The following is a 46,443-nucleotide window of genomic DNA, read 5'->3' on the forward strand; positions in this document are numbered from 1 at the left end:
ATGGCGATGGCCAACCAGATGAGCTACGAGGACCTGCATCCGACGACAAAGGCGAAGGTAGACCAAGTACGGGCAGCATCTGCCCCAAAGTTCAATGCTCAGAAGATAGCCGCCGATCTTCTCAACCAATGCCGTCAACAGATGCAGGTTGCCTAGATAATCACTCCGCTGACTTCCAAAAGGTATGCGCTGCTATCGAGTCGGGTAGCAGCGTTTTGGTGTTGGCGGAAACTGGGATGGTGGGGGAGATGCCCCGGCAGCTGGTGCGGTTGTTTAGTGATGAGTTGTCTATTGCCTCCGCCGTCTACAAAGGCAGTGGTAAACGCTTTTTCGTGCGCCTGGCCGAGCAGCTGGATATCCCCACTGAGGAAACGAAGTACGACAAGCATGGTGAGCCCTGTGGTGAACGGGCGCTGACGATGGATCAGCTGAAGGATGAGATTGCGGAGAACGTGGGACCGCAAACGCTGCTTATTCTGCCTGAGGCGAAGCGGCTGTCTACGGGGATTCGTTACTGGCTGGAAGACTTGATTAATGCTGGTGTGCGGGTGGTTTGCTTTGCGGCGGCGAACCCTGGAAAGGACATCTTTTTGGAGATGTTGGAAATCGAGCTGGAGCTACCCACGGATCAGATTATCCGCGAGACGATGCAGGCTGAGGCGGAGCGGATGGGGCTGCAGCTGAGTAAGTCGCGGTTAGCGGCGTTGCAACCGTTGGCGGGACGGAATCCGATGCTGGCACGGAAGGTGGTTAGGAATGAGCGGTTGGGGCTGAATCGGTCAGCGAGTCCGCAGCATACGCAGTATGTGGTGGTGATGCCGATTGTGATCGCCTGTTTGATGGCGTTTGGTATCGTGCGGTTTATTGGGATGGGTACGCGGAATAAGAGTCTATATATATTTGGTGGTACGGCTCTGGTTGCTGGGATGACGATGAAGCAGTTGGGGCAGGTGAGAGGAGCGCGGAAGCGGTTGGGGCAGTGAGGACCGCCCTTTTTATTAGTCTTCATTGTCTTCGGCTTGAAATAGGTCAGTGGCTTTGCTGCCTAGGAGTCCAAAGATTGCGCCTACGCCCATTTGCCATGTAGTTGTAGCACTTTCAAAGATACGGTCTTGGTGGGAGGAGAGGTTCTTTTGGGCCGCGAGGGTGAGGGAGGTGCCGCCGGATAGCAGGGTGAGGAATACGACGGTGAAGAAGACTTGCTGGAACGCGGATGTGATGTTCAGGTTTTTCATGGTTTTACCTTGGGGTATTTTTTGCTGTATCCACTATCCCAAGGGGATTTTGGAGGTTTCGCCCACACATTGCCCGACATAGGCCAACATGGCCTGATTTCTTGCTAAAGCTGGCTGAAAGTTGGGTTTGGGTGGGTTACCCTAGCGTTAACAAGTCCATGAAACCATTGTTCACATGAGTGCCTTATCCCGTGAGTTTTTAACGGCCATCGCTCGTAAATATGTACTTTCTCCCGAGCAGGAAGAGGTATTTGTTGAACTCTATAGTGGCGATGGTGATGAGCTTGAGGTGGCTGATGACCTCAATATTTCGCATAGTGCGCTTCGTAATCGGTTGACGGGCATCTATAGCAAGTTCAGCATCGGTGGCAAAGGGCCTGGTAAGTTTTATCGACTTCAGGTTTTCCTGCTTGAGCAGCAACAGAAAACATTAGAAGTAGCACCGATTGAATCGCCCAATGTTGATATTAAGGTATTGGTCAAAGCCTGTCGACAGAAGGTTAAGGTCATTATTCAGGAACGGTGTAGCACGATGCGGGTGCTGGATATGGAGCAGCCAATAGGACTGGGGGATATCTATACCAATGTCAATATTCTAGAGAAGCTGACTGGGCGACGGCGGCTGGACATGGCTGAACTGTTGAAGGATTTTAATCCAGAGGATTTCGATCGGATTGGGTTAGGGCAAGTTGCACAGAAGCGAGTGCCAGGTCTGGAAGCGGTGCAGCAGTATCAAAAACTGATGGTACTGGGTAAGCCCGGAGCAGGTAAAACTACATTCTTAAAATATTTAGCGATTCAGTGTAGTGCAGGTGATTTTCAGGCAAATTGTGTACCTATATTTATCACATTGAAAAATTTTGCTGAAGCTCGTAATCACCCAGACTTGTTGACGTTTATGCTGTGGTTGCTGACTGATGTCAGTGTTGGTGATCTTTCGATGGTTTTGAAAGCAGGTCGAGCCTTGCTGCTGCTCGATGGTCTTGATGAGGTGAGAGAAGAAGACGCCAGTCGGGTTTTACGAGAAATTCAATCTGTTGCCGATCGCTATCCAGAGAACCAATTTGTGGTTACCTGTCGCATTGCTGCACAGGACTATGCGTTTCAGCAATTTACAGAGGTGGAAGTTGCTGATTTTGATGAGCAGCAGATTGCTGAGGTTGCCACAAATTGGTTTCGCCTCAAGCATCCAGCTAAAGCGAATAAGTTTATCGCAAAACTAAAGGAAAATCAGCGCATTCAAGAACTGGCGACCAATCCTCTGCTGTTGACGTTGCTGTGTCTCATCTTTGAGGAAAAAGGTAAATTCAAAGATAGTCGAGCTGAACTCTACGAAGAAGGGATTGAACTTTTGTTAGAGAAGTGGGATGACAGTCGAGATATTGAACGAGATCAAATCTATAAAAAACTATCCACCAAGCGAAAGGAAGATCTGCTTAGCCATATCGCTTTTACCACCTTTACTAAAAGCGCGTATTTCTTCAAGCGGAAAACACTAGAGTTACCAATTTCTGACTATATCCAAAACTTACCTGACGTCCAAACAGATCCCGAGGCGCTGCTGGTTAGTAGTCGTAAAGTGTTGCGTTCGATTGAGGCTCAACATGGTCTTCTGGTTGAGAGGGCACGACATATCTACTCATTTTCTCATTTAACCTTTCAGGAGTACTTCGCAGCCAGGAATGTTATTGCAATCCGTAACCCCAAGGATCTTGAGCAGTCCTTACAAGCGCTGGTGGTTCACATCGCGGAGAAACGTTGGCGAGAAGTCTTTTTGCTGACAGCAGAGATGCTGCCAGAAGCAGATTATTTATTGGAATTAATGAAAGCTCAGGTTGATTCTCTTTTAGCTGGAGATGAGCAGCTAAAAGAGTTCCTCATTTGGGGAAGAGAGAAGACGAGTTCTGTTGAATTTAGCTATAAACCAGCTGCTGTTCGCGCTTTCTACCTTGCCCTCATCCGCGCCCTCGCCCGTGACCTCGCCCGCGATAGCGCCCTCGCTGTCACCCTCGCCCTTGCCCTCGACAGCGCCCTTGCCCGTGACCTCGCCCGTGACAACGCTCTTGCTAACGCCCGCGCCTTCGCCTTCGCCAGCGCTGACAACAACGACAGCGTCCTCGCTCGTGACCTCGCCCGCGACAACGCTCTTGCCCGCGTCCTTAACATTGCCCTCGCTGTCGACAGCGACAGCGCCCTTGCCCGCGACAGCGCCCTTGCCCGTGTCTTTACCCTCGCCTTTGCCCGTGACAGCAACCTTTCTTCCCGCCATGGCGACCTCGCCCGCGCCCTCGACAGTGCCAGTGCCAGCGCTAGTGAGCCTGCATTACAACAAGCGCTACATCATCTGAAAGATCAACTACCTGAGCAAATTAGAAATTTCGAAGCGTTCAACCAGTGGTGGCAGACAAATGGTAAGGCTTGGACTGAAGAACTAAGAACCGTGATGATTGAGCATCGCAATGTTGGCCATAAGTGGCAGTTCAGCCATGAGCAGCTAAATAAGCTATTGCAGTACTACGAGGCTAATCAGCTGCTGGTGGATTGTCTCAACAGTGATTGCTACGTTACCCGCTCAGTACGGGAAAAGATTGAAAATACTCTCCTGCTGCCAATCCCAACCTAACCGTCATCCCTGGGCAACTTAGACCTGTCCAGCACTGACAGCGATGATGGAGCAGCCCACGACGATTAAAAGCAACGGTTGCCGGGGGTTGGGCCAATGATGGCGATTACCCATGCCGCGATCGCAACCGCAGGCGCATCCTTACTACTCGGCACCGCCCAACCCCTACCGTTAGCGCTGGCCGTCCTGGGTAGTCAGCTCCCCGACATCGACACAACGACCAGCATTATTGGCCAGGTCTTTTATCCCATCAGCTCATGGATTGAGGATCGTTTTCCCCATCGCAGCGTCACCCATTCGCTGGTGGCGACGGTGGTGATCGCGGTGGTCTCCCTGAGTCTGGGGGCAGCGCTGGGCGATATCAAGACAGCGGCAGCGGTGCCCCTGGGTCATGTGCTCAGCTGCTTCAGTGACTGTTTTACGCGCCAGGGCGTTCAGCTGTTTTGGCCTGACCCCGCCTGGGCGATCAGTGTGTCGAACCCCAAGCGCCGGATACGGACGGGGGGACCGGCAGAGTATTGGGTGCTGACGGTGGCGGTGGGTTTGTTGCTGTTGGGTATCTGGCTAGCCGGTGCGGGTGGTGTGCAAACACAGGTAAGTCAAGGTTTGGGCCTGCGAGATGGCGCGGTGGCGACGTATAACGCCAATGCGGCCAGCGCTGAGGTGTACGCGGAAGTGACAGGCGTGTGGGCCGATGACCGCACCCGAGCGGATGGACGCTATCTGATATTGGATGCGGTGGGTAATGAGTTTATCGTCACTGATGGCCAGGGTGTTTATCGGACAGGGCAGCAAATTTTGGTCGAGAAGCTGACGACGGCGACCGGTGCGGCGATGACGCGGACGACGCAGACGCTTACGTTGAATGATGAGGATGTAGTATCGCGGTTGCAGGCGTTGCGGATGGCGAATCCTTCAGCGCGAGTCTATGTGAGTGGTTCGATTACGGTGGATTTTCCTGAGGAGGTAACGCCTACGATGCTGCCGAAGCAGCTGCCAGTGGTGACGGTGGTGGGTGAGTCGGTAGAGTTGGCTTATTGTGAGTTGGAAGTTGCGATGTCGTTGTTGAGTGATCAGTGGGCGACAGGTACGGTGACAGTTCTTAGCATCATAGAGAATTCTTAGTTGGAAAATTGATACTTAAAGCAACATTTAAGTATTCGAGTGCATCAACTAACCAGATAATATTGCTACAAATTTCATTACTATAAGATTCAAATATAATAGAAAATCTAGACTCTAAAGTAGGTCTGTTAATTTTAGATAGCAGCACTATTTTTAATAGTATTCTGATAAATTCTAGACTACCAATCCTCTTTAGTAAGATAAAAAAAGAATTGAGATTTGCTGTTTCTGATCTTTGCCCACATACTAAACAATCTAATACTCTTGAAAAAATAAGAGTTTTAGTTGTGCGCGTTAGAGCTGAATTTTGTATGTCTATATCTGAAAATATGGGTTCAAGCTTCCGCCTTAAAAAACTGTTTCTATAACCTTTAAGATCTGTAAGCAAGAAATTTATAATATCTTCTGTGAATTTGTTAATTCTTATTCCTTCAGTTTCCCAAGATATTAGCAATCTTTGAGCAGAGTCCTTTAGTGAATCTAATCTGTTAGGAGAAAAATAATTCAGAGCCCTATTTAATTCTATATCGTAAAGAAGGGTTGGATTCTCTTGTGATCTTCTAAAAGCATCTGAGGGTAAATGTTGAATATATTTCTGATTTATATAGGTTTTAAGTGATTGCTCGAAGTTTATTTGTGCTTTTTGCCGTAAAGCCAAAATATCGTTCTCTGCTGCCAATATATTTTGGTCTTTTCTTTTTAGACAACTGAAATATAGGTATGGGTATCTATATAAAAGACTTCCTAAAGCTCTTTCTGTTAAAGCTTTTATATCTTTTTCTTGATCCCTAGGATTAATGATGTCTGTAACTAGAAAACCTAGTAATTCGTTTAATTCACCTGATAAAAATAGAGTTTCTAATATCCTTATTCCCTGCTCTGAACCTTCGAGTAGTAACCTGACACTTCCTACGGCTATTTCATTTAAGGTGATTGAGTAATCCCCTGATACTTTCTTCAAGTGTTCAACAATTGCTTCTGCTATTGGTTTATCAATTTCATCAATGGTGGCACTGAGTACTAAAACAAACTTTTTTTGCTGAATGCCTGTCTCTTTTTCTAGTTTCTGAATACTTGTTTCTTTCTGGTGGTCTCCTTTTGTTTTTAGGACAGGGGTTAAATGCTCTGGTATACCTTCGAGTTGAATCTCAATACACCCAAACTTATAGGCTTGCTCAATAGTCCTATTTGCACCCAGCGCTTTGTAGAAGCCAGTTGCAAAGGTTATGGCTGCTTGATCGCCAATGACTTGATTCATTCCGATTACATAAGGAATATATTGAGCGATGGCTTCGGCTTGAATTTCGGAATAACATGCGTTGAGTAGTACACAATTGATTTGCTCACTTACAAGCTGAAATAATGTGGCTAGTGCTTCAGCTTGAACAGGTTGACTTGTTCCTACTGAATTTTCAAAACAAAGTTCACCTGCGCTAGTACCATGTCCTGAAAAATGAATAATTTGAGGATCAACATCAAAGATTGCTTGGGTGATGTCTCCAGGTCGTGTGGCTTCCCTAGATTCTAAGACGAGATAATCTCTCTGTTTCGCCATTTGAATCTTTGCACGAATGTCTCTTAGTTCTTGCCCTAAGCGTAATCGAGCTGTATCAGTGGGCTCAGATGAAAGAAATAGAACCTTGATGAGCTGGGCTTCTTTCATATGCGGGATGGGGGGACAGTGCAAGATATCTGTACATTAGCTCACCATGCAACTGGGCATTATTCAGACGATGACGATGTTCATGGTCTGTGAAAGGTTTAATTCCTTATGCGCTAGTATTACTTGCCGTGGCTGGCGTGGCAATGGCCCAACAGCCCAGCTTCATTACGCCTACCTCGACTCCACAACAACCCACCCAACCTAACGAAGCCCCCCGCCGCCTCACTATCAACGTCTCCATCACCGACCCCAACGACCTTAAAGTTGCTGAAGGCGATCGCATCTCCGTGGGCCAGCTCATCGCCGATCTCACCCGAGATCGCAACCGCCTCGAAGCCCAAGCCAAGCAATTAGACCTAACGCTGCAACGCCTAGAGCATTCCACCATTACCCCGCCACTACCACCGGCCACACCGCCACCGATTGCAACGCCCACTTACCTCGAAGAAACCGCCGCTATCGCCCGCGCTAAGGCCGACGTAGACCAGGCCGAAGCGCTGATAACGGCGAAGCATCAAGAAATCGACTATCTGGGCCAGCTGCCCCACCTCGAACCGCTGGTAATGGAGCACGAAACCGCAAAGCTAGCGGAGTTGCAACGTGACCACACTGCCGCTGTGCGTGACTATCAGTTGGCCCTGGGTAAACGGTCCACTGCTGAGTATGACCATTCCGTTACCATGGCCGCCGATGTCAGTAGCCGCACCCATGCCATGCTCAGTTACCAACAGCAGTGGGCTAACTATGAACAGCGTTTACGGGACCGAGACTTTCAACTGGCCCAAACGCAGCTCAGGGTAGACGAGGTGGAAAATGCGATCGCAAACTTGGCAGTGGTCAGGAGTCCCTACTCGGGACGGATTCGCCGTATCAAATGGCTGGGCCAAAGCAGCGATGGGCTGCTTAGTGCTGAAATCACTCTTATGGTGCGCGCCGGTGCTGGCGTTGCCGTGCCTGATCAACTCAATGGAGTGCCTGGCCCAGCTGACGCAGCAAGCAATTGATCATTCGTCGGAGATTGAGGCGATCAACCAACAATTAGAACTTACGGCTGAACGTCAGGATTATGCAGAGTCGCGACAATGGACCAACTATTTGACTCTGGACCCAATCAGGCTGGTGCAGAACGTTCTCGGTGGTGGGGATGTGCAGCGGGATCGGCTTGCGATCGCAAACCTGGAGCTAGAAACGGCTAACCTGATCCGCCGCCGTGAAGAAGTGGCAGAGGAGATTGCTAACGATGTTCTCGATGCCGTTTTAGACCATCAATCCCTGAAGCTTGAAGGGCGGATGCTAGCAACACGCTTGGACACCCAGCGCCAGCGGCAGATGGTAACTGAGGCTAAATATCGCACGGGTCAGAGCAGCACGGATGCGATGTTACGAGTCTGGCAACGAACAGAAGATATGGCCGCTCGTTGTGAAGAGAATATTATTCAGCACCAGCGAGTTATTGAGGAACTCTATGCTCTGGTGGGAGCGGTTAACAGAGTAGGGACTGTTATTAATGATGGTTCCTGCGTATGGCGATATGCTGCAAATCCTGTATTCCGTGTAGAGGAAGAGTAATGAGAATTTGGCAGCGACGGGGAGTAATGCCCATAGTGACAGTGTTGGGCTTTTGTGGCCTGAGTGTCCTGGCGCAGTATCTACCAGGAGTCACCGTTAAAGCCGTTAATTCAGCCGTGACTAACGTCATCCCAGGGGAGAAACATCTAAGTCAAACCATGTGGCTAGTCCCTGGCAGCATCTACGATGGCGATACGCTGCGAGTAACCGATGGTACGAAAGAAATTAAGCTGCGCCTCTGCGGCGTTGACGCTCCTGAAAAAGACCAGCCCATGGGCGTTGCATCGCGTGATCACTTACGGGCGTTGGTCGATCAAGGTGAAGGTGGGCAAATCATTGTAGTACCCATTGAGAAAGACCGCTATGGGCGAACGGTGGCGGACTTGTTTATTGAGTTGGGTGATGATGAAGAGATTCATCTAAATTCTCAGATGGTGATGGATGGCATGGCCTATCACTATGAGAGATATTCCAGCAGCTGCCCACAGCCGCAGGTGTTAGTGATGGCTGAAGATATTGCTAAGGAGCAGTCAGCAGGTGTGTGGGCAAATCCTGGGGCTGAGAAGCCCTGGGACTATCGCAAACGTAACTGATATGCCTAAAATTACCAATTGCGATCGCTGCCGTTTCTACGCCCACAGTCCTTACATGGTCTGCGGTGTGAACCCGTGCGGTCCAGACGGTGACGAGTGCCCCGACTTTGACGCTGTAGCGCCCCGTGGAGAGCCGTTAGAAGGCGGATACTACGCTGGCGATTGGATACCGCAGATACATACTCAGATCACGGATGATCGTCGGTTAGCGTTGTTAGACTGGCATCCGTTGTTTACGGGCCGTTGTCCTAACTGCGAAATGCCTATGCGTCAGACTACGCCGCCCCGTGTGCACTGGGATTGTGGTGAGTGTGGGTGGATGGATGATTCTGTGTAGAGGTTGCTATGAAAGTCGTACTAGCTGTTTTGTCTACGTTTCCGTTGTTTATGGGCGTTGCTGTTGCTCAGGACTCTGAATGTGATCCGCGTTATTCAGGGGCGTGCGTGCCCGTTTATCGAACGGCAGCGGATGACGTTGATTGCGCTGATATCGAAGAGAAGAATTTTACGTGGTCACGATTGGAGAAGACCCGCATAGGCTAGATGGCGATGAGGATGGAATTGCGTGCGAGTCGCGGAGATAATAGGGGAGAGGTAACTGTAAGAGGTTCTCACTACGACTGAAAGGACACCTCTGCACCCCTGAGGTTCTGCTTCCCCATAAATCCCGATCCACCGCGTTTTCGTGGTTTAAACTAAATGCGCCCCTGGAAATCGCTGAGCTATGAGCAAAAACTGGGCCATCTGTATCGGCATCAACGATTACTACAACCTGCAGTCGCTCAACTATGCGGTGCAGGATGCTGAGTCTATCCGAGATTTTTTCTTGAATGAGGTCCAGTTTGAGCAGGTTTATTACTTCTCAGATAGCTCGCCTCGCATTGAGACGCCCCGAGGGCTGATGCGGTCCTTACCCACCTTTGCCAATCTCAAGCGGTTTTTCCGTGAGCGGTTTCAGCGCTCGTTTCTCAATGTGGGCGATAACTTCTGGTTTTTCTTTGCCGGTCACGGTGAGCTGCATGAGGGCCATGATTACCTGATGCCAATTGATGTAGATCCGGAAAACCTGGAAGAGACCGCGATTCGCATTAGTGACATCACCGCCTATTTACGCAATTGTGGCGCTGACAATACGGTGCTCTTGCTGGATGCGTGCCGCAGCCAGGGACGACGACGGGGCCAGGGATTTGGCGTAGAAGAACAGCAGGGGATAGTGACCATCTATTCCTGCAGTCCCCGAGAATCATCCTATGAGATAACAGAGTTAGAGCATGGTTCCTTTACCTATGCGCTACTAGAAGGCTTTCGCTTACAGGGTGCTCAAAACTGCGCCACGGTGGAGCGATTGGATCAGTATCTGCGCTATGAGGTACCAGAACTAAATCAGCGGTATAACAAACCATCTCAGACGCCATACACAGCGGTTGAACCGTTATCCAAAAATTGCTTAATTCTATTGCCCCAGCAGGCAACGTTACAGGATGTGCAGGCCCTCAAGAATACGGCTTATAGAGCGGAGCTGGAAGCTGACCTCACCTTTGCACAGCAGCTATGGATACGGTGTTTGGCGGCCTCTCCAGCGGATCAAGATGCCGTTGCCGCGATTGGCCGTATTGCCATTAAACAAAACCAGCAGGCGTCTGGTGGTCCCACATCGCCACCGGCAACAGCCGGTAGCCGTAGTATTGCGACTTCAGTTACGGAGGTGCCCGCTGCGCCACCCCCACATGAGGAGTCAGCAGACCGTTTGCAGGTGTTTACTGCGCCACCTGTATCAGCGCCCGTTGAGGCCCCAGGTGATACGCAGGGCAGTGCCCTGCCTCGGCGAGAAGAGCTGGGGAATGGAGTCAGTCTGGAGCTAGTACCGATTCCGGGTGGGAGCTTTCTGATGGGCTCACCGGATGGGGAGGGCCGTGATTCTGAGCGACCTCAGCATAAAGTGACAGTTAAGCCATTTCTGATGGGGAAATACCTGGTAACCCAGACTCAGTGGAAAGCGGTTGTAGCGTTACCTAAGGTTGAACGGGACTTGAAGGCGGATCCATTCCAATTCAAAGGCGATCACCGTCCAGTTGAGTGTGTGTCCTGGGAGGATGCGGTTGAGTTCTGCCAGCGGCTGTCTAAGCAGACAGGCCGAGAGTATCGCCTGCCCAGTGAGGCTGAATGGGAGTATGCCTGTCGAGCGAGGACCACGACTCCATATTATTTTGGCGACACCTTGACGTCAGATCAGGCCAATTACCGCACAGGCGAAACAACGGATGTGGGGAGCTTTCCGGCGAATGCCTGGGGACTTCATGATATGCATGGCAATGTCTGGGAATGGTGCTTAGACCACTGGCATGACAATTACGAGGGAGCCCCAACCGATGGCAGTGCTTGGACGAAAGGTGGCGGTTCCTCTAGGCGAGTGCTGCGGGGCGGTTCCTGGGACGTCTATCCAGATTACTGCCGCTCGGCCTATCGCCTCAGGTACGCGCGCGACTTCGGGATCTACGACGACGGTTTTCGAGTTGTTTGCGCCTCCTCGTGGACTCTGTAATCCTTTGTACTATTGCTCTTTTGCGCTTTGCCCTCTACACTTTCCCCTTTGCTCTGCGCGAAGCGCTCGAAAATTTTTTGACCTATGGAAGACCTGCCCATTATTCAGAAAACCTACGATCTCATCAAATGGTATGTGCCGATCCTCCATCGTTTGCCTCGCGACTACCGTTTTACCCTGGGAGATCGCATGATTACTGGGCTCTATCGTTTGCTGGAAGAGATGATCCAAGCCCGCTATACCCATGACAAGCTGAATCGACTGAAGGCGATTAACTCTAGCTTGGATATCCTGCGTTATCAGACCCGTTTACTGCTGGATTTTGAGCTGGTTCAGCCGCGTCGCTATGAATACGCCAGTAGCCTGATTAACACGATTGGGACTGATCTAGGCGGCTGGATGAAACAGCAAAAGCGGGCAAGACCATGAAACGCTATGGCAATCTGTGGCCCCAGGTGATTGATTTTGAAAATCTGTTATTAGCGGCTCGTCAGGCCCAGCGTGGCAAGCGTTTTCGACCCAATGTTTTAGCGTTTAACTATAACCGTGAGCAGGAGCTGCTGAAGCTGCACCATGCCCTCAAAGCCAAAACCTACCAACCTGGCTGCTATAGGACGTTTCAGGTCTATTCACCCAAACCCAGAATAATCTCAGCTGCGCCTTATCGGGACCGGGTGGTGCATCATGCCCTGTGCAATATCATTCAGCCAATTTTTGAGCGTACCTTTATTTTTGACTCCTATGCCAATCGGCTTGGTTTTGGTACCCATCGTGCTCTTAGGCGCTTCACCCACTTTGCCCGTACCAGCGACTATGCCTTGCAATGTGACGTCCGAAAATACTTTCCCTCAATCGATCATGAGATTCTCAAAGGCTTGATTCGTCGTAAAATCAAGTGTCAGGATACCCTGTGGCTAATTGATAGCATAATCGACGGCAGCAACCCTCAAGAGCCCTCCATTGAGTACTTTCCTGGGGATACCCTGCTGACGCCACTAGAGCGTCGCAAAGGGCTGCCCATTGGTAATCTCACCAGTCAGTTCTTTGCCAACATTTATCTCAACGGCTTTGATCACTTTGTTAAAGAACAGCTCAAAGCTCCTAAATATCTGAGATATGTCGATGACTTCGCGCTCTTCTCCGATGACTATGATTATCTCTATGAGGCCCGTACAGCTATTGAAGAGTATCTTGCTAGCCTTCGGTTAAGGATTCACCCCATCAAAAGCCAACTGTTTCAAACAGCGTATGGGGCCAACTTTGTCGGATTTCGTGTATTTCAAGATCGGATCCGTGTGCGTAGCGATAACCTGCGCCGTGCTCGCGCTCGCTTCAAGCAGTTGCAACGAGCCTACGCAAAGGATCGCATGAGTTTTGAGCGCCTCAGTCAGTCAGTCCAAAGCTGGGCCGCTCACCTCAAACATGGCGATAGCGGTCATCTGCGGGAGGATATTTTTAGCCAGCTTGTATTTGCTAAAACCTTGAAATCCTAATGATTGTCCAAAATTTCTGAATTCTGATGTTTGCTCCTGTATTCTAATGCTGGGGTAGGCACCGCTAGCTGCTGCGGGGCGGTTCCTGGAACAACAATCCAGATAACTGCCGCTCGGCCAATCGCAACAGGAACGCGCGCGACAACAGGAACAACAACAACGGTTTTCGAGTTGTTTGCGCCTCCTCGTGCACTCTTCTAAGGCTGGTTTCTAGGCTTTGCCTGGGACCGAGCCGGTCAGAACTGGCAGGTGGGAATCTGTCGGGCGTACCACAGAAGAGTCCAGACCTGCTCCGGCGATACCCATCGAGGTATCCGAAAATAAAACGGTGCAGATAGCCTGGTAAGCCTGGCTGAACGGTTAGCTGCATCACTCCCTTAACCTGGTGTGAGGAGACCTGCCCCCATGTCTGACGAACCACAGCTTTATATCATTGCCGCAGTCGAAGAAACTGAAGCCGTCATCCCCATCGAAGGAGAGCGTAACAGTACTGATACTGGTGGTGGCTGGGGAGAAGCACCCAAGCGAGGACCGGTCGAAGTCATTACGCAGAAATTTCAACGCAAGCGAGTACCCCTGGATGCCCAGGCGCTGAAAACCCAGATGCAGGGGATGCTCGCTGTCGTTAATGACCTGTTTGACCAGGCGACAACCGACACTAGTTTGCAGCTTAACGAAGTAGAGCTTTCGGTGGAGATCAATGCCGAAGGCCAGCTCAGCTTGGTTGGGAATGGCGGCAAGCTCGGCAATAGCGGCGGCATTACCCTGAAGTTTGTTCGCCCCGACGGAAAAAGCAGTTAGGATACAGCGGCAAGCCTGTTTGAGGAATTCGAAATTCGGATATCGTATCCTTAACTGACTCCTAACCCCTGGTTATGGCCAGAAACTGGGCGATCACGATTGGTATTAATGGCTATCGCTACCTGCAGCGGCTGAACTACGCGAAGCGGGATGCGGACTCGATCCGTCAGTTTTTTAGCGACGAGCTTAAGTTTGAGCGGGTCTATCACTTCGCAGAAGACGCTGAGCCCATACCCCAGGACTATGGCCCCGATCTGGATGCTTATCCTACCTGTACTACATTACGGCGATTCTTTCGCAAGCGATTTGATCAACCGTTTTTACGCGAGGGCGATAACCTGTGGTGCTTTTTCGCCGGTCATGGCATCCGCGATCAGAATCGGGATTATCTCATGCCGATTGATGGCGATCGCGGCGACCTGGCTGGGTCAGCAATTCCGATTCACTACATTAGCGAACGTCTGCGTCGCAGCGGTGCAGATAATATCATCCTGCTGATTGATGCCTGTCGGAGCTATGAAGGTCGCCGTGGCGCTGTTGGTATTGGGGAAGAAAAGCAGCAGGGGGTGATCACCCTGTTTTCCTGTAGCCCTGAGGAGTCATCCTACGAAATCCAGGAGCTGCAGCATGGAGCCTTTACCCATGTTTTGATAGACAGTCTGCGGCTGCAGGGCGAGGGCAACTGCGCGACCGTGGAGCGTCTGTATCAGCGCCTTCGTTACTACGTGCCCCAGCTCACTCGGCAATATAAGCGTGTTTCTCAAACGCCCTATGGTGTGATTGAGCCCCCCAGTAAAAACCATTTAATTTTGCTGCCGACTCAGGCAACGCTGACCGATGTTGTTGCCCTGAAAAATGACGCACTCACAGCGGAATTGGAGCGCGATCGCCCAACTGCCAGGCAGCTGTGGATTCGTGTGTTGATGGTGTCTCCTGGCGATCCAGAAGCGATCGCCGGGATTGAACGTTTGTCTCGGGATGGGAGTTCCGCTCGACCAAGTGCGCCTTCTCCAAAGCCACCTCAGACATCCGAGTCAGCGTCAATCACGCCACGTTCGGCTAGGCCACCACAGCCGCCTACTACGCCTAAACCAAGCGTTCCTAAGGTCTGTTCAGAGCCCCCAGCTCCAAAGCTTGCTGTTTCTCCCTCAGCGAAGCCTAAACAGACTGCTCCATCCTCCCGTCAGTCTCAGCGTCAAGTTTCCGATTCTTCTCCGAGAACAACGTCCCCGTATTCCCTGGGTGAGCGGGTAAGTCGGCGGCGGCTGATTCAAATCCTCGGTTTTACAGGCGGTGGTATTGGTACGATTTTGTTAGGAAGAGCCTTGTTTCAGTCCACTGCCACTGATTGGATGCTACCTGAGCTTGAGCCTTCAACGACTGCGGGTACAACGGCGGAATTTAACGTTGCCACTGTCAATGTCCAAGATAAAAGCATTACCGTGGAGCGCAAGCAAGCTGAATTCCGTACCGAGGAGTTAGACGGTGGGATTACGCTTGATTTAATGATGATACCAGGAGGGACTTTTCAGATGGGCTCTCCCGATGGCCAGGGAGAGGCGGATGAAAGGCCCCAGCATGAAGTAACAGTTACCTCTTTTTTGATGGGTAAGTTCCCAGTGACCCAGGCTCAATGGAAAGCGATTGCAGCATTGCCTAAGATAGATCGTGATCTAGCGACTGATCCTGCTAGTTTCAACGGCGAGAACCGTCCGGTTGAATCGGTGACTTGGGATGATGCAGTTGAGTTCTGTAAAAGGCTGTCGCAAAAAACAGGGCGGGACTATCGTTTACCCAGTGAAGCTGAGTGGGAATATGCTTGCCTAGCGGATACGACCACCCCGTTCCACTGTGGAGAAACCATCACTCCTGACCTGGCGAATTATAACGGCGAATATACTTATGGTTCCGGTCCCAAAGGAGAGTATCGACACCGGACAACAGATGTCGGCAGCTTTCCTGCGAATGCCTTTGGCCTGTATGACATGCATGGCAATGTGTGGGAATGGTGTTTAGACCATTGGCATGATAATTACGAGGGCGCGCCTACGGATGGCAGTGCCTGGTTATCTAATGATGACAGTGCAAGTAGGCTGCTGCGGGGCGGTTCCTGTTTCAACAATCCAGTTAACTGCCGCTCGGCCAATCGCAACTGGTTTGCGCGCGGCAGCAGGGTCAACTACGTCGGTTTTCGAGTTGTTTGCGCCTCCTCGTGGACTCTGTAGCCCTTTGCACTCTTGCGCTTTTGCTCTTTGCTCTCTTTTCCCTCTTTGGCGCGTTAGCGCCTCGATTTTTTGCTGAACTGTTTTGATATTTCAAGATTAAAGTTTCGAGAGTTTAAAAACTGAACTCTATTAGATGTAAACAGATGCAGCTCATCTTGAGCCCTTGTCATGGCTACATACAGCTGCCGCTGAGCCAATGAGGCTTGATCACTATCACTACTCCGGCAGTCCCAGAACTGCTCGGCCCATAACAGTAGGACGACTTTAAACTCTAATCCCAGCGATGAGAGCGTGGTAATAATCCTGATGCCAGGACGCTGAGCATCGTAATTACGTTTGGTTGCTTGATTCTCAGTGACCCAGTAGTGAGGTACGTTTAGGCTCTGAAGCTGGCTTAAAAGTGAGTTGAATGCGTCATTCTCTTTTTTAGATTTCCAGCGATATAGAATCGCGATATCTGATGGGGAATAGCCCGAGTTCAAGAGACTTTTTATCTTCTCAATAGTGGCGTCTCCCGCTGCTGCTTTCGATTTACTAAGATGGACTGTTGGTTTAGGGCCGCTACGTATCGCTGCACTAGGTTCTACAGCCGGGAACGTTGCATCTGCATCGGCTTTCCCCTTAGTTTGTAAAACGCCCCAGGCCGCCGTCAGAATCTCTTGGGTGTTGCGATAGTTTTGGGTTAAGCGCTTCGAACGTCCCCCAATTGCGTTAATACCAACGGATTTCCAGGTAAATTTATTTCTCTTGTACAAGCTCTGACTACCATCACTAACAATCAGCAAGTCACCATCTATCGGGTCTTTCAACGCTGCTACGCAACACGTAAACCAGCTCTGTGAGAACGTATGCGCTTCATCGACTAACACCGAATCCCAGCGCTGCTCAGGGGGGAGCGATCTCAGCTTAGCCAAAACCTTCTCACCCAAGACCTGGTTATAGTCTTCATCGTTTGCGAACTGGTGCGGATTGGGCAGGCGACCCAGTAGCGTTCTAGCCCAACCATGGAAGTGCAGAACCTCTATACGCTCTTTGTACTGCGGGTTGCGGCTGTCGTTGTGGAGTTGAGATCGCAACTGAGCCGCCAACGTAATATTGAAACACAGGATGAGTATTCGATGCTGCGTCAGACGGTTTGCCAACGCTTTAGCGCGAGCCGTCAGAATCAACGTTTTACCAGAGCCAGCAACGCCAGAAATGAGTCGGTGGCCGCCTTTCATAGTGCGGGCCATTCTCTCTTGCTCTGCATCGAGGCTAAGCAAAATGGTGGCTGTGGCTGGTAACGGTTGCTCCGGTTCAAACGATAGGCTGGTCTGCTTAGCCGGGACCTCTTTGATCGCTACTTCAGGATGCAGAATGCCCTTAATGGTGCCGACCTGGTCGGAGGTGAGAGGTGCAAACGTAAAGTCGGCCTTCGTAAACATCGCCTTGAGTCGTTGGATTAGCTCACCACTCGGCAGGTTAGCCCAGCTCTGTAACTCATCCCGATAGGCAACGGCTGGTTTCTTTAACAGAACATAAATGCTGTCATTGTGGGCCTGTGGCTCCGTCATGTTGCTCATCACTGCGCCAATGCCCACGGGAAAACATAGCCGTCCCTGGTAGTTACCGTCTGGGTGACATAGGATTGGGTAGCCTTTCAGCTTGTCGGCCACTGACCCAAAGTAACCATGGCCTTGCTTTAGCGGGTGTTGGCATGTTTCAGTCCTAACGACGTCGCCACGCTGCCAACGAATATCAAAAAAGTTGTTGTTGCCTCGCATCACTTGGGCGGCATACCAACCCTTGACTTCTAAAACCAGTAACCCAAACTCAGGCCCAATAATGATGAAATCGGGATAGAGACCGTTAACCCGTGGTTCATGCCAAACGATGAAATCATCAGGCAGCTGTGTACTTAAAATTTTGAATAGTAGTTTCTCGCCCTGACTAGCTTTTGATGGGATTGTGTCAGGGATGATCAAGGCCATTGTTACATCAACTGGAATCGCTTGTTAATTTGTCTTGTACCGAATTGTTGCACGTTGATTACAACAGTGAAGCTAACAGCCTTCTACTATTTATGTAGTTGCTAATCGAAAAGTTATGATTTTCCCGCAGCATGATTTGTAGCGCATTGGTTGGCATATATGACTTTTTTCAAAAATACCTGATTAGTCTTATGACTTTTGGGGTTGCATATATGACTTTTTTGGTTTACATTATGGATGTGCCGCAACTAGGGGCATCTTTCGAGTTGCCTATTGACATATTGACTTTTCTCGGGCTATGGTATATACGTCCCGAGATATTTTGCTATTCGGAATTTTGACCTAGTTGCGGCACACTTCTGGGCCAACTTGCCTGAATCGTTTCATCAAGGGCAACTTGTCAACCTAGTTGAGGACTCTTGTATGGAAGAGCTGCTTCTCATTCTTATGCTTACTGCGCTTGCAAAAGCGCTGGCGCGATTGCTTGAAGCTTAAAGAATGAGTCGGTGCCCTAAGTACTTGGTGCTTAGGGCACCATTCAGCTACGAATTTGTGTAGAAAGGCGTTACTGCTAGAGCTTATTGTCTTGGTAGGTGACTTTTAAACCAATTGCACTAACTTTTTAATTTGTTTTTCTAAAGTGCTAATTCGCCGTGCCATCGATGCCACACCATTTGGATCTGTTTTCTCTAGGTAAAGACCAATGGCTTCTTTGACTACTTCGCTGGGAGTGCGCCCTGTTTCGTTTGCGATCGCACGTATCTGCTCGTCCCAACTATGGGGAATGCGGGCGGCGGCGATGGGCTTGCTCATAGTTGTAAACGACGTTAACAGCGTTAACTCATGGTGTGTGGACCATAGGCATTTTTGTTATGGCTGAAAAGCGTTAACGCTGTTAACCGTGTAAACGCTTACGAACATTGAGCTAAGCCGTATGTGACAGTTGATTTTTAACTATGGCTATTCTCAATAAGAAACCACGAGTTTTCGACGTTTCAGCCCAACGCCTTAAGAATCCGGTATTCTAAAGTTGCTCTTTTATTCAAATTAGCAACTATGCCCAAGTGCGATCGCAACGGCAAAGCAGAGGTGTGGGCTGACGATCAATTTGATCAGGTAGCAGCTGAATTAAATCCCAATATGAGAGCAGTATTCTCAATCTGTTACTACACTGGGTGTCGAATTAGCGAAGCGCGACAGCTGAGAGCAGAAAGTTTAGTAGGCAACACCATTGTCTTCAAAAAGACCACTACCAAAACTAAAAACACTCGGGCGGTTCCTATTCATTCAAAGTTGAAAGTGATTTTGGATGAGGTGGACTTGCCGACAAAGGGATATCTGTTTCCTGGACGCAACAAAGATAAGCCCATTACTCGGCAGGCCTGCGATAAAGCGTTACGTCGAGTGTGCAGTTATCTGGGGCTTGAAGGATTTAGTACCCATAGTAGTCGCCGTACCTGGGCGACTGGGTTAGATCGCGGTGGAGTACGGATGAAGGCGATTCAGGAGTTGGGTGGGTGGTCGTCGATGGTTTCGTTGCAGCGCTATTTAGATGTGTCAGATGCTGAAAAAGCTGCAGCGATTGAGGTGTTGGATTGATTGGAGTTTCTTAAAAAATGTTGAAACATGCTATCAATTATCTGACTCATAGTAAGTCTGACATGTTGATAGCATTCTTAAATCATTATCACTAAAAGAATCTATGCGATGCCAACTCTGCAACTCAAAAGCAAAAATGGAATTTAATTGTTGGTTGGCTGAAATAATTTGAGTACTCCGTTCAATTTCATAGCTATAGCTTTCCTGGGTGTAGGTTTCGGTAATAGTTAATGCAAGATGTGTATTCTGAACTTGACCAACAGCGCAATCAAAGGAGCTATGAGGTGCATAAAATGCGCCAATCAACTCATCATCCTGAATCTCGAAAATAAAATAGGCAGTCTGAAGTTGATCGGGTAGTGGTTTTTCTCCAAACAGGTATACTCCATTCGCGCTCAAATTATTTGGCTCTATTACCTCTTCTAATTCCGGAGAGATTTCAAAAATATTACCCCCATTGAGGATGATATTAAACGCTGCTGAAAGATGAATATTTTCATCATTACTTACGACTTCATCATTAGTATTATCGTTATTAACATCAGTTGTAAGAATTCTCATATCTCCCTGGAAATATGAGCCAGGGAATGATTGAACTGGCTGAATAGAATTGTTCTCTCTACTGATACTGTTGGTGGCTGTAGCAGATACTGTACCGGTAGTATTAAAGACCTGATCTCCATTTATAGTGATATCACCCCTACTACCATTTCTATCTCCTGCTGCATCAATAGAGGCAACTTGAATATCACTAGAGGAATTTAATAAGACATCGCCTTCCGAAGTATCAAAAATTCTGATATTTTCTGGATCTAGAAGTAAATCTCCAGCTGTTCCATTACTCATACTTGTGTCTACTATCCCTTGAAAAGCTAAGCTACCTTGCCCAGATATTTCTACAAATCCACTATTACCAGAGCTGGTTGCTCCTCTTGTTGCAATATCTCCGTAAAAATGAGGTAAACTTTCAGCCCAAACAATAACCTGACCGCCATCTCCGGAGCCTGTAGTAGGACCCGGAATGATGGAGCCATTATCAATGTGAATTGGTTCGGTAATCGATACTGTCCCTTGTCCTTGAAAGGTTCCACCAATTAGGGCAGTACCGTCATCCGTTCGGTCAGATGTGTTGACACGGGAATTATCTGCTATGACACTATCATTACCCAGGACCCGAATAGTACCGCCTGAGCCAACTGGGTTTGAGACTGTAGCATTGCTACTACCTTGAGGTGTTTCTTGGTTATTTAACCTGTCGATGCTAATGAAGTGTGTTTCAAAATTATGTCCCTGTTGTAACTTTTGTTCTTCCTCGGAGCCTTCTATCTGATTAGGGTTGTTTTGTCGATCGGCTATTTCAAGGCTATGATTTTTATCAGGAAAACCATTCAAATTGTGATTCACATCAGAAGGCCCCGATTCTTGATTAGTGTCTGGACGTACTGATTCAGGCAGGTCATTATCTGGTGCTTCCTCACTATTTTCATTCTCAATCTTTTCTATTTCAGGCAAATCATAGGAAGGTATGACGAAGTCATGTTCCGTATCCCCCTCTGTTGTTTCTAAAGCAGGAATGTCTATTGCGGTTTCGATATCGATACTTGCTTCTTGAGGAGGTAGAACTTCTCTGGATCTAGGTTCCGTTGCCTCTGCCTTAAACTCTATTGTGAATGAGAACAAATCATCTATATCAGGGTTTAGGCTGTTGTCTGTACCTTTAGGAACGATAATTTCTTCTTGCAGAAGATCATTTTGGTAAGCACTCTCGGGAGCCATTTGAACTAATACTTCTTCCCCAAGGGAAATATTCGAGTTCTCAACATTCAGCTCGGATGGTTGATCCACGGAAAAATCATTTGAAGATGTAAGCTGTTCCTGTTGTCGTGATGTTTGTGGCTGCAGATTCATCACAAGGGGTGCTGCTGCTAATAATAAAGAGCAGGCAATTACCACTGATTCAATTACTGATTTTGCCGAACGTCTGCGACGAGGGGCGATATGCTTTCTTGATGGAGCAACTATTTGAACAGGTTTTGGTGGCTTGATTTGGGCAACCTTTGGCATTCCTTCTAATTGCCCATCAATGGTATCCAGCAGCAGGGCTAATAGCTCATCTTCATAGGCAGTTTCTAGAATTTGCTCCATGTGAGTAGCATCAGCTTCAGATAAAGTCGAAACTTGTAGAAGCTGACTGTATTCTTTGAGAGTGGGTTCATAAGCTGCTAGGTTCAGCTTCGAACTAGCAAAAATGTTTTTATGACAAGGGATTTTTCCACCAATTAACTCAACTGTTCTGGCAGCTTCATTTTGGATCTCATGGTAGTTATGATGCTCGCTAGGCTCTTGGGCATCAAAAAGAGCTTCATCAACCTCATTGATTAGCAGGCTGAGCATATCGTCAGAGCAAGCGGCTTCTAAAATATGTTCTAGACGTTTGGCTTCTATTTCAGTCAGCTCTGGTCGTAAGGCTAAGCTACGGTACTCCTTTAAAATCTCTGAGTAGGAACCAATAGGGCGCTTGATATGATTACCGTGATTCTTTCTTGTCATACGACCCCCTTTACATGAAGCGATTCTTTGGGGTGTTTAGCGGTGAATTCATTGCGGAGATGTTTTAATGCGCGCTCTCCTTTTTTCCTTAAAGCAGTTTCTGATAAATCTTTTCCTGTATCCGTTGTCCAACGCTGTTTAACGTCTTTCCACGAAAGTCCTTGAACAATTCGTAATTTCAGTATCTTTAACTCTTCGTCTTTTAATTTTGCTGAAGCCTCAAGTAAGGCTTCGATACTTGTGTGGTCAAACTCATTGAGATGGATAACGTTTTCGGTAAAATGCTCATCATTGCGAATGAGTCGCTGGGTAGCTCGGTCACGGTTTTTAGCTTTTTTGCTAAGGTCTCGAATCTTTCTAAAGGAAACAGTTTTGAACCAGGCTGGTAATTTTTCTATATGAACTCCCTTATCACGAATGTCACTGCGAGCCTGGAAATATGTTTCCGTGAGGATTTCACTACAATCTATGCGCGAGGACAGGTGAAACTGTTTCAACCATCGGTCAATTAGCAGTAAAAGGTTATGGGGCTTTGAGCTGTCTCTGCTCGATATGACTTCACTGATAAAGTCATCAAGCTGAGCTAAACGCTCTTGGATTTGTGGCCATTCATCCATAAGTTCCCCTAACTCATATAGCTATGTGGATTGAATAGAAAAAAATGTGACATTACTGTTTGGTAGGGAGCGTAGTGGAACTTGATTTATCTATTTCAGTGGATGAAGGATTGCTGGGATTTGGATAAGGAGTTTGGGCTCGCAGCATAACTGGCACCAATTTTTCAATCATTTCACCTACAGCTCTTAGTAAAAATGCAACGGCAATAATGATGGCTGCAGCACTACCTCCATAGTGAAGCAGTTCACTACTTGGAAGGAGCGGTGGAGGTAATTCTTGAACGGATGTAAATCCTGAATCAGTTGTTGAAATTGTATTAACCATTTTCTAGATTGCGACTGAAAGGATAAAGAGAAATGCCTATTTTGCTCTCGATATTTTCAAGAGCAAGCTGGAAAAATATTTAGTCATTTAATCGTTGCCCACTACATCAAATCAAAAATATTTGATGCTTCTATAGGTATGTGGAATGACCCAAAAAATCTGTGACAAGTTATATGGCTGAGCAATCTGGTAGAAATGCTCATAGGGCTTGAAATGCTTAAACTTACGTTTGCTGCGTTGAGATCGCAACCGCTTCACCCAATGTATTGCCCAGATCCTTGACTCTTCATCGCAACGTGTTAAAAGTATTACTGTAATACTGCCTTACTGCATCAAGTAATGATTGTCACCCTCTGCCAGTTCAAAGGAGGCGTGGGCAAAACCACCAGCGCTATTCACTTTGCGGCGCTGCTTCAAGCGAAAGCCCCCACGCTTCTGATCGACTCAGACCCAAATAAGTCAGCTTCCCTATGGGCCAGAAAAGGACTGCTGCCGTTTGACGTTTGTTTGGAAGCCGAGGCCCCAAAGCGGCTAATGAAAGGCAACTATACCCATACCGTGATCGATACCCCAGCTCGCCCGTCATCCGATGAGGTGGAAAGTATCGCCAACGGTACGGATCTCTTAATCCTACCGACGACTCCCGATCCGCTCTCAATTTCTGCATTGATTCAAATGGCTGGGAGCCTACCCGAAGGTACTAACTATAAATGCCTGATCACTTTGGTCCCGCCACCACCGCAAAAAGATGGGGCTGAAGCTAAGGCAGCATTGGAGCGCCATGGATACCCAATATTTCAGCGAGCAGTTCGTCGGTATAAGGCGTATATCCATGCGGCGAGTAATGGTCACACAGTGAAAGGTCCTGCTCAAAATGATTGGAAAGCTATCTGGGAGGAACTGAGTGATGAACTTGGATGATGTGTTTGCAGCAGCGCAAAGTAAGCCCCCAGTTAAGAAGGAAAAATCTAAAGCACTTAAAGTTGAGTCAACGGATACTCCTGAGTCAAAACCTCAGGCTCAATCTAATTCAGAAATTCTGGCTGATATCCTAGCGCCGACTGATGCACCGGAACGCAATATCAGATTTACGGCTGATCTACCGGAGTCATTACATCGACGCCTAACTATGGCGGCGGCGACCAGCGGCAAGCGTAAGGTAGATATTGTAAGAGCAATACTTGACGCTGTACTTCCTCAATTAAGTGATTAAGTACTTACTGCATTAATGCAGTAAGTACTTAAAGTGGTGATCTGCAAATCGGCGGTATATTACAGGTGGTCGCCAAACCTTAGCCGCCTAGCGTATATGTCTAGGCGGTTTTGAATATTTGAGGTGATGAGGACAGAGAAGTTATCCTGCAGCTGGGGGTAGTTTTTTGTGTGGCTTGCTCAGCTGATTCAGTGGGTTGTAATTGAAGCGTTATTTAGGCGGCATTGAGCGATGCACTTCAGGCTTAATGCAAACAAAAAAAGATACTTAAGTAAGTGATTACTGCATTGCTGCAGCAAAGGAGCTAGGCATCATATTCCTAGGGGTTTGTAGCCTTTCAGTCGTTATCAGTTTTTCTGTTTAGCGCTGGTGCGATCTCAAAATTTAAACCTTTTCCACTTTCCAGGCTGATTCCGTCCCATTTTTGCCCTTTCGAATGAATCGGAATCCATAACGTTCGAATTCATTGCCAGTAATGCTAGATAGCTCCAATATTTCGCATAGCTGACTAGTGCTTGGCCGCCAATCATGATCAGCAATTGCCTGAAGATCCCTAAACATTGCTAGCCGATCTTTGGGCACCACTGGCTGCTGTAGATTTGCTAGCAGTAATCCAATTAGATCGCGATTAGATAGGTCTGAGCTGTCCTGTCTGGCCAGACTGTCCGGCCAGACATCTGGTTGGGTGGTGGATTTTGAGCTTGCTCCTAATGCTGTTTCAGCGGCTTCTTCGGTTGTGAGTCCCTGCTGTAGTAGAGCTGCAATGCTATCTAGATGCCCTAAGAGCTCGCTACTGACAAATGATCTGCGCCCACGTCTGACAGGAACCAAGGATGGATCGATTTTCTTGATAGCATCCAGCCTTACATAAATTTGAGACCGATTTACTCCATACCGCTCCATCAAGGATGCAACCGGTAGCCCATCAAGTTCACTCATCATCCAACCAATGCAACAGGGATAGTTTATCGACTAGGGCAATGAAACGAGATGTCCTTTTTGTTGTCTGGCTTTATAGTGCTTTATATATAAATGTTTCAGAAATTGTCTTGTGAGGTGTCTGGAGTTCTGCTATAAGATATTTGTGCGTGAGCCGCACACCTATTCGCACGGTCAAGCACAGTAGGCGTGCATCTGGCTCACACTCTCAAACCCTTGTAGTCATAGGATTCAACTTATGAATAGCACAAATCCGCGCACCGTTGCGGACATCCAGTCGCACACGTCTGCACACTACACCGCACAGGAAATCGCACAATCGCACAATGTAGCGGAGTCCACTGTGCGAACTCGTTGGTTTGACTGGATTCGTCAGGTGGCTCCGGCTGAATTACTAAAGGATGGGCGGGGATATTCTGAGCTGGCTCGGACTCTCTTCGGTGAGTTTGCTGTGGTGAAAATTTGCGATCGCAACCAATGGGTTATCGACACTAAAGCCCGCTACGCCCATGAATGGGAAAGCGCAGGCGTCATCGAAGGCGAGCTAATGCCCGAGGAAGTCGGCAACGTGTTGGCCCTGCGTGAATCCCAGACCAATGAGCTAGAGCTATCCGTTGCTCAGCAGCTGCAGAGTCTTGAGGCATTAATTGACCAGGCCAATACTGCGGAAACCAATCTATCTGAAGCCGACTTAAAAGCTGCCGTTACGCGGGGGCAGCAGCGAGCGGTGATGCTCTATCAGGCAGAGCTACAGGCAGAATTGCAGACCATTAACTCCCTGAAGCAGCGGCGCATGGGAGGTGGTCAATGACACGGAATATTGTGGGGCTGTTGTGGATTGCGATCGCAACTACCAGCTGCCCAGAGGAGTTAAATCTGATTCTCCAGCCTCCAGTCGTTGAAGCTGTGGAACCCTCCGTCGTACCACCCGCTGGGATTCAACCTTACGGTGTGGACGGTGAACTGAGCGAATCCGACATCAAAGCGCTGCTGTATCTTCAGTTCCCTCAGTCCTATGAGGCCATCTCTGATCGGTTTGGCTTTCCAGCCTATCGGGATAGTACGTCTGACTACTACGGATTGCCCAATGGTCGATGGGTGGCAGTTCAGTATTCAGGCAGAACAGCGACCGGCATTAAATTTAGTGATTCTGGGGATTAAGAAGGAGTAACCTAGTGAGTAACACCACTGCATCAAGCATGATGAAGCTACCAGAGGTTAAAAAGCGAGTTAGACGGACCTGGGATATTTTGCACACAGGCTTTGCTGTTCAGCCTGGGCAATTCGAGCAGGAAGTTAAAGCTTTTGGTGATCGCAGGTTCAAAAAGACCTGGGTAGCAGCATTGTGCAGATTTGAGGCTATGTTCGCCATTGAGAGCTGCTTAGACTCTTGGATGTTGCTCACTAACACCTTTGCCTTTCGACCTGAGCGTTGGGATTACGAATACCGTCACCAAATCTTTGATGAATTCCTGATGTATCCCGAGGCTTTAGAAGCCATCAAAACAGGTCTAGAGGACTTATTCAGTAAGGATTTCAGCCATCAAGAGAGAGAACAAGCAGATGGGTTTTTTAGATTACTGGAAGAACGAGAAGGATCGGATCGAGCCATCGGATTCTCAGCTAGACCTATTAGGGACCTCGCAGGAATTAGCGCCGCAGCGTAAGCGAGCTGATGGAGTTACCGTTTTCAGACGGTTTACAGACTCTATCAAGGCAAATGGTGGTGACGGTGAATGTCACAAGCAGGCAGTGATTACAGAAACTGCTGAGCTATTTGATTGCACTGTCCGTCAGCTTTATCAGGAAACTGGGGGAAAACGCTTTAAGCGTGACACTCTACCCCATGAAGTTCAACAGGCTTACATGGCGAATGAAACGTTTGCAGCTTATGAACTAGAGCGTATGGAAGGGACTATCGGCGGAGAGTCTCAAGATGAAGTGAATGAACGGATTAATGCTGTTGTTAAGGAAGAATCTAGGAAAACTAGAAAGCGGTTTCCATGGTAGAGATTAGTTCCAATGAGAGCTTTCCTGCCTGCAGTAACGATTGCGATCGCAACTCCGCCACGCAGCCATCTGCTTAGCCACATCCTTGAAGGGAATGCTTTAGGCTTGATGAATAGTACTAACTTGGCCCTGGCATTCGCTGGGGCTTTTTGCTGGGCGGCTGCGCCCTAATGCGCAGTGATTGTAGCATGGGCCTTTGAACTGGGTTGCACTCTCGTTACAACGTTGTAGGTGCATTGTCTGTAGGCCTGCGCATTGCCAACAGAATTACCACCACCACAGCCGCTCAAGTTTACCCGTCCAAGCAGCGCGTCAAGCCAAGCTTGCAGCCTCCGTTATCCAGCGTCTGCCGCATCGCAACAGCGCTTAAACTCCGGCTACAAGTCCGCTTGACACTGGGTTATCCCAAATAACCAACGGCTTGTCATTGGGTGAATAGGGCGCGTTGCGTTGGTTTGGTCTATGCGTTCTGTTCCGTTTGAGTTTGTGTCTGGTTTAGCCGCTGAGTTTGGCGCAGTCGAGTGCTGCTGGCGCGAGTCTGAGCGGTCCTTTACGGGCTACGTGGCCGAGTGCTGGTTTGGCTTTTTGCCTAGCTTTTTCGCTCAGCGCTGGGCGGCGGTCGTTGGTTACTCGGTTTTGGTCCGGTCGGTTCCTACTGGTGGGCCAGGTCGCTTTATGGTTTCGGTTCCGGTCACGGTGCCCCAGGGTTCCATTCGGTTGTCTGGCGGCCAGCGGGGTGGGCGTGTTCGGGTGGTGGTTCATCCGCCGTCGGCTTGCTAGTGGCGTGGGGGCTGCGACCCCCTTTTTTGAGGATAAGAGTACGCAAGGCTCTTACAATCCGAGAATACTTCTGATACCAAGACTTTGAGCTGTAGTAAAGGATATTGACTTGGGCAAAGCCAATGCACTATTTACTAATCCTCGCAGTTACTGAAAGTTGTGGACGTTGGGGCTGCACTTGGCTAGAAAGAGTATTGACTATTCTCTTTTATACAATTGTGCGTGCTTTGTCCTAAAAAAAGCCCCCACCGTATTGGCAGAGGCTTGAAGTGTGTGTGTAGAGAGAATCAGAAGAGAGAAGGGTGCCTCATGAAAGGTAATGAAGCTTCACGGATGTACGGAGACGCACTCGGCACCCAAACTTGGTTAGCCTGACTACGCCCCGCTGTTAGCGGACCCGCTCTTTCAGCGGACTACGGACTTAGTACGAGCATCCAGCGCATCGAGGCGAGCTTCCTGGATGTTATCGACGGCTTTAGTACGAGCATCCAATGCGTCCAAACGAGCGGCTTGAATATCCTCAACGGCTTTAGTTTGGTTATTGAGGTGCTCAAGACGTAGCTTGTGAACGCTGTTCTTAGTGCGAGCGTCTAGGGCATCTAGGCGAGTCTCTTGGATGTTTTCAACGGCTTTGGTACGAGCGTCTAGGGCGTCTAAGCGGGCTTCTTGAATGTTGTCGATAGCTTTAGTGCGAGCGTCAAGTGCGTCTAGCCGAGCGGCTTGGATATCTTCGATGGCCTTGGTCTGATTGTTGAGGTGCTCAAGGCGTAGTTTGTGGACAGTGTTCTTACTGCGGCTGTCGAGTTCTTCTAGGCGAGCGGACTGGATATTGAAGCTAGCGGGCTCGGCAGCAGATGCGATGGGGGCGATAGCAGTGGAAGCAACGAGAACGGTTAAAGCGGAAAGAAGTGTGCGTTTCATGGTTAAAGCTCCTTGGTGAATCAGTGAAGTGTTTGTTTGCTTCATTGATTACAAGAATGCCGGGGCTACCTGAACGTCATCTGACCGGTAACTGAGGGTTGCTTAAGGGGTTTCTGAGATTGGCTGAGGAATTTTGGTGATGGGGATCACAGGTGGTTACAGTGACGACACTGTGATGATCGTTGAAACGGTAAAATCAGGCTTTTAGTCTGATGTAAGGGCAATCCTCGTGCCTCTCAATCACTTCAGCCATGACCACACCCTACACTGACGCTGAGTTAGACAAACTACAAGAACGCTGGCGGGAGATCGTTCAGCGAAGTAAAAAAACTGAAGTCTACAAAGGATTGCTTAGGCGACGGTTCCGTAACCCCCATGGATTTATCCCTTGGGAGCAATGCGCGGGTGAGCTGGCGGCGGTGATCAATAACGTGGCTGCTATTGGCGTTGACTCCATCGACCACACCGCTAAGACGCTGGTTTCCATAACAGCTCGCTTTTGCAGTCTGCAAGCCCCCGTTTACTGGCTCAGGCCTGCCCTTGCTGAGGCGCTTTGGAATAGCGATCTACCGGCACAGCTGCCCGCGTTAGAGCAAGTGTTGCCTGTGGGTGTGTTGATGTTGCCAGATGTGCCCTGGTCCCAGGACCCGGATGGCTTTCACCCCAGATATGTTCTAGTTCAACACCTTATGGCCAATGAGCATGTAGGACGGTTCCCTGTGGGTGATGAGACAGTTAGCCCAAGTGTGGCTACCAAGGACTTGCTGATGTGGACCATGCCATTGCCGACAGGGGGTGCCTATGCCAAAAACAGTGTTCTACTGGGGAATTGGATCGATACTGAGACGGACTCAACTGAATGGCTAGAAGCTACCAATGTGATAACTGACAAGGAACATGAGTGGAGTAACCGGATCACCCGTCTTGTCTATCAGTCACTATTGTTACTTCAGCTAAAGCCTGATTGGATAGATATCCCAGCTTCTTCGGCCACAGTTATAGCTACCAGTAAACGGAAGCCGACTAAAAAAGAAAGAATGCTTAATCCTCGGTGGATTGGTGCCGAAAACTTTAGGGTGAAGACAATTACTACAAACCTGGCTAGCTCAGTTATCCACACAAGCCCGACCACCCATTGGCGGCGTGGACATTGGCGACGAACGCCTGTGGGTGAAGGTGGCAAAGACCGCAAGCTCTCATGGATACAGCCTACTCTGGTTAACCCTTAAGGATGGGTGCGATCGCAACCCATCCTTAAGCCAGCATCCAAAGCCTCGGCCCGTGGAGGAGATAAAGAAAAAAATCCCCTGATGAAAAACGGTCAGGGGTTTGCTGTGCTTTAAGTGGATTTGAGAGATAGGAGAGGCAATGATTTCTCTGTTGCATGAGAAATCAGGCGATTTCAGGGGTATTCCACACCGTTTTTTGTGATCGTGCCTGTGATCACTGTGACGTGAGCTGATGGAATATTGACTAGATGATTCAAAGCCTGTTTTTTGCTGTGGCCTCGTACGTTGTAGCGTTGGGCTCATGGTCTAGGCAAGCTTTAAAACACAACAGCACCCAGAACAATCAACCGAGGAACTCTTCTAAGGTAAACAAGACTTTTAAGAGTTGTTGTATATCAGGCGAACCTACTATAAACAGGGCTCTCTAGTGCAATTAAGAAGAAATATCAGTGATGTGTTTGGGCACTGTTTTTGAAACGTCGAACGATTCTATCAAGCTATCTATCGTTAGACCTCCTTTTGTTGTGGCTATGAGCTTTTCAACTCATGTGTACAGCATATTCCGGTGGTGCTGAGATATCTCTTGGGTGATACAAACGTTAACTTGTTATTTGTCACTGCTGTCGCTCCCGAGTAGTGAGATACGTCTATGGGGTGACACGGCTAGATGAGGTGTTATTGCTTAGTGTGTTTTTGCTGGACCCACTCCGCTAAGCCTTTGGCGGCATCCTGATAATCCTTGAGTGCAATCAGTACCGCATTTAATTTGTCCTGTGAATTATCTTTGGTCATATTTGAGAAGACCGACGTTGTTTGCTTTAGCTGACGATCTGCAATGGTCAGGATCGTTCTCCGCTTCGCGAGTTCTGGTTCATACGGATTAATTGGCATCGTCGTTTGCTTTGAAATAAGTGGTCTGTCAGAGTTATTCAGTCATGCTGCCCAGGATCAGGTCTGACTGCGGCATAGGAAATTGCGACTCAATTTCGTCATTCGGTGCCACGCCCAGGCGACCTCGTTGGCCATCGTCAGCAGCCTGAGCAGCGGTATGAGATGCTGACGGTGGATGAGCAGCGTTTGCTGGTGGCGCGGTGGCCGGATCTGGCGCTGCGGTTTATTGCGGTGCGGGATGTGGTGGTGCCGTTTTAGGGGTGGGGAGTTGCATATTTTATCTAGTTCGTCCATATACGGAGGGAGTATTAAAAGCGATAAATGAAGTTAGAAACTTTTAACGACGTACTGCAATCGATTAAGAAGAACAATAAAGGCAAAAAAGAACGGAAATTTCACCTTCTGTTGGGCAATGGATTCAGTATGGCGTATAACTACGAAATTTTTTCGTACAATGCTCTTTACAAATTTATTGAGAGCCTTAATGACCAAGAGCTATCGACGATATTGAATGTAATTAAAACAAAGAATTTCGAAGTTATCATGCAACAATTAGATAGCTTCTCTGCACTTATTCAAGCTTTTGATAAAAACTCAGAGCTCAAAAGCAAAATTGATTCTGCAAGCACTAAACTTAAGGCAAAATTGCTCGATGCGGTGAAAGCTCTTCATCCAGAGCACGTATTCACTATCCCTGAAGAAAAGAGTAAAGCGTGCTCAGAATTTTTGAAGATATTCTTAGATACCAATGGTAAGTTATTCTCCACTAATTATGATCTTTTGCTCTACTGGGTTCTCATGCGCAATGATATTGTTGAGCATGTTGATGGTTTTGGAAGAGAGAATGAAAATCCTGATGCACCAGACCCAGAATGGTCAGAACTGAGATGGGGAAAGTATAGAGAGAATCAGAACACTTTCTATGTGCATGGGGCGCTACCACTCTTTGATACAGGTATCGATGTTGTTAAAGAGGTGTATACCCAACAGAACTACCTCTTGCAAAATATAAGTGACCGTATGGAAAAGGGCGAGTATCCAATTTTTGTGACAGCTGGTAATGGTGATGAAAAATTGGCTCACATAATGCATAACCATTATCTATCGTATTGTTATGATAATTTATGCACTATTGATGGCTCGCTTGTTTCCTTTGGCTTTAATTTCGGCCCTTATGATGAACATATCATCGATGCTATTAATCGAGCTGCTAAGCACGGCAAAAAAGCACCTAAAAAGCTCAGGAGTGTATATATTGGTGTCTACTCAGATGATGACATTAAGCACATCGCACAAATTGAAAACAAGTTTAAGTGTAAAGTAAGGATTTTTGATGCAAAATCAATCAATGTTTGGGGAGATTGATTAAATATTAGACTTATTCATACTGATTCTAAATCTTTAAGATCTAGCTGATACTTTTGAGTAATTATATTCTGACATGCCTCTAACTCTTCTTGAGAATAAGTTAGAAAGTATATCGTCTCAATACTACTTTTTTGATTAGTTCTTAAATACGATATTGCAGCGTCTAGTAGAATAGTCGCGTTGGTTCGAAGTATACCTTTTCCTTTTCCTGTTCCCATTAATGGAAATAGAATTGATCGTAAATTTTCGTCTTCTAGTTTTTCCATTTTGTTTAGTGCGTTTGTAACACATCGGTTGAGGTGTCGTATAGGCTCATATCCTTGTCCGATATTTCCAATTACTGAGGCCGCATGAAAAATTTTCTTGACGTTGTGGGTTTCGGATAACTCTCCAGAGGAAGTAATCAAAATGTGAGCTGGAGGGACAGACTCTCTTCCCTTCATTTTCTCTGCTAGCTCATCAGCAATTGTGTCTTTAATGACACCACCTGCATCATCTTTTTCACTGCCTAGATAACGAACAATACTAGAAATAGACCGGTCGTAATATCTATCCATTTGCATATTCGAGTTTTCAGAATTGACCCAAACATCCGCACATCGAATATCCTGAATATCGCCTGTAATTAAACAAATAGACTTACTATGGTCGACAGATACAGGGTAAATATAAGAGTTAGTTTCCAAAATAGGTTCAGGTTCAATATGAATGTGAATACGATTTTTCAGAACCTGTTGAATTGGGCTATCAGTTAGCTTGTAGCGTAAGCCATTTTGAATAAAACTAGCGATTTGATGTTTAGCTTTATCCACATCGGCAATATCTAGAGGGTCATAATCGATGATTCTTAGACCTTGAATGTTGAATGGTGCATGAGTACCTTTTTTTCGAATTAGTACAGTGACTGAACTAGCTAGTGCGTGTCTAACACCAAGTTCATAGAAAACGTTAGCATTTAGCGATGTGATGTCAACAACAGCGACATCAGCTTCTAAAATTTGCGTAAACATATCGGCATGAATCCAGCCAGACTCTGAAATTTCATCACACCGTGTACATTCTATTCCTAGAGATTCGACAGCCTTTTTAATAATGAACTGATAAATCTTATCGAAGTCGATAATGTTCCCGTCAGCGTCGGCTTTTTCGCCAAAAGGCATGATAACAAAGCAAGTTTTTTCGTTTTTCATAACTCAATTAGATAATAGAGGTGTAAGCGTAGCTTTGATGCTCCCTTACTCTATGTATTACAAGTTTAAGGGGTGACTTCCAGCTTTAACTTTATGTATGCTGGGTTGCGATCGCAACCTAGCCACCACCAAAATCAGCTACACCGCACATCGCTATGCTTCGGACGGTCGTTGGTTGCTGCGATACTTCGTTGGTGCGGTTGCAACCACTGCAACTCCCCAATAGGATAAAGCCTTGGATGGTTAGTCTGCCTAATCATCCAAGGCCGGTGATTAGATGGAAAGTTCCCCTCCAATAAATTGTTATGCAGCGAAGGCAGCCAAGCCATATCTATGATCATTGAACACGTGACAGAACTGAACGGTAAACCACTCGATGCCGAATCATTTCTGCTGTTGCTGCGGCGTTCAAATCCATATTGGTGGCGAGACGGCGACACTGATACGCCTTGGGTGTTTCGTGGACACTGGGATGCTAATTGGCCGCTCATTCCATCAGCTTGGCGAAACAACTCACCACTGATTCGTCTGAAGAAGGCCATTGCGAGCCAGTGCCCGGAGCTCCTTAACAGTTATGGCACTGGCGCTCAGCGGGAAATGGCGCTTTTAAACTTGGCTGAAATCGAAGCGATCTTTCAGTTCGCAAACCTTGCAGAGAGTCTTGGCGCAAACATTCCGGCTGAAGTCTTGCACCACAGTGTGAGCCCACTATTAGCAATAAACGGTGGATATTCAATTGGCATGCAAGATAACGGAATTGTCCAAAAGGTCGGTCCGCTTGCACAGCACCATGGCATCCCAACTTCGCTCATCGACTGGACTTTCAACCCGTACTTTGCTGCATACTTTGCAGTTGGTCGGGGGTTCCGCGTCGATTACTTACCCGACAATATCTGCGTGTGGGCCGTAAATACGAATCGATTAAACTTTCAGTTCTTCCATGAGCTTCCCGAAAACAAACAAATACAGATCGACGTTTACAAGGTTCCTCGACACTCGAACGAGTACTTGAGTGCACAGCAGGGCTTATTCACTCATAGCTCTGACTATCAAGGCTACCGAAACCCGCTTGAGTTACTGATCGAATCATGGCCGAGTGCTCCCAGTTATTCACCGGATGGGCCAGTATTGCGTCGGATCGTTCTCAACGCTTCTCAGGCTGACGAGTTGTTGAAACTCCTTGATCGCGAGGGCATTAATGAGGCTAGCTTAATGCCCTCGTTCGACAAGGTTGCCCAGACTGTCAAAGACCGCTGGCAATACTGAGGTATTGAGAACCGCATAACAAAACAATGTACTGGAGTTGCTGTCCGGGCCGAATCTAAAATCAACGTCACTGGCAGCAACCTGGTGCATTGTGGTCGTTAGATTCGATTTGAATAGTTGCCTGGGGCGCAGCGATTCAAGGCCTTCTAGAATTTGCGATCGCAACCCACCCACCACACCGCACATCGCTACGCTGTGGACGGTCGTTTTGCTCTGTGTTGTTTCGCTAAAGCGGTTGCACCTACGCAAGCCACCGACAGGGTGTCTGGAATGCCCCCTGTGCCAGTTGGTATTATTTTGGGACTAAAGGCGAACTGTATTTGAGTGTGCCAGTTTCCTCAAGACCTGATGCTGTTGTGTGTCCTCACAGTCCCACTAAAGTCTTGTCAGCAGGCTGAATCTGTTTTTTGACAATGATTTAAGACTATCTATCAATAGTAGAATGGTGTTGCCCTTACAGCTACTCATCGTTATGTTAGGCTGACAGCTGTCCATCTAATCCTCTTATTAGGTGTATTAAACTCAAATATTTCTACCTAACCTACTAAATCGGGTGATTGGGCAGAAAGTTTCCCCCTAATAATGAGTTATGCAGCAAACCCAGTAACACCTTTGAGAGCCTGAATGGAACATGTTCCAGAAATCGAAATCTCCTCTGCAATGGAGCTAGTCGAGCTTCTTGATCGTTTTGGCGAGACTCCGGACCTGTTGTTCAGGGGGCAATCTGCACAGTACGAAGAACTCACAACTTCGATCGAGCGGCATAGATTTGAGGCTGAAGACATCGAACGATTTGAGGGCGTGGCATCGCACATCTTCCGCAGTGGAATGAGTGCATTCGACAGTCTTTATGGTCATCTAACGGCGGCTGAAGCATACTTACTTCGCCTATTTCAGAGTCGTGCGCAACACCACCTTACCACGGTACCTCAAGCTCACGAGACCTCCGCTTGGCTGGCACTAATGCAGCATTACGGTGCACCAACCAGACTGCTCGACGTCACTAAGTCGCTCATGATAGCTGCTTACTTCGCAACAGAGCACTCGTCACGATATTCCGGAACTATTTTCGTCTTCTTCACTCCAAGTCTGCCACTCGAGAATGAAATTGTGGATGGCCAAATCTCTCATGGGGGTGGATTGAAGAGTCAAGACATAAGCTTCGCCAATAAATTGAATCAGGCCACAGGAAGTCAACTCGCCGATTGGGTCATTCAACAGCGCGGCCTAAAAGGAATCTTGCAGGTCGAGACCGCATATCCAACCCGACGAGAGATTGCCCAGCAGGGGTGTTTCTTAATGCCGTTGTCATTGGTCGAATCACTCGAATCTCACATCGCTTATACATACAAATTCATGAATGCAACCCCTCGGGATGTTCCATCGAAACTCGAAGAGGTGGAACTCGAAGCTTTCATGAGGCACTGGCCGGTCATGAAGTTGCGCATCCCTAGAGACAAATTCAGACTCTTTAGAATTTCTCTGAAACACATGGGTATTACCCCCGAAATGGTCTATCCTGATTTCGATGGGCTTGCAAAGTTCATGCACGGCGAGCTGGAATGGCACAAAGAAGTGAACGGAATGTGTCCGTAGCTGGCCCCAAAAGGCTGCATAAATAATGCAATGCACCGGAGCCGCGAAGCCGTCGGGCGTTTTGACAATGGTCAATCCTCGTCGCGGCCAGGTGATTGCGGACGTTATGCCCTTTAGGAGGAAACCTTGCCCTACATCGAGTCGATTGGAAAGTCAAACGTGCTTACAGCAACACAGTTGTTGGACGAGATCCGCCGATCCAATGATCGTTGGTGGGGACACGGAGCCAGCGAATCCAATTGGGTGTTTCGCGGGGTCGGCGACGCAGACAACTGGAAACAACTACCCTCGGCTTGGCGACCACGTTCAATTAACAAGCTAAACGCACTCATCACTAAAATTGAGCAGCACAAACCACCGTTAGCGACCTATTCTAGTTCCAGTGATCCTCACGAAATCTGGGTTTCAGCTGAAACCGAAGCCATCTACCAATTCTCTCAGCTGGCAGCAAAGCTTGGACACACAATTGATCCATGCAACTGGAGCCCGCTCCGCGATGGGCGCACTGTTTCGCGACACAACCCACCTGGCACAACACCAAACATCGCGACAGCGCCATTAGCACAACATCATGGCATTCCGACCCGCCTGTTAGATTGGACTGAAGACCCACTGTTCGCAGCTTTCTTTGCCGTGTCTCCGCAATTTCGCGCGAAATCTGCGAAACGAATAGCTGTGTGGGCATGCAACATATCGACAATGAGCAAATTGACGTTTGTCAAAGCGAATGGCTGCCGCCCCTTCAAGACCCATCGTCAGGCCAGCTACAAAAATCAGTACTTGAGAGCGCAACAGGGGTTGTTTATCGAGACATGCATGGCAGAGTCATACTTCGACGAGAAAGGAAACTGGCCAGCGATGGAAGACTATTGTGACCCGGCGATCGTGCACGAACCCAAGCAACCATTTCTGATCGAGTTTGTTCTTCACGCTGCCGAATATTCAAGTCTGTTAGAATTGCTAAACCGAGAGGGCGTTAACCATGCGGCGTTGATGCCGTCGCTTGACACGGTAGCTGCCACAGTTGTTGATAGGTGGCAGTTCTAGAGCATAATGCGGACGTTGCGCTTCGCAGAGAATAGTTGCACCGGGCGCAGCGATTCAAGGCCTTCTAGAATTTGCGATCGCAACCACCTCAACTACCCAAAACCGCAGCCCGTGGAGTACCACCGGCTGCTATCTCATCCAGGTTTAACGCCTCCTAAAAGACTGTTGTGCCCTTGTACTCACATCGGCACGTTTCAGTTTCGCTCGTTCCTCGCTAGAGGGCCACAGCCAAGACATTGAGACGTTGCCCGCCTGTTTGTTTGTGCGTTCGCTCCGCTCTCCGCACCATTGGTGTCGTTGGGCTCTTTTTTATTTGCCGCCCTGCGACCCTCTACGCCACTGCCGAATAGGCTACCGCACCGCGCCCATTGATCAAGGGACGCTGCGCTCTCCGCATCCGCTACGCCCTTGACAACGGGTCCCCACGCTGGTGCGGTTCCATGTGGCTGCGTGGCGCTCGGTGCTCGGGCGGGTCTCGGCTGTGGCCTCTCCCACCTCTAGCGGCTACCAGGGCAAATAATTCCCCGCTGTTAGACTTCCGTGGCTCTCCGGTCTGGGCACCCACCCCAGCAGCTCTACAGCGCAGCCACCCACCAGCAGTGCCGCATACTGCCCCCGGTCGCTGGCCACCGCTTTACATTGCCACCCCTCCGCGCGTAGCCACGTCGCCAGCCCGTAGGGCAGCGGTGCCGGTACAGCGAGCACTACGCCGCAGGCGACACCGTCACGGTGTGGGCGTGCCCACGGGCAGGCGTTGAGTATTTCAGGCTTGGGCGTTAGCTCTAGTTGTTGCATTGCACATTGTTGTTGTTACGGCAGGGTGCCTTATAAAGTCTGTTGCCCTGCCGTTGATTTGTTGTTGCGCCCCTGGTCGTGGCCTTTGGCCAGGGTGGGTTTGCCGTTTCCCGTTGCGTCTGCTGCCGTTGTTTGGTTACTGCCTGCTAGCAAGGCTCTGGCCGTTTCTCCGGTCGGTTTCCTGGGTTTTCTGTGCTTAGTTCTCGCCTCTCCGTCTTCGTAGGGTATCCGCCCTAGCTCGCCGGTTTCTGTTTAGGTCCACCTTTACAGGCTACGTTTCTGTTTAGCGCCCCGAGTCTCACGCGGTCTTCTAAGCCCCCTGCGCTTAATACTATTGTACCATTTTTAGCACTAAAAAATGGTACAATAAAGAAGTAAAAAGAGAGTTTTTGCGATCTCTAGAATCAATATATTTCAATGCTTTTCTGGATTTTAGAAGATTTTATTTAAACTCTCTTTTAAGTAAGGTTGTGCATAAAAGTGGAGTGATCTGGTTGCACCCAAATCACTCCGTGCACATCTTGCCTACCAATTAACCAAAAGGAAACAAGATGTACGAGTTAGATTTTAGTATCTGCCAGGAAGCGCAGGAACGACAGGACTTGGAAAAAAATGAGGAATGGGGCTTTGCCATGCTGGAGCTGGCAGAGCTGGTGAAGCGATGGGGAAAGGTTGCGATCGCAACTGAACTAGCCAAGTTGCCAGACACGCCACCGATGCAGCATCAGTCCTTATGCGCTCAGTGCGTGAACTGGCGGCCACCGTGCCCTATCGCCTTATCCAATGGCAACACCTACATGAGCTTGGGGGTATGTGAGCTACGAGCGGCTAGCGACCTGGCGCAGATGCCGCAGCACTACGCGGCGCAATGCAGTTTCTACGAGCCGGATACGCCGTTTTAGAAGCCGTTGCACCGATGCGGGAGTGGTGCCCCGCTCAGTTATTAACTCGACACATCGACAACCAATGAATAATTCACCTCTAAAAAACGCATCGCAGCAAAGCGTCTGGCAATGGGTCACGCTGAAGTTTAATCCCACTGAGCCCAAAACCAATAACCCAGAATGGCAGGCACAGCACTCCGTGTTAGTTGTCTTTGAGAACGGCGGAGAACAGCGCATCTACTTTAACCCTGGGATATTTTCCCGACTCAGAAAGGGGGATGTGATTTTATGTCATTACCGAACTGGGAAATGGAGAGTCGCGAAGGAGCAAGCGCCGGAGCTGATGCAGACGTTAGAGAGCCGAACCGTTGCGCCCCATGAGAGAAATGATTTTTTGCCACCAGCTAGCGACCCACGCCCCACAGCGCCACCCAACCTAGCGGCGATACCCAGCCCACCGCAGTCAACGCCACCGGCTGCGGTAGCTAAGCAGCCAACAAGCCATGATGTGGCGGAACTCGTGGGAATCTTCCAGGAGCTGAAAGCGGCGTTGCCAGAGGCACAGGAGACGACGATACGGGCGTTTTCGAGCACGTTATTTATGCAGCGGCGTAAGGAGGAGCCGGAGTTTTAAGAAACCTGTGCAGCCTTGACAACGGGTTAGGGCTGCGCCATTGGATACCCTTTCGCCCCTTTCCTTTCTTCTCTCTTCTCCTGCAAGGATAAATAGCGAAGCCAGCCGACCAATCCCCCACTAGTTTTCTTGGCCCCATATTTTGAAAAAGCGTAGGAACGAAGCGCCCTCTACAACACTTTCTGCAACTAGCTAACCCCTTTGTAGTGAAGTGGATGCGCTACGCTCACCCTAGGGCCAAAAAGACGAAACTTTCAATGTGCTGGTGGTACTCCACGGGCACAACGACTTTTCTAAGAGTGGTTAAACGGAGACTGATTAGCATCCGGTGGTACGCCACGGGATGCGGCTTACATTAGAGACTAACTATGACTGAAGACTCCCCAAAGTATCCAAGCTGGATTGACGATGATTATCCGGTGCCTGATCCAAGTTGGGAATACCACCGGATTTATGAAATTGCGATCGCACTTGACCGTGAATCAACTCGGCTGTTCAACCAAATATCTAACGAGGAAAAGCGCACTCCTGAGGCAGACCAACGCATCCGAGAACGCCTGAAAGAAGTCAACTTACAGTGCAACGAACTAATGCAAGCGCTCGACTGATAGCTTTTTTTCTCCGTCAATTTTGGACTAGTTACCCTATCACTGACTTAATCGCCTTATCTGCTCCGCGATGGACTCCAGCGTATTACCCAGCTCGGTGCGGTCCATCTGCCCAATGGCATTGCCCACCGTTGTTCGACTGCTAACCACAACCGTTAACTCGTTTGTGCTAATTAGATGCTGAGCCAGGGCAGCTTTTGCCGGTAACGATAACTGCTCAATTCTTTGATAGATATCTGTAACCAGACTTTTGTCGTGTGCGCTAATAACGACCTCAATGCTCTGGTTATTCAATTCATCCATAAAAATTTTGATGCTCACACCTGATTAAGGAACACTATGTAGCCTTATACGGACACAGGCGATTGAGGGATTACGGATTTTTCAATGTATTCTGGGCTACTCTGGGTTTCCTTAAGGCGACCAGCTAATAACCCCAGCATGGTGGCGATGCCATCGGGATTTAAATCGTCAACAAAGACTTTAAGAAATAAGAACTGTTTAGCCTCTGGTGGTAGGGCACTGAGTAGCTTTTCCAGGTTGTCTGAGCGGATGTCACTGCCATTACGGAAGTTGCTAACTGTGGCTTCGCGCAGTCCTGTGCTGATGGCCAGGGACTTACCGGTTAAGCCAAATTCCTTGAGAGTGAGGTCAAACGCTTCGGAAAAATTCATGCTGTTACTTTAAAAAGTAATCGCTTGGTGTATGATTACAATCAACTTTGATGTGGGCTATATAAAATTACCGTCAACGGTAATTTATGCCTTCATTATGCCACCTTTGTCTAATGAGTCCCCTCATTTGTCAAGGAACTGGTTAAAAAGTTAAAAACCCACCTCTGGCAGGAGGCGGGTCGAAAGCTTGTTTGCATTACTGCTTGCAAGCAAATTGAAAATAACTTGGTCACATTATATGACAAATACCCATGCTTTTTCCAGCCCCCTGGAAGAAAAATCGCGCTACGTGCATTTAGACGAAGCGACGGTTAACCGTTTGATTGATGCAAAGTTAACCGCAGCTCAGTACCGTGCAGTGCTCTACTTTTCGCTAGTGGACCCCTTTGGTAATCGGTTTGTAGAGACCGGGGGCCAGATGGCCAGACAACGCCTGGGGATTAGTCGGTCAACCTATTACGATGCCCTAGCAGCGTTAGAACGTGAAGAATTATTCGAGTTTGAGGATGTATCCCTACGTGTGAGAAACCGGGCAGGCTGTAAAGCACCCGAAAAATACTCTGACCAGAAAGTAGTCCGAAAAATCAAACTGCTGTCCGAAAAATCGGACTCAATTCCGAAAAATCAAACTGCTGTCCGAAAAATCGGACTCAATTCCGAAATTTCGGAAAATCGATCTCTAAAACCTTCTGATATCAAGACTTCTGAGTCTATTCAATATCTTTCACTAGAGCTCAATAAAGATCAGAATGATGCATTAAGAGAGAGAGAAGCCCAAATTTCTATTTTTGAGATAGAACCGGATTACAGGGATTGGTTGCTTGCTAAAGCCAGCCGCTTACCAGAGCAGCCCACACTACGGGAACTGTGGCTAGAAAAACAGAGCGTAAATCCTGCCAACTTGCGTGAATATGATGCATGGCAATCGGTACAGCAGCAAGTAGATCCCCTTCCGCCGCCGCGTTCCCCAGAGCAGTCTGAGTCGGAAGACGAAAGCATCGCCGCGCGGCTAGCACGCTATCAGCGTCAGTGGGCTGTAGTGCCCATGCGTAAAGGAATGCAAAATGCGATCGCAACCCACCCCGAATGGAACATCGACATCGGCCCCGACGGTCCCCGCTGGCGACCGATTCCCCCAGAACACAGTTCAGACCAACCTACTGAGCCAGAACTGGAAGCAGCTGCGGTGTTGCATCGCATTAAAAACGCCATCGCAACGCAGTCGCCGATCACCCCGCAGCTGCAGGCCGACGCTGACCGTTGCCATATTGATATCCCGATACTCCAGGCAGAATGGGAGTTAGCAGCCAGCCCACCGGGCAACGCTGCAGACGACATGCGGCAAGCGGGGTGATGGTATGAATCTGTCTCCAGACGACATTAAACAACTGTGGGCAGCAGAGCATTACACCCCCAAGGGTTTCCTCTATCTCCTGTTGTTGGCCCATTGCCCCCCAGGCGAACCCTGGAAAATTGAGAGCGTGTCTGAGTTCTGCCAGTGCTGGAATCTAACTGAACGTCAGTTTTATAAAGCCAAAGCCGCCCTGGTGGTCGAGGACCTGATCGACGAAACCATTAACGATGCCATTGAGCTAACGGCGATACCGCCTAACAAGTCAGCGCCGTCTATGCCTGCGTTAGGCGAGCTAATCGCTGACACACTCGATGCTCAGCCGGAGCAGCTGACCGGCAACAGCGACTGGGCGGCTTGGTACGATGAAGCGCGGCGACGTGGCTTAGTGCTTGCTTCTCAGCGTCAGGGCGATACGACGCTGGTGTGTCTAGTGGATGAGCGGTGGGTTCCGTTTGAGCAGTTGCGATCGCAATCCTGGGACGAGCTAGAAGCCCAGCTACAGCCGATGATGGTGGAATCTGTTGCCGAGGCGACGGAGCTAACGCCAGAGCAACAAAAGATTCTAGCGGCGATGTCTCGGTTAACAGGAGGATAGAACGATGCCGATGGATCGCAGTCTCTATCCTGAGAATTGGGATGAGCTAGCCCTAGCCATCAAAACCGAGGCGAACTGGTGTTGTACCGAATGCGGGCGGCCCTGCCGCCGCCCTGGCGAAACGCGAGAAGCGGCTATCTTTCGGCTAACGTTGACGGAGCATCCTACGGTGGCAGAGCTGTGGGAGCCGAGCGGTGCTGATGCGGTGGTGTCTAAGCTGGGGCGATTTACGTTGACGGTGGCGCATCTCGATCATCAGCCGCAGAATTGCGATCGCAACAACCTAAAAGCCCTCTGTACCCCCTGCCATGGCACCTATGACCTTAAACAAATGGGCCGTAAGCGTGTGCTCAAAGCAGAACGCCATGGGCAGCTGCGGATTGAGGATGCTTTAAACGGGATGCAGCTGGCATTGTTGCCGGAGCCGGTGGTCTATCAGCGTGTAGATCTACGTTCTGGGGGAAAGCGGACGATGGTCCGAAAGCCTCTGGGTGCGGTGGAAAGTCGGCGAAAACATCGGGATAAAGGCAACGCTTCAGGCTGGATTGAAGAGCGGACGGGGAACCGGAAGCGAGCGAATCCTAGTGTGAGTCATTACTATCGCTGGGATAGCCATAAGGGGCGGGTGAGCGAGTATATACGGGCGAGTCAGGTGACGCGGGTGGCACGGTTGATTGAGGCGGAGCGGCCAGCGTTGGAAATTTTGAAGGTTGTTGTTGAAGGCAAGAGAAAGGTTTCGGGTGTGTCGGCTGAGTTGCTGAGGTGAGGATGAGTGAAATACGATTGTTTTAAATTTTCCCTGTCTATTTTTAGTACAAGAAACCTTTAGTAAATCAATATATTTCTTGTTGATCCATAAGAGCTTGTACTACGATGAAGCCTTGTCGAAGGGTACATTAATTAGCCAAAATTTCGCATGATATCAAGGTTTACAGGCGAAAATGGCAAAAGACGTTTGCTTGATGTCTTATTAACTCAGAAATTTATAGCTGGTGATCACGAACTTGCTAGCTCCATTGTTGAAGAAGGGAAACTTGTTGAATTTGATTCAGGCAGCTTTCTAATCAAAGAGGGTGGAGATGACAATGAAATATTTTTCATTGTTCATGGCTCCGTCAATATACTTGTCCATGGGCGATTAGTTGCACGACGGTCAGAAGGTATGCATGTGGGGGAAATGGCTCTGATTGATCCTACGGCAATAAGATGTGCTGATGTCGTAGCTCAAGATAAAGTCATAGCGTTGGTTGTGAGTGAACCTAGTTTTGTGGCTATCGCGCATCGCACTCCAGAGCTTTGGAGGAGGTTAGCAAAAGAATTAGCTAATCGTCTAAGACAGCGTAACTCACTCGTTATTTCACCCAATTCAAGACCCCACTTGTTTATTGGATCATCAGTTGAAGCACTCTCAATTGCGCGTGCAATACAGTTAGGGCTTGAGCATGATGATGTAACTGTAAGTGTATGGACAGATGGAGTTTTTGGAACTTCTACATATGCAGTGGAATCGCTTGAAAAAGAGATTCAAACTGCAGATTTCGGTCTCATCGTTCTTTCACCTGATGACGAAATCATAAAGCGAAATTCTACTCAACTGGCACCGCGCGATAATGTGATTTTTGAGCTTGGCATGTGTATGGGGGCACTGACAAGACAACGCTCATTTGTGGTTCAACCTCGCGGAGTAGATCTTCATATTCCAACAGACTTAATGGGCTTGACTCCGTTGAGCTATAAATTGGGACCCGAGCAAAAATATGACACTGCTATGGCCCCCGTATGTGAGCGTTTACGTCGTTTGATTGTTGAAAAAGGACCACGATAAATGGCACTTGTCGACCAGCTTAAGCAGGATGTTCAGACAATTATTGATACGACTTGGAACAAACGTAATGGGACAGTCGTGCCTTCTTCTGAAGATGTTGCACTTGCAGGAGGTGCGGTAGAGCTAGACGCAACTTTTTTATACGCTGATTTGGCTAACTCTTCCAAAATGGCTAAGGAGCTTGATCGGCGAGTTGCTGCAAAAATCATGAAATCATTCTTAGCTACTACAGCTCGATTGGTAAAAGTGCGAGGCGGTTCTATTGTTAGCTTTGATGGTGATCGTATTCTTGGTGTATTTGTCGGTGATTCAAAAAATACTTCAGCAGCAAGATGTGCGTTAAATATAAATTATGTTGTAACGAAAATCATTCAGCCCAAATTCGAATCTAAGTACAACAGTGTTAAAAATGCCTCTTTCTCGATTCGTCATGGAACAGGTATTGATACAGGTGAAGTCCTAGCAGTTCGTGCTGGAGCACGAGGCGATAATGATTTGATTTGGATTGGGCGTGCTCCAAATTTGGCAGCAAAACTTAGTGATATACGTGAACGCTACAATCGTTCATTTATCACAGCATCTGTCTATAATCGCCTTAACGAATCGGCTAAGTATGGAGGGGAACCTAAAAAAAATATGTGGGAAAGTTGTTCTTGGAAATTTCTGGATGACAACATTTCTATTTATCGTTCCAATTGGCATTGGCAACCTTAGACGATGTTTTGAAAAAACTCGTTGCCCTGAGCGCTGCCATCGGCACTATTGCTAGCGGAGCCGCCGCCGTCTCAGGCGATGTTTCCACGGTTACCGGCAAAGTCATTGAGCTAACGGAGCAGCTGGGTATCCCCATCGAGCAAGTGCAGCTGCCGCCGTCTGGCACTCCATAAGTTGCAGTAGCAACCGTTAGCTAACTATTACCTATCGGCTATTCTGTAGGCTTTAAGCTAGCAGCAACTACCCTACGTGAGTAGCCTAAATTCTGTCTGTCTACTTAAACAAAACCGCAAGCATTCTGATAGTTTCCTACCGTAGAAGATAGGGATATAAACAATATTTCAACAAAAGTGGTTTTCTGGCGTTTACGCAAACTTCACCCGAAAACCAGAAAAACCCCGTAAAATTTTTTACTCAGTATTTCCCATAATATGGGTGCTGAGTTTTGAAAAAATTTTCGATGACCGACCAGAAGTCTACCGTTGAGCAGCAGATTCGCCCGAATGTCTTGCAGGACCAATTAGGTATAAAAAAGGACGCTTACTACGCCTACCTAAAGCATTTGGGAATCACCGCTGAGAAGGATTCAAATGGTAAGGCATTTCTCACAGAAGCTCAGGCAAAATCGATTCGGTTGCTGCGTGAGCATGTGGTAGCGGGTGGCAAAATCGACGAGTTTGATATTCATGAGGCGATTCAGTCAGCGCTGGCTATTGCGGGTGAGACGGCGCTCGGTGATGTGGCTGAGCAACCGATTGAAGTTGACCCAGCTCAAAACTTGAATATGGAAGCGCTGTATTTAGAGGCATCTGAGCTGGCAGGGCAGCGTCTAACAGCGAGTCAGCAGGTGGTGATGGCGATGGCCAACCAGATGAGCTACGAGGACCTGCATCCGACGACAAAGGCGAAGGTAGACCAAGTACGGGCAGCATCTGCCCCAAAGTTCAATGCTCAGAAGATAGCCGCCGATCTTCTCAACC

At 48.4% G+C, this 46,443-nt stretch carries 57 protein-coding genes; 43 read left to right on the plus strand and 14 right to left on the minus strand.

All coding sequences use genetic code 11. The features are described 5' to 3' along the window. Positions 1–128: 128 nt before the first annotated feature. A complete protein-coding gene (locus QGP82_RS22165) occupies positions 129–983 on the plus strand; it encodes a hypothetical protein (protein ID WP_499061055.1) in 855 nt (284 codons plus the stop codon). A 15-nt stretch (positions 984–998) separates the two neighbouring features. Here QGP82_RS22165 and QGP82_RS22170 read toward each other — a convergent pair whose 3' ends face one another. Continuing rightward, a complete protein-coding gene (locus QGP82_RS22170; protein WP_499061056.1) occupies positions 999–1,235 on the minus strand; it encodes a hypothetical protein in 237 nt (78 codons plus the stop codon). A gap of 175 nt (positions 1,236–1,410) precedes the next feature. On the opposite strand from QGP82_RS22170, the gene QGP82_RS22175 reads away from it, so the two are divergent. Both QGP82_RS22175 and QGP82_RS22180 read left to right on the plus strand, forming a co-directional pair. Continuing rightward, the gene (locus QGP82_RS22175; protein WP_499061057.1) at positions 1,411–3,858 is read left to right on the plus strand and encodes an NACHT domain-containing protein; all 2,448 of its coding nucleotides are present in this window, start codon (positions 1,411–1,413) and stop codon (positions 3,856–3,858) included. 96 nt (positions 3,859–3,954) lie between these two features. Then, a complete protein-coding gene (locus QGP82_RS22180) occupies positions 3,955–4,983 on the plus strand; it encodes a metal-dependent hydrolase (protein ID WP_499061058.1) in 1,029 nt (342 codons plus the stop codon). On the opposite strand, the gene QGP82_RS22185 is transcribed toward QGP82_RS22180, so the two are convergent. Further along, complete coding sequence (locus tag QGP82_RS22185) at positions 4,967–6,646, minus strand: Sll1247 family protein (RefSeq protein ID WP_499061059.1); 1,680 nt, start codon at positions 6,644–6,646, stop codon at positions 4,967–4,969. The two genes, QGP82_RS22180 and QGP82_RS22185, sit on opposite strands and share 17 nt — an antisense overlap. A gap of 128 nt (positions 6,647–6,774) precedes the next feature. On the opposite strand from QGP82_RS22185, the gene QGP82_RS22190 reads away from it, so the two are divergent. From QGP82_RS22190 to QGP82_RS22245, 12 genes are all read left to right on the plus strand, one after another. Next, positions 6,775–7,650: a hypothetical protein gene (locus QGP82_RS22190; RefSeq protein ID WP_499061060.1), complete on the plus strand. Its 876-nt coding sequence runs from the start codon at positions 6,775–6,777 to the stop codon at positions 7,648–7,650. Then, positions 7,613–8,215, plus strand: a complete 603-nt coding sequence (locus tag QGP82_RS22195) for a hypothetical protein (protein ID WP_499061061.1) — start codon at positions 7,613–7,615, stop codon at positions 8,213–8,215. Before QGP82_RS22190 ends, QGP82_RS22195 begins: the two co-directional genes overlap by 38 nt. Continuing rightward, entirely contained in the window at positions 8,215–8,808 is a 594-nt protein-coding gene (locus QGP82_RS22200; protein WP_499061062.1) for a thermonuclease family protein, read from the plus strand. The genes QGP82_RS22195 and QGP82_RS22200 overlap by 1 nt, the downstream gene beginning before the upstream one ends. Position 8,809: 1 nt before the next feature. After that, complete coding sequence (locus QGP82_RS22205) at positions 8,810–9,145, plus strand: hypothetical protein (RefSeq protein ID WP_499061063.1); 336 nt, start codon at positions 8,810–8,812, stop codon at positions 9,143–9,145. An 8-nt stretch (positions 9,146–9,153) separates the two neighbouring features. After that, positions 9,154–9,351 (plus strand): hypothetical protein, encoded by a 198-nt coding sequence (locus QGP82_RS22210; RefSeq protein WP_499061064.1) that lies wholly within the window; start codon positions 9,154–9,156, stop codon positions 9,349–9,351. Next, positions 9,318–9,392 carry an excalibur calcium-binding domain-containing protein gene (locus QGP82_RS22215; protein ID WP_499061110.1) on the plus strand — a complete coding sequence of 25 codons (75 nt, stop codon included), beginning with the start codon at positions 9,318–9,320 and terminating at the stop codon, positions 9,390–9,392. Before QGP82_RS22210 ends, QGP82_RS22215 begins: the two co-directional genes overlap by 34 nt. A gap of 140 nt (positions 9,393–9,532) precedes the next feature. Continuing rightward, on the plus strand, positions 9,533–11,350 hold the full coding sequence (locus QGP82_RS22220) for an SUMF1/EgtB/PvdO family nonheme iron enzyme (protein WP_499061065.1): 1,818 nt from the start codon (positions 9,533–9,535) through the stop codon (positions 11,348–11,350). Between the two features lie 84 nt (positions 11,351–11,434). Next, positions 11,435–11,779, plus strand: a complete 345-nt coding sequence (gene avd, locus QGP82_RS22225; protein WP_499061066.1) for a diversity-generating retroelement protein Avd — start codon at positions 11,435–11,437, stop codon at positions 11,777–11,779. Beyond that, complete coding sequence (locus QGP82_RS22230; protein ID WP_499061067.1) at positions 11,776–12,843, plus strand: reverse transcriptase domain-containing protein; 1,068 nt, start codon at positions 11,776–11,778, stop codon at positions 12,841–12,843. The genes avd and QGP82_RS22230 overlap by 4 nt, the downstream gene beginning before the upstream one ends. A 71-nt stretch (positions 12,844–12,914) precedes the next feature. Continuing rightward, entirely contained in the window at positions 12,915–13,181 is a 267-nt protein-coding gene (locus QGP82_RS22235; protein WP_499061111.1) for an SUMF1/EgtB/PvdO family nonheme iron enzyme, read from the plus strand. 67 nt (positions 13,182–13,248) lie between these two features. Further along, on the plus strand, positions 13,249–13,644 hold the full coding sequence (locus QGP82_RS22240) for a Pepco domain-containing protein (RefSeq protein ID WP_499061068.1): 396 nt from the start codon (positions 13,249–13,251) through the stop codon (positions 13,642–13,644). 74 nt (positions 13,645–13,718) lie between these two features. Continuing rightward, positions 13,719–15,869: an SUMF1/EgtB/PvdO family nonheme iron enzyme gene (locus QGP82_RS22245; RefSeq protein WP_499061069.1), complete on the plus strand. Its 2,151-nt coding sequence runs from the start codon at positions 13,719–13,721 to the stop codon at positions 15,867–15,869. Positions 15,870–15,922: 53 nt separating this feature from the next. Here the strand turns inward: QGP82_RS22245 and QGP82_RS22250 are convergent, their stop codons facing one another. After that, on the minus strand, positions 15,923–17,839 hold the full coding sequence (locus tag QGP82_RS22250; protein WP_499061070.1) for a 3'-5' exonuclease: 1,917 nt from the start codon (positions 17,837–17,839) through the stop codon (positions 15,923–15,925). A gap of 600 nt (positions 17,840–18,439) precedes the next feature. Next, positions 18,440–18,652, minus strand: a complete 213-nt coding sequence (locus QGP82_RS22255) for a hypothetical protein (RefSeq protein WP_499061071.1) — start codon at positions 18,650–18,652, stop codon at positions 18,440–18,442. Between the two features lie 243 nt (positions 18,653–18,895). Between QGP82_RS22255 and QGP82_RS22260 the strand changes: the two genes are divergently transcribed. Then, on the plus strand, positions 18,896–19,438 hold the full coding sequence (locus QGP82_RS22260) for a tyrosine-type recombinase/integrase (protein ID WP_499061072.1): 543 nt from the start codon (positions 18,896–18,898) through the stop codon (positions 19,436–19,438). 33 nt (positions 19,439–19,471) lie between these two features. On the opposite strand, the gene QGP82_RS22265 is transcribed toward QGP82_RS22260, so the two are convergent. Genes QGP82_RS22265 through QGP82_RS22275 form a run of 3 tightly spaced genes read right to left on the minus strand, consistent with a single transcriptional unit; the run spans position 19,472 to position 22,930 of the window. Continuing rightward, a complete protein-coding gene (locus QGP82_RS22265) occupies positions 19,472–21,988 on the minus strand; it encodes a hypothetical protein (protein ID WP_499061073.1) in 2,517 nt (838 codons plus the stop codon). Next, positions 21,985–22,605, minus strand: coding sequence for an RNA polymerase sigma factor (locus tag QGP82_RS22270; protein WP_499061074.1), 621 nt, complete (start codon positions 22,603–22,605; stop codon positions 21,985–21,987). Before QGP82_RS22270 ends, QGP82_RS22265 begins: the two co-directional genes overlap by 4 nt. Before the next feature lie 52 nt (positions 22,606–22,657). Continuing rightward, positions 22,658–22,930 carry a hypothetical protein gene (locus QGP82_RS22275; protein WP_499061075.1) on the minus strand — a complete coding sequence of 91 codons (273 nt, stop codon included), beginning with the start codon at positions 22,928–22,930 and terminating at the stop codon, positions 22,658–22,660. 339 nt (positions 22,931–23,269) lie between these two features. On the opposite strand from QGP82_RS22275, the gene QGP82_RS22280 reads away from it, so the two are divergent. Together QGP82_RS22280 and QGP82_RS22285 are read left to right on the plus strand one after the other, a co-directional pair. Beyond that, positions 23,270–23,851, plus strand: coding sequence for a nucleotide-binding protein (locus QGP82_RS22280; protein WP_163695578.1), 582 nt, complete (start codon positions 23,270–23,272; stop codon positions 23,849–23,851). Continuing rightward, on the plus strand, positions 23,838–24,143 hold the full coding sequence (locus QGP82_RS22285; protein ID WP_499061076.1) for a hypothetical protein: 306 nt from the start codon (positions 23,838–23,840) through the stop codon (positions 24,141–24,143). Before QGP82_RS22280 ends, QGP82_RS22285 begins: the two co-directional genes overlap by 14 nt. Before the next feature lie 384 nt (positions 24,144–24,527). Here the strand turns inward: QGP82_RS22285 and QGP82_RS22290 are convergent, their stop codons facing one another. Further along, positions 24,528–25,085 carry a hypothetical protein gene (locus QGP82_RS22290; RefSeq protein ID WP_499061077.1) on the minus strand — a complete coding sequence of 186 codons (558 nt, stop codon included), beginning with the start codon at positions 25,083–25,085 and terminating at the stop codon, positions 24,528–24,530. Between the two features lie 235 nt (positions 25,086–25,320). Here QGP82_RS22290 and QGP82_RS22295 point away from each other — a divergent pair, with 235 nt between their 5' ends. The 7 genes from QGP82_RS22295 to QGP82_RS22325 all read left to right on the plus strand — a co-directional run bounded on the left by QGP82_RS22295 (position 25,321) and on the right by QGP82_RS22325 (position 27,872). After that, positions 25,321–25,893, plus strand: a complete 573-nt coding sequence (locus QGP82_RS22295) for a hypothetical protein (protein WP_499061078.1) — start codon at positions 25,321–25,323, stop codon at positions 25,891–25,893. After that, positions 25,890–26,243, plus strand: a complete 354-nt coding sequence (locus QGP82_RS22300; protein WP_499061079.1) for a hypothetical protein — start codon at positions 25,890–25,892, stop codon at positions 26,241–26,243. The genes QGP82_RS22295 and QGP82_RS22300 overlap by 4 nt, the downstream gene beginning before the upstream one ends. 14 nt (positions 26,244–26,257) lie before the next feature. Continuing rightward, complete coding sequence (locus QGP82_RS22305) at positions 26,258–26,749, plus strand: hypothetical protein (protein WP_499061081.1); 492 nt, start codon at positions 26,258–26,260, stop codon at positions 26,747–26,749. Between the two features lie 85 nt (positions 26,750–26,834). After that, a complete protein-coding gene (locus QGP82_RS22310) occupies positions 26,835–27,092 on the plus strand; it encodes a hypothetical protein (RefSeq protein WP_499061082.1) in 258 nt (85 codons plus the stop codon). Positions 27,093–27,104: 12 nt separating this feature from the next. Then, entirely contained in the window at positions 27,105–27,263 is a 159-nt protein-coding gene (locus QGP82_RS22315) for a hypothetical protein (protein WP_499061083.1), read from the plus strand. 35 nt (positions 27,264–27,298) lie between these two features. Further along, the gene (locus QGP82_RS22320; protein WP_499061084.1) at positions 27,299–27,505 is read left to right on the plus strand and encodes a hypothetical protein; all 207 of its coding nucleotides are present in this window, start codon (positions 27,299–27,301) and stop codon (positions 27,503–27,505) included. Between the two features lie 49 nt (positions 27,506–27,554). After that, complete coding sequence (locus tag QGP82_RS22325) at positions 27,555–27,872, plus strand: hypothetical protein (RefSeq protein WP_499061085.1); 318 nt, start codon at positions 27,555–27,557, stop codon at positions 27,870–27,872. Positions 27,873–28,277: 405 nt separating this feature from the next. On the opposite strand, the gene QGP82_RS22330 is transcribed toward QGP82_RS22325, so the two are convergent. Beyond that, positions 28,278–28,793, minus strand: coding sequence for a hypothetical protein (locus tag QGP82_RS22330; protein ID WP_499061086.1), 516 nt, complete (start codon positions 28,791–28,793; stop codon positions 28,278–28,280). A 251-nt stretch (positions 28,794–29,044) separates the two neighbouring features. Between QGP82_RS22330 and QGP82_RS22335 the strand changes: the two genes are divergently transcribed. Continuing rightward, positions 29,045–30,022 carry an AcrVA2 family anti-CRISPR protein gene (locus QGP82_RS22335; RefSeq protein WP_499061087.1) on the plus strand — a complete coding sequence of 326 codons (978 nt, stop codon included), beginning with the start codon at positions 29,045–29,047 and terminating at the stop codon, positions 30,020–30,022. Between the two features lie 675 nt (positions 30,023–30,697). Here QGP82_RS22335 and QGP82_RS22340 read toward each other — a convergent pair. Then, positions 30,698–30,913 carry a hypothetical protein gene (locus QGP82_RS22340; RefSeq protein ID WP_499061088.1) on the minus strand — a complete coding sequence of 72 codons (216 nt, stop codon included), beginning with the start codon at positions 30,911–30,913 and terminating at the stop codon, positions 30,698–30,700. A 105-nt stretch (positions 30,914–31,018) separates the two neighbouring features. Here QGP82_RS22340 and QGP82_RS22345 point away from each other — a divergent pair, with 105 nt between their 5' ends. Both QGP82_RS22345 and QGP82_RS22350 read left to right on the plus strand, forming a co-directional pair. After that, positions 31,019–31,171 (plus strand): hypothetical protein, encoded by a 153-nt coding sequence (locus QGP82_RS22345; RefSeq protein WP_499061089.1) that lies wholly within the window; start codon positions 31,019–31,021, stop codon positions 31,169–31,171. A gap of 63 nt (positions 31,172–31,234) precedes the next feature. Then, the gene (locus tag QGP82_RS22350; protein WP_499061090.1) at positions 31,235–32,278 is read left to right on the plus strand and encodes a DUF4917 family protein; all 1,044 of its coding nucleotides are present in this window, start codon (positions 31,235–31,237) and stop codon (positions 32,276–32,278) included. 17 nt (positions 32,279–32,295) lie between these two features. On the opposite strand, the gene QGP82_RS22355 is transcribed toward QGP82_RS22350, so the two are convergent. After that, positions 32,296–33,471 (minus strand): macro domain-containing protein, encoded by a 1,176-nt coding sequence (locus QGP82_RS22355; RefSeq protein WP_499061091.1) that lies wholly within the window; start codon positions 33,469–33,471, stop codon positions 32,296–32,298. Between the two features lie 97 nt (positions 33,472–33,568). Here QGP82_RS22355 and QGP82_RS22360 point away from each other — a divergent pair, with 97 nt between their 5' ends. From QGP82_RS22360 to QGP82_RS22380, 5 genes are all read left to right on the plus strand, one after another. Next, on the plus strand, positions 33,569–33,697 hold the full coding sequence (locus tag QGP82_RS22360; protein WP_499061092.1) for a hypothetical protein: 129 nt from the start codon (positions 33,569–33,571) through the stop codon (positions 33,695–33,697). 107 nt (positions 33,698–33,804) lie between these two features. Further along, entirely contained in the window at positions 33,805–34,737 is a 933-nt protein-coding gene (locus QGP82_RS22365) for an FRG domain-containing protein (protein WP_499061093.1), read from the plus strand. A 624-nt stretch (positions 34,738–35,361) separates the two neighbouring features. Then, positions 35,362–36,333 (plus strand): FRG domain-containing protein, encoded by a 972-nt coding sequence (locus QGP82_RS22370; protein WP_499061094.1) that lies wholly within the window; start codon positions 35,362–35,364, stop codon positions 36,331–36,333. Positions 36,334–36,459: 126 nt separating this feature from the next. After that, positions 36,460–37,380 (plus strand): FRG domain-containing protein, encoded by a 921-nt coding sequence (locus QGP82_RS22375; protein WP_499061095.1) that lies wholly within the window; start codon positions 36,460–36,462, stop codon positions 37,378–37,380. A gap of 368 nt (positions 37,381–37,748) precedes the next feature. Beyond that, complete coding sequence (locus QGP82_RS22380; protein WP_499061096.1) at positions 37,749–38,138, plus strand: hypothetical protein; 390 nt, start codon at positions 37,749–37,751, stop codon at positions 38,136–38,138. A 67-nt stretch (positions 38,139–38,205) separates the two neighbouring features. On the opposite strand, the gene QGP82_RS22385 is transcribed toward QGP82_RS22380, so the two are convergent. Then, positions 38,206–38,328 carry a hypothetical protein gene (locus tag QGP82_RS22385; RefSeq protein WP_499061097.1) on the minus strand — a complete coding sequence of 41 codons (123 nt, stop codon included), beginning with the start codon at positions 38,326–38,328 and terminating at the stop codon, positions 38,206–38,208. A gap of 398 nt (positions 38,329–38,726) precedes the next feature. Between QGP82_RS22385 and QGP82_RS22390 the strand changes: the two genes are divergently transcribed. From QGP82_RS22390 to QGP82_RS22400, 3 genes are all read left to right on the plus strand, one after another. Beyond that, positions 38,727–39,077, plus strand: coding sequence for a hypothetical protein (locus tag QGP82_RS22390; RefSeq protein WP_499061098.1), 351 nt, complete (start codon positions 38,727–38,729; stop codon positions 39,075–39,077). Positions 39,078–39,141: 64 nt separating this feature from the next. After that, entirely contained in the window at positions 39,142–39,693 is a 552-nt protein-coding gene (locus QGP82_RS22395) for a hypothetical protein (RefSeq protein WP_499061099.1), read from the plus strand. 368 nt (positions 39,694–40,061) lie between these two features. Continuing rightward, on the plus strand, positions 40,062–40,301 hold the full coding sequence (locus tag QGP82_RS22400; protein WP_499061100.1) for a hypothetical protein: 240 nt from the start codon (positions 40,062–40,064) through the stop codon (positions 40,299–40,301). A gap of 39 nt (positions 40,302–40,340) precedes the next feature. Here QGP82_RS22400 and QGP82_RS22405 read toward each other — a convergent pair whose 3' ends face one another. Both QGP82_RS22405 and QGP82_RS22410 read right to left on the minus strand, forming a co-directional pair. Continuing rightward, positions 40,341–40,604, minus strand: a complete 264-nt coding sequence (locus tag QGP82_RS22405; protein WP_499061101.1) for a hypothetical protein — start codon at positions 40,602–40,604, stop codon at positions 40,341–40,343. 44 nt (positions 40,605–40,648) lie between these two features. Beyond that, positions 40,649–40,975, minus strand: coding sequence for a helix-turn-helix domain-containing protein (locus tag QGP82_RS22410; RefSeq protein WP_499061102.1), 327 nt, complete (start codon positions 40,973–40,975; stop codon positions 40,649–40,651). A 238-nt stretch (positions 40,976–41,213) separates the two neighbouring features. On the opposite strand from QGP82_RS22410, the gene QGP82_RS22415 reads away from it, so the two are divergent. The 7 genes from QGP82_RS22415 to QGP82_RS22445 form a co-directional block, all read left to right on the plus strand. Then, a complete protein-coding gene (locus QGP82_RS22415) occupies positions 41,214–42,329 on the plus strand; it encodes a hypothetical protein (RefSeq protein WP_499061103.1) in 1,116 nt (371 codons plus the stop codon). A gap of 4 nt (positions 42,330–42,333) precedes the next feature. Continuing rightward, positions 42,334–42,924 (plus strand): hypothetical protein, encoded by a 591-nt coding sequence (locus QGP82_RS22420; RefSeq protein WP_499061104.1) that lies wholly within the window; start codon positions 42,334–42,336, stop codon positions 42,922–42,924. Between the two features lie 4 nt (positions 42,925–42,928). Next, positions 42,929–43,690 carry a hypothetical protein gene (locus QGP82_RS22425; protein ID WP_499061105.1) on the plus strand — a complete coding sequence of 254 codons (762 nt, stop codon included), beginning with the start codon at positions 42,929–42,931 and terminating at the stop codon, positions 43,688–43,690. Positions 43,691–43,840: 150 nt separating this feature from the next. After that, positions 43,841–44,749, plus strand: coding sequence for a TIR domain-containing protein (locus QGP82_RS22430; protein WP_499061106.1), 909 nt, complete (start codon positions 43,841–43,843; stop codon positions 44,747–44,749). Beyond that, complete coding sequence (locus QGP82_RS22435; protein ID WP_499061107.1) at positions 44,750–45,463, plus strand: adenylate/guanylate cyclase domain-containing protein; 714 nt, start codon at positions 44,750–44,752, stop codon at positions 45,461–45,463. It abuts the gene before it with no gap. Next, entirely contained in the window at positions 45,451–45,636 is a 186-nt protein-coding gene (locus QGP82_RS22440; RefSeq protein WP_499061108.1) for a hypothetical protein, read from the plus strand. The genes QGP82_RS22435 and QGP82_RS22440 overlap by 13 nt, the downstream gene beginning before the upstream one ends. A 287-nt stretch (positions 45,637–45,923) precedes the next feature. Then, a partial coding sequence (locus QGP82_RS22445; protein WP_499061109.1) for a hypothetical protein occupies positions 45,924–46,443 on the plus strand: 520 nt, incomplete at its 3' end.

This window comes from Leptothoe sp. LEGE 181152 (genome assembly GCF_032906605.1).
GTDB lineage: Bacteria > Cyanobacteriota > Cyanobacteriia > Phormidesmidales > Phormidesmidaceae > Leptothoe > Leptothoe turfae.

Coding starts and splice junctions, on each gene's coding strand:
- QGP82_RS22165 (WP_499061055.1), top strand. CDS start 129: ATGCCGTCAACAGATGCAGGTTGCCTAGATAATCACTCCGCTGACTTC.
- QGP82_RS22170 (WP_499061056.1), bottom strand. CDS start 1,235: ATGAAAAACCTGAACATCACATCCGCGTTCCAGCAAGTCTTCTTCACC.
- QGP82_RS22175 (WP_499061057.1), top strand. CDS start 1,411: ATGAGTGCCTTATCCCGTGAGTTTTTAACGGCCATCGCTCGTAAATAT.
- QGP82_RS22180 (WP_499061058.1), top strand. CDS start 3,955: ATGATGGCGATTACCCATGCCGCGATCGCAACCGCAGGCGCATCCTTA.
- QGP82_RS22185 (WP_499061059.1), bottom strand. CDS start 6,646: ATGAAAGAAGCCCAGCTCATCAAGGTTCTATTTCTTTCATCTGAGCCC.
- QGP82_RS22195 (WP_499061061.1), top strand. CDS start 7,613: ATGGAGTGCCTGGCCCAGCTGACGCAGCAAGCAATTGATCATTCGTCG.
- QGP82_RS22200 (WP_499061062.1), top strand. CDS start 8,215: ATGAGAATTTGGCAGCGACGGGGAGTAATGCCCATAGTGACAGTGTTG.
- QGP82_RS22205 (WP_499061063.1), top strand. CDS start 8,810: ATGCCTAAAATTACCAATTGCGATCGCTGCCGTTTCTACGCCCACAGT.
- QGP82_RS22210 (WP_499061064.1), top strand. CDS start 9,154: ATGAAAGTCGTACTAGCTGTTTTGTCTACGTTTCCGTTGTTTATGGGC.
- QGP82_RS22220 (WP_499061065.1), top strand. CDS start 9,533: ATGAGCAAAAACTGGGCCATCTGTATCGGCATCAACGATTACTACAAC.
- avd (WP_499061066.1), top strand. CDS start 11,435: ATGGAAGACCTGCCCATTATTCAGAAAACCTACGATCTCATCAAATGG.
- QGP82_RS22230 (WP_499061067.1), top strand. CDS start 11,776: ATGAAACGCTATGGCAATCTGTGGCCCCAGGTGATTGATTTTGAAAAT.
- QGP82_RS22240 (WP_499061068.1), top strand. CDS start 13,249: ATGTCTGACGAACCACAGCTTTATATCATTGCCGCAGTCGAAGAAACT.
- QGP82_RS22245 (WP_499061069.1), top strand. CDS start 13,719: ATGGCCAGAAACTGGGCGATCACGATTGGTATTAATGGCTATCGCTAC.
- QGP82_RS22250 (WP_499061070.1), bottom strand. CDS start 17,839: ATGGCCTTGATCATCCCTGACACAATCCCATCAAAAGCTAGTCAGGGC.
- QGP82_RS22255 (WP_499061071.1), bottom strand. CDS start 18,652: ATGAGCAAGCCCATCGCCGCCGCCCGCATTCCCCATAGTTGGGACGAG.
- QGP82_RS22260 (WP_499061072.1), top strand. CDS start 18,896: ATGCCCAAGTGCGATCGCAACGGCAAAGCAGAGGTGTGGGCTGACGAT.
- QGP82_RS22265 (WP_499061073.1), bottom strand. CDS start 21,988: ATGACAAGAAAGAATCACGGTAATCATATCAAGCGCCCTATTGGTTCC.
- QGP82_RS22270 (WP_499061074.1), bottom strand. CDS start 22,605: ATGGATGAATGGCCACAAATCCAAGAGCGTTTAGCTCAGCTTGATGAC.
- QGP82_RS22275 (WP_499061075.1), bottom strand. CDS start 22,930: ATGGTTAATACAATTTCAACAACTGATTCAGGATTTACATCCGTTCAA.
- QGP82_RS22280 (WP_163695578.1), top strand. CDS start 23,270: ATGATTGTCACCCTCTGCCAGTTCAAAGGAGGCGTGGGCAAAACCACC.
- QGP82_RS22285 (WP_499061076.1), top strand. CDS start 23,838: ATGAACTTGGATGATGTGTTTGCAGCAGCGCAAAGTAAGCCCCCAGTT.
- QGP82_RS22290 (WP_499061077.1), bottom strand. CDS start 25,085: ATGATGAGTGAACTTGATGGGCTACCGGTTGCATCCTTGATGGAGCGG.
- QGP82_RS22295 (WP_499061078.1), top strand. CDS start 25,321: ATGAATAGCACAAATCCGCGCACCGTTGCGGACATCCAGTCGCACACG.
- QGP82_RS22300 (WP_499061079.1), top strand. CDS start 25,890: ATGACACGGAATATTGTGGGGCTGTTGTGGATTGCGATCGCAACTACC.
- QGP82_RS22315 (WP_499061083.1), top strand. CDS start 27,105: ATGAGAGCTTTCCTGCCTGCAGTAACGATTGCGATCGCAACTCCGCCA.
- QGP82_RS22325 (WP_499061085.1), top strand. CDS start 27,555: ATGCGTTCTGTTCCGTTTGAGTTTGTGTCTGGTTTAGCCGCTGAGTTT.
- QGP82_RS22330 (WP_499061086.1), bottom strand. CDS start 28,793: ATGAAACGCACACTTCTTTCCGCTTTAACCGTTCTCGTTGCTTCCACT.
- QGP82_RS22335 (WP_499061087.1), top strand. CDS start 29,045: ATGACCACACCCTACACTGACGCTGAGTTAGACAAACTACAAGAACGC.
- QGP82_RS22340 (WP_499061088.1), bottom strand. CDS start 30,913: ATGCCAATTAATCCGTATGAACCAGAACTCGCGAAGCGGAGAACGATC.
- QGP82_RS22350 (WP_499061090.1), top strand. CDS start 31,235: ATGAAGTTAGAAACTTTTAACGACGTACTGCAATCGATTAAGAAGAAC.
- QGP82_RS22355 (WP_499061091.1), bottom strand. CDS start 33,471: ATGAAAAACGAAAAAACTTGCTTTGTTATCATGCCTTTTGGCGAAAAA.
- QGP82_RS22360 (WP_499061092.1), top strand. CDS start 33,569: ATGCTGGGTTGCGATCGCAACCTAGCCACCACCAAAATCAGCTACACC.
- QGP82_RS22365 (WP_499061093.1), top strand. CDS start 33,805: ATGATCATTGAACACGTGACAGAACTGAACGGTAAACCACTCGATGCC.
- QGP82_RS22370 (WP_499061094.1), top strand. CDS start 35,362: ATGGAACATGTTCCAGAAATCGAAATCTCCTCTGCAATGGAGCTAGTC.
- QGP82_RS22390 (WP_499061098.1), top strand. CDS start 38,727: ATGTACGAGTTAGATTTTAGTATCTGCCAGGAAGCGCAGGAACGACAG.
- QGP82_RS22395 (WP_499061099.1), top strand. CDS start 39,142: ATGAATAATTCACCTCTAAAAAACGCATCGCAGCAAAGCGTCTGGCAA.
- QGP82_RS22400 (WP_499061100.1), top strand. CDS start 40,062: ATGACTGAAGACTCCCCAAAGTATCCAAGCTGGATTGACGATGATTAT.
- QGP82_RS22405 (WP_499061101.1), bottom strand. CDS start 40,604: ATGGATGAATTGAATAACCAGAGCATTGAGGTCGTTATTAGCGCACAC.
- QGP82_RS22410 (WP_499061102.1), bottom strand. CDS start 40,975: ATGAATTTTTCCGAAGCGTTTGACCTCACTCTCAAGGAATTTGGCTTA.
- QGP82_RS22415 (WP_499061103.1), top strand. CDS start 41,214: ATGACAAATACCCATGCTTTTTCCAGCCCCCTGGAAGAAAAATCGCGC.
- QGP82_RS22420 (WP_499061104.1), top strand. CDS start 42,334: ATGAATCTGTCTCCAGACGACATTAAACAACTGTGGGCAGCAGAGCAT.
- QGP82_RS22425 (WP_499061105.1), top strand. CDS start 42,929: ATGCCGATGGATCGCAGTCTCTATCCTGAGAATTGGGATGAGCTAGCC.
- QGP82_RS22430 (WP_499061106.1), top strand. CDS start 43,841: ATGATATCAAGGTTTACAGGCGAAAATGGCAAAAGACGTTTGCTTGAT.
- QGP82_RS22435 (WP_499061107.1), top strand. CDS start 44,750: ATGGCACTTGTCGACCAGCTTAAGCAGGATGTTCAGACAATTATTGAT.